The organism is Xanthomonas arboricola pv. juglandis (assembly GCF_001013475.1).
Lineage (GTDB): Bacteria > Pseudomonadota > Gammaproteobacteria > Xanthomonadales > Xanthomonadaceae > Xanthomonas > Xanthomonas arboricola.
In genome coordinates this window covers 473,472-529,570 of the sequence record NZ_JZEF01000001.1, presented here as the reverse complement: position 1 = coordinate 529,570, position 56,099 = coordinate 473,472, and the positions used below count along the sequence as shown (strand labels likewise).

53 protein-coding genes and 2 tRNA genes (1 of these 55 only partly in view) are annotated in these 56,099 nt (G+C 64.7%); 6 read left to right on the top strand and 49 right to left on the bottom strand.

What is annotated here, in order from left to right:
• The 8 genes from XARJCFBP2528_RS02205 to grxD form a co-directional block, all read right to left on the bottom strand.
• Positions 1–1,001: the 5' portion of a PilW family protein gene (locus tag XARJCFBP2528_RS02205; protein ID WP_039526525.1), read on the bottom strand. The gene continues 139 nt to the left of window position 1, outside the view; 1,001 of the gene's 1,140 nt are visible here — the first part of the coding sequence; its start codon is at positions 999–1,001; the stop codon falls past the left edge of the window.
• A complete protein-coding gene (gene pilV / locus XARJCFBP2528_RS02200; protein ID WP_049805016.1) occupies positions 998–1,471 on the bottom strand; it encodes a type IV pilus modification protein PilV in 474 nt (157 codons plus the stop codon). The genes XARJCFBP2528_RS02205 and pilV overlap by 4 nt, the downstream gene beginning before the upstream one ends.
• Positions 1,468–2,010 carry a GspH/FimT family pseudopilin gene (locus XARJCFBP2528_RS21885; protein WP_047130723.1) on the bottom strand — a complete coding sequence of 181 codons (543 nt, stop codon included), beginning with the start codon at positions 2,008–2,010 and terminating at the stop codon, positions 1,468–1,470. The genes pilV and XARJCFBP2528_RS21885 overlap by 4 nt, the downstream gene beginning before the upstream one ends.
• 114 nt (positions 2,011–2,124) lie before the next feature.
• The gene (gene ppnN, locus XARJCFBP2528_RS02195; RefSeq protein WP_016901083.1) at positions 2,125–3,510 is read right to left on the bottom strand and encodes a nucleotide 5'-monophosphate nucleosidase PpnN; all 1,386 of its coding nucleotides are present in this window, start codon (positions 3,508–3,510) and stop codon (positions 2,125–2,127) included.
• A 105-nt stretch (positions 3,511–3,615) separates the two neighbouring features.
• Positions 3,616–6,861 carry a TonB-dependent receptor gene (locus XARJCFBP2528_RS02190; protein WP_026064034.1) on the bottom strand — a complete coding sequence of 1,082 codons (3,246 nt, stop codon included), beginning with the start codon at positions 6,859–6,861 and terminating at the stop codon, positions 3,616–3,618.
• Positions 6,862–7,314: 453 nt separating this feature from the next.
• Entirely contained in the window at positions 7,315–7,914 is a 600-nt protein-coding gene (locus XARJCFBP2528_RS02185) for a YhgN family NAAT transporter (RefSeq protein WP_006450537.1), read from the bottom strand.
• Positions 7,911–8,654 (bottom strand): SDR family NAD(P)-dependent oxidoreductase, encoded by a 744-nt coding sequence (locus XARJCFBP2528_RS02180; protein WP_016901085.1) that lies wholly within the window; start codon positions 8,652–8,654, stop codon positions 7,911–7,913. The genes XARJCFBP2528_RS02185 and XARJCFBP2528_RS02180 overlap by 4 nt, the downstream gene beginning before the upstream one ends.
• Complete coding sequence (gene grxD, locus XARJCFBP2528_RS02175; protein ID WP_006450539.1) at positions 8,651–8,971, bottom strand: Grx4 family monothiol glutaredoxin; 321 nt, start codon at positions 8,969–8,971, stop codon at positions 8,651–8,653. The genes XARJCFBP2528_RS02180 and grxD overlap by 4 nt, the downstream gene beginning before the upstream one ends.
• A 121-nt stretch (positions 8,972–9,092) precedes the next feature.
• Between grxD and XARJCFBP2528_RS02170 the strand changes: the two genes are divergently transcribed.
• Positions 9,093–9,671, top strand: a complete 579-nt coding sequence (locus XARJCFBP2528_RS02170) for a superoxide dismutase (RefSeq protein WP_016901086.1) — start codon at positions 9,093–9,095, stop codon at positions 9,669–9,671.
• A gap of 139 nt (positions 9,672–9,810) precedes the next feature.
• Here the strand turns inward: XARJCFBP2528_RS02170 and XARJCFBP2528_RS02165 are convergent, their stop codons facing one another.
• Positions 9,811–10,956 carry a 5-(carboxyamino)imidazole ribonucleotide synthase gene (locus tag XARJCFBP2528_RS02165; protein ID WP_016901087.1) on the bottom strand — a complete coding sequence of 382 codons (1,146 nt, stop codon included), beginning with the start codon at positions 10,954–10,956 and terminating at the stop codon, positions 9,811–9,813.
• Positions 10,953–11,456 (bottom strand): 5-(carboxyamino)imidazole ribonucleotide mutase, encoded by a 504-nt coding sequence (gene purE / locus XARJCFBP2528_RS02160; RefSeq protein ID WP_039510673.1) that lies wholly within the window; start codon positions 11,454–11,456, stop codon positions 10,953–10,955. The genes XARJCFBP2528_RS02165 and purE overlap by 4 nt, the downstream gene beginning before the upstream one ends.
• A 58-nt stretch (positions 11,457–11,514) precedes the next feature.
• Here purE and XARJCFBP2528_RS02155 point away from each other — a divergent pair, with 58 nt between their 5' ends.
• From XARJCFBP2528_RS02155 to XARJCFBP2528_RS02145, 3 genes are all read left to right on the top strand, one after another.
• On the top strand, positions 11,515–11,784 hold the full coding sequence (locus XARJCFBP2528_RS02155; RefSeq protein WP_024937963.1) for a Trm112 family protein: 270 nt from the start codon (positions 11,515–11,517) through the stop codon (positions 11,782–11,784).
• On the top strand, positions 11,781–12,665 hold the full coding sequence (nadC, locus tag XARJCFBP2528_RS02150) for a carboxylating nicotinate-nucleotide diphosphorylase (RefSeq protein WP_047124258.1): 885 nt from the start codon (positions 11,781–11,783) through the stop codon (positions 12,663–12,665). The genes XARJCFBP2528_RS02155 and nadC overlap by 4 nt, the downstream gene beginning before the upstream one ends.
• 62 nt (positions 12,666–12,727) lie before the next feature.
• Positions 12,728–13,774 carry a DUF2272 domain-containing protein gene (locus XARJCFBP2528_RS02145; protein ID WP_047124257.1) on the top strand — a complete coding sequence of 349 codons (1,047 nt, stop codon included), beginning with the start codon at positions 12,728–12,730 and terminating at the stop codon, positions 13,772–13,774.
• 224 nt (positions 13,775–13,998) lie between these two features.
• Here the strand turns inward: XARJCFBP2528_RS02145 and pnp are convergent, their stop codons facing one another.
• The 25 genes from pnp to tpiA form a co-directional block, all read right to left on the bottom strand.
• Complete coding sequence (gene pnp / locus XARJCFBP2528_RS02140; RefSeq protein WP_046343325.1) at positions 13,999–16,113, bottom strand: polyribonucleotide nucleotidyltransferase; 2,115 nt, start codon at positions 16,111–16,113, stop codon at positions 13,999–14,001.
• A gap of 169 nt (positions 16,114–16,282) precedes the next feature.
• The gene (gene rpsO, locus XARJCFBP2528_RS02135) at positions 16,283–16,543 is read right to left on the bottom strand and encodes a 30S ribosomal protein S15 (protein WP_003485583.1); all 261 of its coding nucleotides are present in this window, start codon (positions 16,541–16,543) and stop codon (positions 16,283–16,285) included.
• 157 nt (positions 16,544–16,700) lie between these two features.
• A complete protein-coding gene (gene truB / locus XARJCFBP2528_RS02130; protein WP_047124450.1) occupies positions 16,701–17,627 on the bottom strand; it encodes a tRNA pseudouridine(55) synthase TruB in 927 nt (308 codons plus the stop codon).
• 80 nt (positions 17,628–17,707) lie between these two features.
• Entirely contained in the window at positions 17,708–18,100 is a 393-nt protein-coding gene (rbfA, locus tag XARJCFBP2528_RS02125) for a 30S ribosome-binding factor RbfA (protein ID WP_024937968.1), read from the bottom strand.
• A 140-nt stretch (positions 18,101–18,240) separates the two neighbouring features.
• Positions 18,241–20,949: a translation initiation factor IF-2 gene (gene infB, locus XARJCFBP2528_RS02120; RefSeq protein ID WP_039522179.1), complete on the bottom strand. Its 2,709-nt coding sequence runs from the start codon at positions 20,947–20,949 to the stop codon at positions 18,241–18,243.
• Between the two features lie 95 nt (positions 20,950–21,044).
• Positions 21,045–22,556: a transcription termination factor NusA gene (gene nusA, locus XARJCFBP2528_RS02115; protein WP_016903006.1), complete on the bottom strand. Its 1,512-nt coding sequence runs from the start codon at positions 22,554–22,556 to the stop codon at positions 21,045–21,047.
• 4 nt (positions 22,557–22,560) lie between these two features.
• Positions 22,561–23,151 carry a ribosome maturation factor RimP gene (gene rimP / locus XARJCFBP2528_RS02110; protein ID WP_024937971.1) on the bottom strand — a complete coding sequence of 197 codons (591 nt, stop codon included), beginning with the start codon at positions 23,149–23,151 and terminating at the stop codon, positions 22,561–22,563.
• Between the two features lie 210 nt (positions 23,152–23,361).
• A tRNA-Met gene (locus XARJCFBP2528_RS02105) sits at positions 23,362–23,438 on the bottom strand.
• A 202-nt stretch (positions 23,439–23,640) separates the two neighbouring features.
• A complete protein-coding gene (gene nuoN / locus XARJCFBP2528_RS02100) occupies positions 23,641–25,101 on the bottom strand; it encodes an NADH-quinone oxidoreductase subunit NuoN (RefSeq protein WP_039523046.1) in 1,461 nt (486 codons plus the stop codon).
• Between the two features lie 36 nt (positions 25,102–25,137).
• The gene (locus tag XARJCFBP2528_RS02095; protein ID WP_039522180.1) at positions 25,138–26,640 is read right to left on the bottom strand and encodes an NADH-quinone oxidoreductase subunit M; all 1,503 of its coding nucleotides are present in this window, start codon (positions 26,638–26,640) and stop codon (positions 25,138–25,140) included.
• Positions 26,641–26,660: 20 nt separating this feature from the next.
• The gene (gene nuoL, locus XARJCFBP2528_RS02090; protein ID WP_047124256.1) at positions 26,661–28,850 is read right to left on the bottom strand and encodes an NADH-quinone oxidoreductase subunit L; all 2,190 of its coding nucleotides are present in this window, start codon (positions 28,848–28,850) and stop codon (positions 26,661–26,663) included.
• A 7-nt stretch (positions 28,851–28,857) separates the two neighbouring features.
• Positions 28,858–29,163, bottom strand: coding sequence for an NADH-quinone oxidoreductase subunit NuoK (gene nuoK / locus XARJCFBP2528_RS02085; protein ID WP_006450557.1), 306 nt, complete (start codon positions 29,161–29,163; stop codon positions 28,858–28,860).
• Positions 29,160–29,822, bottom strand: coding sequence for an NADH-quinone oxidoreductase subunit J (locus XARJCFBP2528_RS02080; RefSeq protein WP_172837831.1), 663 nt, complete (start codon positions 29,820–29,822; stop codon positions 29,160–29,162). Before XARJCFBP2528_RS02080 ends, nuoK begins: the two co-directional genes overlap by 4 nt.
• 4 nt (positions 29,823–29,826) lie before the next feature.
• Complete coding sequence (nuoI, locus tag XARJCFBP2528_RS02075) at positions 29,827–30,315, bottom strand: NADH-quinone oxidoreductase subunit NuoI (RefSeq protein ID WP_002810206.1); 489 nt, start codon at positions 30,313–30,315, stop codon at positions 29,827–29,829.
• 3 nt (positions 30,316–30,318) lie between these two features.
• Positions 30,319–31,410 carry an NADH-quinone oxidoreductase subunit NuoH gene (nuoH, locus tag XARJCFBP2528_RS02070; protein WP_039522183.1) on the bottom strand — a complete coding sequence of 364 codons (1,092 nt, stop codon included), beginning with the start codon at positions 31,408–31,410 and terminating at the stop codon, positions 30,319–30,321.
• Positions 31,407–33,641, bottom strand: a complete 2,235-nt coding sequence (gene nuoG / locus XARJCFBP2528_RS02065) for an NADH-quinone oxidoreductase subunit NuoG (RefSeq protein ID WP_026064435.1) — start codon at positions 33,639–33,641, stop codon at positions 31,407–31,409. The genes nuoH and nuoG overlap by 4 nt, the downstream gene beginning before the upstream one ends.
• Positions 33,638–34,972, bottom strand: coding sequence for an NADH-quinone oxidoreductase subunit NuoF (nuoF, locus tag XARJCFBP2528_RS02060; RefSeq protein ID WP_024937978.1), 1,335 nt, complete (start codon positions 34,970–34,972; stop codon positions 33,638–33,640). Before nuoF ends, nuoG begins: the two co-directional genes overlap by 4 nt.
• 3 nt (positions 34,973–34,975) lie before the next feature.
• Entirely contained in the window at positions 34,976–35,503 is a 528-nt protein-coding gene (gene nuoE / locus XARJCFBP2528_RS02055; RefSeq protein ID WP_016902996.1) for an NADH-quinone oxidoreductase subunit NuoE, read from the bottom strand.
• Positions 35,500–36,807 (bottom strand): NADH-quinone oxidoreductase subunit D, encoded by a 1,308-nt coding sequence (locus XARJCFBP2528_RS02050; RefSeq protein ID WP_016902995.1) that lies wholly within the window; start codon positions 36,805–36,807, stop codon positions 35,500–35,502. The genes nuoE and XARJCFBP2528_RS02050 overlap by 4 nt, the downstream gene beginning before the upstream one ends.
• Positions 36,804–37,556 (bottom strand): NADH-quinone oxidoreductase subunit C, encoded by a 753-nt coding sequence (locus XARJCFBP2528_RS02045; protein ID WP_016902994.1) that lies wholly within the window; start codon positions 37,554–37,556, stop codon positions 36,804–36,806. The genes XARJCFBP2528_RS02050 and XARJCFBP2528_RS02045 overlap by 4 nt, the downstream gene beginning before the upstream one ends.
• Positions 37,557–37,592: 36 nt before the next feature.
• Positions 37,593–38,147: a NuoB/complex I 20 kDa subunit family protein gene (locus XARJCFBP2528_RS02040; RefSeq protein WP_016944318.1), complete on the bottom strand. Its 555-nt coding sequence runs from the start codon at positions 38,145–38,147 to the stop codon at positions 37,593–37,595.
• Entirely contained in the window at positions 38,138–38,494 is a 357-nt protein-coding gene (locus tag XARJCFBP2528_RS02035; protein ID WP_003485539.1) for an NADH-quinone oxidoreductase subunit A, read from the bottom strand. The genes XARJCFBP2528_RS02040 and XARJCFBP2528_RS02035 overlap by 10 nt, the downstream gene beginning before the upstream one ends.
• Before the next feature lie 102 nt (positions 38,495–38,596).
• Positions 38,597–38,681: transfer RNA gene (locus XARJCFBP2528_RS02030), tRNA-Leu, on the bottom strand.
• Between the two features lie 49 nt (positions 38,682–38,730).
• Entirely contained in the window at positions 38,731–39,204 is a 474-nt protein-coding gene (gene secG / locus XARJCFBP2528_RS02025) for a preprotein translocase subunit SecG (protein ID WP_016902992.1), read from the bottom strand.
• Between the two features lie 33 nt (positions 39,205–39,237).
• A complete protein-coding gene (tpiA, locus tag XARJCFBP2528_RS02020; RefSeq protein ID WP_016902991.1) occupies positions 39,238–39,993 on the bottom strand; it encodes a triose-phosphate isomerase in 756 nt (251 codons plus the stop codon).
• A gap of 112 nt (positions 39,994–40,105) precedes the next feature.
• Between tpiA and XARJCFBP2528_RS02015 the strand changes: the two genes are divergently transcribed.
• Positions 40,106–40,906, top strand: a complete 801-nt coding sequence (locus tag XARJCFBP2528_RS02015) for an SDR family NAD(P)-dependent oxidoreductase (RefSeq protein WP_047124255.1) — start codon at positions 40,106–40,108, stop codon at positions 40,904–40,906.
• Positions 40,907–41,186: 280 nt separating this feature from the next.
• Here XARJCFBP2528_RS02015 and XARJCFBP2528_RS02010 read toward each other — a convergent pair whose 3' ends face one another.
• The 10 genes from XARJCFBP2528_RS02010 to trpB form a co-directional block, all read right to left on the bottom strand.
• Positions 41,187–41,615 (bottom strand): group I truncated hemoglobin, encoded by a 429-nt coding sequence (locus XARJCFBP2528_RS02010; protein ID WP_047124254.1) that lies wholly within the window; start codon positions 41,613–41,615, stop codon positions 41,187–41,189.
• Positions 41,615–42,487, bottom strand: a complete 873-nt coding sequence (locus XARJCFBP2528_RS02005) for a DUF3034 family protein (RefSeq protein ID WP_024937985.1) — start codon at positions 42,485–42,487, stop codon at positions 41,615–41,617. The genes XARJCFBP2528_RS02010 and XARJCFBP2528_RS02005 overlap by 1 nt, the downstream gene beginning before the upstream one ends.
• Positions 42,484–44,850 (bottom strand): putative bifunctional diguanylate cyclase/phosphodiesterase, encoded by a 2,367-nt coding sequence (locus XARJCFBP2528_RS02000; protein WP_047124253.1) that lies wholly within the window; start codon positions 44,848–44,850, stop codon positions 42,484–42,486. The genes XARJCFBP2528_RS02005 and XARJCFBP2528_RS02000 overlap by 4 nt, the downstream gene beginning before the upstream one ends.
• On the bottom strand, positions 44,847–45,539 hold the full coding sequence (locus XARJCFBP2528_RS01995; protein ID WP_047124252.1) for a methylamine utilization protein: 693 nt from the start codon (positions 45,537–45,539) through the stop codon (positions 44,847–44,849). Before XARJCFBP2528_RS01995 ends, XARJCFBP2528_RS02000 begins: the two co-directional genes overlap by 4 nt.
• A 200-nt stretch (positions 45,540–45,739) precedes the next feature.
• Positions 45,740–46,678: an isopenicillin N synthase family dioxygenase gene (locus XARJCFBP2528_RS01990; protein WP_047124251.1), complete on the bottom strand. Its 939-nt coding sequence runs from the start codon at positions 46,676–46,678 to the stop codon at positions 45,740–45,742.
• 124 nt (positions 46,679–46,802) lie between these two features.
• A complete protein-coding gene (gene glmM, locus XARJCFBP2528_RS01985; protein WP_016902983.1) occupies positions 46,803–48,152 on the bottom strand; it encodes a phosphoglucosamine mutase in 1,350 nt (449 codons plus the stop codon).
• Positions 48,153–48,234: 82 nt separating this feature from the next.
• The gene (gene accD / locus XARJCFBP2528_RS01980) at positions 48,235–49,119 is read right to left on the bottom strand and encodes an acetyl-CoA carboxylase, carboxyltransferase subunit beta (protein ID WP_016902982.1); all 885 of its coding nucleotides are present in this window, start codon (positions 49,117–49,119) and stop codon (positions 48,235–48,237) included.
• A gap of 207 nt (positions 49,120–49,326) precedes the next feature.
• Positions 49,327–50,133, bottom strand: coding sequence for a tryptophan synthase subunit alpha (trpA, locus tag XARJCFBP2528_RS01975; RefSeq protein WP_016903689.1), 807 nt, complete (start codon positions 50,131–50,133; stop codon positions 49,327–49,329).
• A gap of 40 nt (positions 50,134–50,173) precedes the next feature.
• Positions 50,174–50,383 (bottom strand): hypothetical protein, encoded by a 210-nt coding sequence (locus XARJCFBP2528_RS01970; protein WP_016903690.1) that lies wholly within the window; start codon positions 50,381–50,383, stop codon positions 50,174–50,176.
• Complete coding sequence (trpB, locus tag XARJCFBP2528_RS01965) at positions 50,383–51,600, bottom strand: tryptophan synthase subunit beta (RefSeq protein WP_016903691.1); 1,218 nt, start codon at positions 51,598–51,600, stop codon at positions 50,383–50,385. The genes XARJCFBP2528_RS01970 and trpB overlap by 1 nt, the downstream gene beginning before the upstream one ends.
• Positions 51,601–51,706: 106 nt before the next feature.
• Between trpB and XARJCFBP2528_RS01960 the strand changes: the two genes are divergently transcribed.
• Positions 51,707–52,627, top strand: a complete 921-nt coding sequence (locus XARJCFBP2528_RS01960; protein ID WP_016903692.1) for a LysR family transcriptional regulator — start codon at positions 51,707–51,709, stop codon at positions 52,625–52,627.
• Positions 52,628–52,768: 141 nt separating this feature from the next.
• On the opposite strand, the gene XARJCFBP2528_RS01955 is transcribed toward XARJCFBP2528_RS01960, so the two are convergent.
• The 4 genes from XARJCFBP2528_RS01955 to XARJCFBP2528_RS01940 form a co-directional block, all read right to left on the bottom strand.
• Entirely contained in the window at positions 52,769–53,437 is a 669-nt protein-coding gene (locus XARJCFBP2528_RS01955) for a phosphoribosylanthranilate isomerase (protein ID WP_016903693.1), read from the bottom strand.
• A complete protein-coding gene (gene truA, locus XARJCFBP2528_RS01950) occupies positions 53,434–54,207 on the bottom strand; it encodes a tRNA pseudouridine(38-40) synthase TruA (RefSeq protein WP_016903694.1) in 774 nt (257 codons plus the stop codon). Before truA ends, XARJCFBP2528_RS01955 begins: the two co-directional genes overlap by 4 nt.
• Positions 54,208–54,245: 38 nt before the next feature.
• Positions 54,246–54,632: a VOC family protein gene (locus XARJCFBP2528_RS01945; protein WP_016903695.1), complete on the bottom strand. Its 387-nt coding sequence runs from the start codon at positions 54,630–54,632 to the stop codon at positions 54,246–54,248.
• The coding region (locus XARJCFBP2528_RS01940; RefSeq protein ID WP_080959807.1) for a FimV/HubP family polar landmark protein at positions 54,629–56,099 on the bottom strand (1,471 nt) is incomplete at its 5' end. The genes XARJCFBP2528_RS01945 and XARJCFBP2528_RS01940, both read right to left, overlap by 4 nt.

The window sequence follows — 56,099 nt, the reverse complement described above, 5'->3', positions numbered from 1 at the left end:
GAATTCTCAGGACTTCTCATCAAAAGTCCAATCTGGACACTACCGACACGCCGCCACTGTGCGGCCACACTGCCTAGAGTTGCAGCAGTATTTTGGACATCAATATAGCCACTTGGCGGGTTCACTGTCAGATCCGTTATGCGATCCTGACCATATATGAACTGCAAGCTTTCCACGCCCTCAACCAGCTCCTCACTAGTGTAGCCTGCCCCGCCGTATCGCGCCCGGAAGAGTGCAGGTTCACCACCTGAGTTTGTGGCGACGTAATAAACAAGCGACTCTGCTCGGTACAAGTTGGTTTGCCCGGTGGGCTGAGCGGAATAGCGGCTGATGGCTTTTGCCACCGTTACCTCGCCAGTTGACGCAGAAGTAGCAGATGCTTGGAACACATCGGCGTAGGTACAATCTGCAACACCGAACAGTTGGGGATTGGCGACGCCGTCCTGGGTGAAGGCAACCCACCGCGCCGGTGACACCGTAAATTTCGTCGTGCTGGCGCCCGTGGCTACTGTATTGACGGGCGTACCCTGCGGTGAGAGAAACCGCAAAACGACAATGTCACTGCCGGCTAGTGGAGAGAGCGCTGAAATTGACGTAGGCAAACCAGGAGACCATCCGCCTGTGGGAGCACCAAGAGTTACTGAGTCAGACGGTGCGGTGCCGTTGGCCTCATACCCCTGGATTGATACTTTAAAATTTAGCGCCTGGTCCGCGTTGCTCGCAAAATTCGACTGCAACGCGTCAGCGTTCTGAAGGTGGGATTGATCGCTTACACAACCGAAATGCCCCGCCATTCTTACATCACGCTGCAAGTAATCGATGGCAAAACGTGCATTTTCCTGAGTTCGTGCAAGGCCCTCTGAAAGACGGTACGCAGTTTTAGACGCGGCAAAGACCTGCAGAATGCCAAGCATCAACACCAGACCTATGACCAACGCGATCATCAATTCAATTAACGATACGCCGCTGACTCGTAGGCGTCCGCGCTTAAAGCCGATCATAGTTTAGTGCTCACGCTAAATTGCGTACTATCTCCGCCACGATCGCTCCAGATCAGTTGCACGGTAGCGACACCGTTATCAAACAACACTGTTGAACCTGCATTATCTCCAAGCGTCCTGACCACCTCGCACTTCCATAAAGCAACCATCTTTGATACGTCGGCAGCGCCAATTGACGGAATACAGCTTGTTGTACTGACAGAGCCACTTGCAAAGGTCGCCTGACTGGGAAAGCTTGCCGCGCTTAAGCGATTAACGCGCATTTGATCAAGCAGCTCTGTGGCTAGGTTAGTGGCCTGGGTCCGAACGGCTGCACTTTTCGACATACGCACGCTGGTTGTCTGTAGCAGGGCAAAGCCAAGCAATCCGATTGCAAGGACAAGGACCGCGACAAGCACCTCGATTAATGAGAAGCCTCGTTGCGCCGATCTTGAGCGGCCATTCTTCAGAATAGAAATCGATCTACTCATGTGCAGTTGCTCTTGGAAATCCGGATCTGCCCCGTTACACCCACAGTCAGGGTACGAGCTAATGCAACCTCACCAGCTTTACAGCTACTTGATTGGATCAGGAACACCTGTGACCCTTGCAGTGCCGCCCCGTTCGACCCGCTCCCTACAACTCTGCCGCGTCGATCAAAGGTGAATTTAATAGGTGGATTTCCTTTGTAGGTCACGGCCCCTTTTCCTTGGCCATATCGAAGGACGGCTTCATTGCCATCCAAACTTCCATTTGCGTTATCGTCACGCCAGACGATCCAGCCGCTGTCCCAATTGCCGCTACAACTGGTGCCGGTACTGGAAGGGCATATCCCCGCGCTACTATTAGTCCGCACGGCTTCACTTCGCCCGAATGAAAATGCGGCAAGAACCTCATTGGAGGCGGTAGCAATTTGATTTGACTGAATGACGCTCTTGAAATTAGGAAAGGCGATCGCTGCCAGTACCGCAATCACCGCGACGGTTACCAGCAACTCCAGCATAGTGAAACCGCGCTCTCGAAACGACATCTGCACGCTCCCCAGCGTTGAGGCCACATCGTGCCTCACCCTGAAATCAGACACAATCTACAGACGGATGAACGGTACAACTAGGGGGACGAGCGCTCCCCCTATTGCTTCGTCTCAGGTCACCACCCGATAACAAGGCCGGTAGTCCCCCGAAATCTTCATCCGGCGCTGCTCGACGAAGCCACGCAGCAATTCATCCAGGGCCTGCATGATGTCCGGGTCGCCGTGGATTTCGAAGGGGCCGAATTCCTCGATGCGGCGCATGCCGTCTTCCTTGACGTTGCCGGCGACGATGCCGGAGAAGGCACGCCGCAGGTCGGCGGCCAGCGCGGGCGCTGGGCGGCCGTGGTGCAGGTCGAGGGCGGCCATGGCCTCGTGGCTGGGTTCGAACGGCTGCTGGTACTCGAGCGGGATGTGGACGGACCAGTTGAAGTAGTACGAATCCTTCTGTTCCTTGCGGTGCGCGCGCACGTCGTGGATGCCTTCGGCCATGCGACGCGCCACGGCAACCGGGTCGCCGACGATGATCTCGTAGCGGGAAGCGACAGCTTCGCCCAGGGTGAGCCGGATGAAGCGGTCGATCTGCTCGAAATACGGCGCGGCAATGGTCGGGCCGGTCAGGATCAGCGGGAACGGCAGGTCGGCGTTCTCTTCGCGCAGCAGGATGCCGAGCAGGTAGAGGATTTCCTCCGCCGTGCCGACGCCGCCCGGAAACACCAGGATGCCGTGGCCGATGCGGACGAAGGCTTCCAGGCGCTTCTCGATGTCCGGCATGATCACCAGGTGGTTGACGATCGGGTTCGGCGACTCGGCGGCGATGATGCCCGGCTCGGTCACGCCGATGTAGCGCGTGTGATGCTTGCGCTGCTTGGCGTGCGCGATGGTGGCGCCCTTCATCGGGCCCTTCATGGCGCCCGGGCCGCAGCCGGTACAGATGTCCAGGCCCCGCAGGCCCAGCTCGTAGCCCACCTGTTTGGTGTAGAGGTACTCGTCGCGCGAAATGGAATGACCACCCCAGCACACGACCAGGTTCGGGTCCGACGGCTGCAGGATCCGCGCATTGCGCAGCTGCCCGAACACCGCGTTGGTGATGCCTTCGCTGGTATCCAGATCCCCGCGCTGGGCTTCCAGCTCGATCGCCATGTAGGCCAGGTCGCGCACCACGGCGAACAGCAGCTCGGCCACACCCCGGATGATCTCGCCATCGACAAAGGCCATCGCCGGTGCGTTACTCAGATCGATGCGGATGCCACGGTCCTGCTGGTTCACCTGGATATCGAAATCCGGATACAGGTCGCGCGCGGCGCGCGGGTCGTCCGACGCACTGCCGCTGGTCAGCACGGCCAGCGCGCAGCGGCGCAACAGCTCGTGCATGCCACCGCTGGAGGCATCGCGCAGACGCGCAACTTCCGCCTTGGACAACACGTCCAGGCCACCGCGCGGGTAGATCCGCGCATCCACCACCGGCAGCGCCCGTGCTGCCGTACTGCTGAGTTCCATAGCTTGCTCCTGTCGTATCTCAGAACTTTAGCGTACTCACCCGCACAAAAGAAAACGGCCGGGTTGCCCCGGCCGTTTCTGCGAGCTTCGAGCCGCTAGCCAGCTTTAGAACTGGTAGCGGAAGCCCAGCTGCAGCGCCCAGCGGGAGATGCCGCGATCGTCGTAGACCGTGGACTGGTCCGGGGTATTGAAGCGGTACACGTACTTGCCGCTGGCCGCGTCGACACCACCGTACTCCACAACACCGCGCATGCCCGGGAAGGCGTACTCCTCCACGCGGCCCCACTTTTTGTTCAGCAGGTTGCCAACGTTCATGACATCAAGCCAGATGGAGGCCTTGTTGTCCTTGAAGAAGCCGGGAATCTCCTGCTCGATGTGCAAGTCGAACTGGTTGATCCAGGAGTTGCGTGCGCCGTTGCGCTCGGCAACTTGACCACGGCGGGCAGCCAGGTACTCGTTGCCTTCGATGTAGTTCCAGAACGCCTGTTCTTCTCGGGCGGTACCGAACAGCACATCGCCACGGCCGGCCGGGATATACAACAGATCGTTCAGGCGGCCGTCGCCATTGGCATCGTTGTCGAACGTATAGCTGTACGGACGACCGTTGCGACCCTGGTAGATCAGCCCGACCTTGGTCTCGTAGTCGCCAAAGAACGCATGCTTCCAATTCAAGGTGCCGAGGATGCTGTTTTTGACTTCGTACGCGGCGGTCGAGGCGACGTTTTCATTGGCCTGGAAGACGGCGTTGTTACCCAGCTGCGAACCCGAGGTCGAACTGGTCAGGCCGCTGACTTCATCGGCATCGGTATACGTGTAGTACAGGCCCCAAGACCAGTCACCGCCGTTGAACGGCTTGTTCAGACCGACGGTGAAGCTTTCGCTTCCACCCTTGTCGGTCGGACGCGCAATGATCGCATCGTTGAAACGCGAATCGCGCGAGCCGCGTGCATCGACCACCGAAGCGGTGCCACGCACACAAGCCGCCGGAGCGCTGGCACCGGTCGGGTTGCGGCCGTCATCCAGCCAGCAGGCCGGATTCAAGCCTGCAGTATTCCAGTACAGGTTACGACCGTCTTGGCCTACGCGGCTGGTGGTGCCCAGATTGAGCTGCTGGTAGTAGATCGCCTCGTTGACCTTGGTCACCACCGCTTCGGCGGATGCCACGATGCCGTACCAGGGCAGTTCGGTATCGAATGCAAGATTGGCCTTCCACACCGACGGCTGACCCAGCTTGCTGTCGACGAAATCTACCGACTGTGTCGCACCGTTGACCGACCCATTGCCGGTCGGCTGATTGTTGATGTCCGGCGTGAAGCGAATGCCATTGGTGTTCACCAGCGTCTGGCTGGAGAAGTTGTAATCGGTATACGCCAGGCCGGTGTTGGAGTACGGATTGGAAAGCCACACGGTTGCCGCAGCGCCCTGGAACAAGCCCACGCCACCACGCAGCTGGGTGGGGCGGTCGCTGTCGAAGGTGTAGTTGAAACCAAAGCGCGGCTCGAACAATCCGTTGCCGTCGATGGTCTGGTCGTTACGGAAGCCGAATAGCGTCGACGCGGCTGCGTTGTAGGCCGGGCTGTTCTTTACCATCGGCTCGTCATAACGCACACCGAACGTCAGCGTCAGGTTGTTGCTGACGGCCCAGGTGTCCTGCAGGAAGACGCCGACATTGCGCATGCCCCAATCTGCGGCGATGTCGTCAATGTTTCCGCTGTTGGAACGCGAATAGCGGTAGTTCAGCGGACGATTGGCCGCGTAGTCGGCAATCGAATTGAACGTGTAGGAACCAAAGACGCGCTGCCCAAACAGGTTGAACAGATCGTTGTCTTCGTAGTCGAAGCCGAACTTGACGGTGTGATCGTTCAAGAACAACGTGCCGGCGAAGAAGGCATTCCAGGTTTCGGTGCGCAGTTCGTTCGCTTGAGTGCTCTGCTCGGTCCCCAGATTGACAGTGTTATTACCGATGCGCACTGCCACGGCCGGCAGCTGCGAAGCAGCCGTACGAACCGCCGAATAATCGCGGTAGGAGACCTTGGCTTCAGTCGAGAAGGTATCGGTCCAGTCGCTGAACAACTGGGCCGTATAGGTCTTGAGGCTGAAGTCGCGGACATAGTGATACGAATTCAGCGACAGCGCCTGGTTGCCAAAGCCATTGAGGTTGGCGGTGCTCTGCTCGCTCTCACCATAGCGGAACGAAGCGCGATGCTTGTCGGAGATGTTCCAGTCGAGCTTGAAGCCCTTTTCCTCCGAATCCGAATCCAGCGCCGGCAGGGCGAGAGTTCCCGGATCGAAGCCATAGATATTGCGCGAGATGTCGATGATCTCATCGACCTGCGCCTGTGAGATCGGAACGATGTTGCTCGCACCCGAGCCGGTCGGACCGTAACCGGAGGCTCCGGTGAAAACACCCTTGCCCTTGTACTTTTCGTAATTGGCAAAGAAGAACAGCTTGTCCTTGACGATCGGGCCGCCGAGGGTCAGGCCGTAGGTGGCTTCGTTATCGAACAGCTGCGGGCGGATATCGTTCTGGTTCTTGCCCGACCAATCGTTCTCGCGGTAGGTGCCGTAGACCGAACCGTGAAACTCATTGGTACCGGACTTGGTCACTGCATTGATCACACCGCCAGTAGCGCCGGTAATGGTCACGTCGTAATTGGCGACGTCGACGGAGATTTCGTCGATGACATCCATCGAGAACGGCTGGCGCGGCGTCGGCAGACCATTGGATTCAAGGCCAAACGCATCGTTGGTGCTGATACCGTCGACACGGATCAGGTTGAAGCGCGGATTCTGGCCGCCCACGGAAATCTCGTTACGCGCCTTGTCGGTCTGCGCGACACGCGGATCCAGGCGCACGTAGTCCTGCAGGTTGCGGTTGATCGACGGCAGCGATTCGATCTGCTCGCGGGTCACGTTGGTGCCGGTGCCCATCTTGTTGGCGCTGAACAGCGCCGAGCCGTAGTCGCCACCGATGGCCTGCACCGCGCCAAGCGTGGTGACGTCGCCGCCAAGAGAGGCATCGACGCTATTGACCTGATTGAGGTTCAGGTACACGCCTTCTTCGGTCTTGGTGCCTTCACCCGACTTGGTAATGGTGATCGTGTAAGGCCCACCCACGCGAAGGCCGCGCGCGTTGTAGCGTCCGCTGGCATCGGTGGTGGCGCGGCTGACCGTGCCCGATTCGATGTGGGTGATCGTCACTTCGGCATTCGGCACCGGTTGACCGGCGCTGCTGGTCACCAGGCCAGCGACGCCGGCAGAGGTGCTCTGGGCGAACACGGGGGCGGCGGCGAGTGCGGCAACAAGGCCAAGCGTCAGCTTGGACATGCGGAGACAGCGGGGGTGGGTCATTTCGGTAGCCTCGATACAGGTTGGGCAGTGACAAAAAGGCGCAGTCAGCCCAACCGTTCCCGGGGGTGGGCTGCCGATGATCTGGGGTCCCTTGCCGCGCGGCTGGTTGCTGCCGCAACGGTTAACAACAGATTAACACGCTAAGGCCTGATTGTGACGGCGACGTGACAAAGTTCGCGCAGTGCAACATGAACTTCGCATGTGAAGGCCTAAACGCCAGCTTGCGCAAAGTCGCGTGGCGTTTGCGACCGGCGTCGCGCAATCGAGCTGGCTTGTCGCAAACCGGCAACGTTTAGCCTGAGACCGCAGCGCTGGCTATCGGCCGCCATCCCCCGTTGTGGTCGCCTGACACTGCTACCCGCTCACGCCACAGGTCAGCAACGCGGCTTCAAATTCCCGCCAGGCATTCACAGGTCGTCCCCACGCACCCTGCCCGTCTATCACCGACTGGACTCAGATCGATACCGGCAACTTAAAGTAAGTCCCCAGGCCGTCCAGGAACATCTGCACCGAAATGGCCACTAGCAACATGCCCATCAGCCGCTCGATCGCGGTCAGTGCGCGATGACCGAGCAGTTTGTACAACAGCGGGGCCGAGGCCAGGATGGTGGATGCACCGATCCAGGCGATCATCAGCGCCAGGCTCCAATCCCATAGGCGGGTGGGTTCGTTGCTGCCCATCAGCATCACTGCGGCCATGCCGGACGGGCCGGCCACCAGCGGGATCGCCAGCGGCACGATGAAGGGCTCGCCGTCGGGGATCTCGCCCATCAGGCCTTCCGGGCGCGGGAAGATCATGCGGATACCGATCAGGAACAGCACGATGCCGCCGGCGATCGCCACCGATTCCTGGCGCAGATGCATCAGCTCCAGCGCGTACTTACCGCCCCACAGGAACGCCATCAGCACGAACAGGGCGATCAGCAACTCGCGCGCGAGCACGAAGCGCTGGCGCTTCGGAGGCAGCGGCTTGAGCACACTGAGAAACACCGGAATGTTGCCCAGCGGGTCGAGGATCAGGAACAGCAGCAGTGCCGCCGAAAGAATGGTCATGCGGAAGGACTCCAGATCGCGCCGCGGTGCGCGCCACCGGCCGTGGACAACAAGGTGACGCAGGCGGCGGCATAGCGCGTGGGGTCCAGCGCTTCGCTGTCTTCCTGATGGGTGAAGGCGCGCGCACGCAAGGCGGTGCGCATCGGGCCGGGCTGCAGTCCGCTGATGCGGACCGGGCTGGCGGCGGTTTCGTGATGCAGGCTGGCGAGCAGGCCACGCTGTGCATGCTGGGCAGCGCCATAGGCACCCCAGTACGCTTGGCCAACGCGTGCAGGGTCATCGACGACGAAGACCACCGCCGCATCGCCTTGCTGCCGCAACAGCGGCAGGCAGGCCTGGGTCAACCAGGCGCGCGCGGTGAGGTTGATATGGAGGTTGCGTGCGAAGTCGGCGGGCGCCGCGAGTTCGGCCGGGGTCAAGCCGGCGAAATCGGCGGCGCAGTGCAGCAGGCCGTGCAGGCCACCGAGCTCGGACTGCAGCCGCTGCGCCAGTGCGGCGTAGTCGTCCGGCGTGGCGCCGGCCAGATCCAGCGGATACAGCAACGGCTCCGGACCCAGCTTGGCGACCGCGTCGTAGATGCGCTCCAGCGGGCGCAGCTTGCGGCCGAGCAACACCACGGTCGCACCGGCGGATGCACACGCCTGCGCCGCCGCGCTCCCCAGCCCGCCGGCTGCACCGGTGATCAGCACCACGCGGCCGGCAAGTGCCGCCGCGTCGGGCCGGGCCTGCGCCAGACTCACGGTTGGTAAGCCTCGCTGACGATGCGCTTGAGCTCGCCGGCTTCGAACAGTTCCAGCGTGATGTCGCAACCGCCGATCAGCTCGCCGTGGATGAACAGTTGCGGGAAGGTCGGCCAGTTGGAATAGCGCGGCAGATTGGCGCGCACTTCGGGCTCTTCCAGCACGTTGACCGTGCGCAACTGATCGGCGCCGGCAGCCACCAGGGCCTGCACGGCGCGGCTGGAAAAACCGCACATCGGGAATTGCGGGGTGCCTTTCATGAACAGCACGATCGGGTGTTGTTCGACTTCGGCCTGGATCCGTTCCATCACCGGCATTGGACTCTCCTGACTGGGAGCGGCAGGCCCGACCGCCGGGTCGGATAGACTTCCGCAAAGGCGCGCATTGTAAGCCTTCAGCGCGACCTGTCGCCGCACTCCCTTCGCTGCCCTTGCCATCATGCCGATCGAACACCTTGCACTGCCCTACTCCCGCGTCGCCCTGGAGCCGCATCTGTCCGCCGCCACATTGGAGGCGCACCACGGCGTCTGTCATCGCAGCGAGGTCGATCGGCTCAATGCGCGCATCGAAGGCAGCGAGTTCGCCGAGCTGACACTGGAAGACATCATCGCGCAGGCGCAGGGCACGCTGTTTCACCTGGCTGCGCAGGTGTGGAACCACAATTTCTATTGGCAGTGCCTGCGCCCACGCGGCGGCGGCGAGCCGCTGGGCCGGCTGGCCGACCGCATCGCCAAATCGTTCGGCGACTTCGTGCATTTCAAGCAGGAATTCAACCGCGTCGCCCTGGGCAGCTTCGGCTCGGGCTGGGTGTGGCTGGTGCAGCGCCCGGATGGTGCACTGGCGGTCGTCGCCACGCCGAATGCGTCCACGCCGCTCACCGGGCCGGACACCCCGCTGCTCGCCTGCGACCTCTGGGAGCACGCCTATTACCTGGATTACCGGCAGGACCGCGCGCAGTACCTGGACGTGTTCTGGAAGCTGATCAACTGGGAGTTCGTGGCCAGCCGGTTGGGTTAGCCGCTTGCGCCGTTGCAACAGGTCAACGATCAGGTGACCTGCCGCAACGGCGCCTGGCGGCACCGCGCACCGCAGTGCATCTTCGCCACGAACCTGCACATCGGCGAGGCCGCAGCAGCGCCACCGATGGCTCTGCGAATTACCCTTCGCTCAAACGCGCGAGCACCGGTTCGACCTGCGCATCACGCTGCAGCGCGGTGCCTGCTGCGCTCAGTGCCTGCGCAAGCAGCTGCGGCGTCTCGGCGCGCAGTGTGGCGTGGCCGACCTTGCGGCCCTCGCGCGATTGCTTGCCATAGTCGTGCCAATGCCCACCGGGCACCGCCAAAAATGCAGCCGCGTCCGGCATCGCGCCCAGCCAGTTGAGCATGCAGGCATGCCCGCGCATCGCGGTGCTGCCGAGCGGCAGACCGAGCACGGCGCGCACATGATTTTCGAACTGTGAGGTCTCGGCGCCTTCGATGGTCCAATGCCCGGAGTTGTGCACGCGCGGCGCCATTTCGTTGGCAAGCAACTGGCCATCGCGCACGAACAGTTCCAGCGCGAACACGCCGACGTAGTCCAGCCGCTCGGCGACCGCACGCGCATGCGCCTCTGCCGCAGCCTGCACGCCGGCATCCACACGCGCCGGCGCAAGACTGGCCGAGAGCACGCCGTCCACATGCCAGTTCTCGGTCAGCGGCCAGGCGCGGAATTCGCCATCGCGCCCACGCACTGCCACCACGCTGACCTCGCGCTCGAACGGTACGAAGGCCTCCACGATCAGCCCGACCTTTGCCGCCTGCGCGCCGAGCGCGTCCCACGCGGCATCGGCATCGGCCAGCGTCTTGATGCGGAACTGGCCCTTGCCGTCGTAGCCGAAGCGACGCGTCTTGAGCACGCACGGCGTGCCGATACGGGCCAATGCAGCGTCGAGCCCTGCACGGTCGTCGATGGCGGCGAACTCGGGCACCGGAATGCCGAGCTCGCGGAACAGGGCTTTTTCGCTGAGCCGGTCCTGCGCCACCGCCAACGCGGCAGCGCTGGGAAACACCGGCACCTGCGCAGCCAACTGCTGCGCGCCGGCGGCCGGCACGTTTTCGAAATCGAAGGTGATCACATCCGCGTGCGCGGCGAATGCGGCAAGCGCGGCGGTGTCGTCAAAGGCGCCCGCCTGCAGCGGCGCCACCTGCCCTGCGCTGGCATCGGTGGCCGGGTCGAACACCGCAAACCGCAAGCCAAGTGGCGCACCGGCCAACACCAGCATGCGGGCCAACTGGCCGCCACCCAGAATGCCGACCGTGGTCATTGGCGCGGGTCGTCGCTGGCCATGACATCGTCGGTCTGCCTGGCGCGGAACTGCGCCAGTGCCTGACCGATCTGCGCCTGCTCCGGCGCCAGCATCGCAGCGGCGAACAAGGCCGCATTGGCCGCGCCGGCATTGCCGATCGCAAACGTGGCCACCGGAATCCCGGCAGGCATCTGCACGATCGACAGCAACGAATCCATGCCGTTGAGCGCCTTGGACTGTACCGGCACACCGAGCACCGGCACCGCCGTCTTGGCCGCCAGCATGCCCGGCAGATGCGCCGCACCGCCGGCACCGGCAATGATCGCGCGCAGACCGCGTGCGCCAGCCTGCTCTGCATAGCTGAACAACACGTCCGGTGTGCGGTGCGCCGAGACCACCTTGACTTCGTAAGGCACGCCCAGCGCATCGAGCTTCTGAGCTGCGTGTTGCATGGTTTCCCAATCGGAACGGGAACCCATCACGATGCCGACCAGCGGCGCGGAGTGGTTGGAGGTCATGGCCCTGCCCTGCGGTAAAGACGTATTCTAGCCATCTTCCACGCAAGACAAGACTTCGATGGATCGCAAACTGCTCGACCTGCTGTGCTCGCCCGATACCCGCCAGCCGCTCTCGCTGCTCGACGGCAAGGGCCTGGAGGCACTCAACACCGCCATCGCCGGCGGGACCCTGCAGCGTGCCGACGGCACCGCACAGACACAGCCACTGCGCGAGGCGCTGATCACGCGCGACCGCAAGCAGATCTTCCGCGTCGACGACGGCATTCCGGTGCTGTTGGCCGAAGAAGCCATCGGCACTGCGCAGATCGCCGACTTCCCCGAAAAGTGAATCCTTCCTTACGCACCACCGTGCCGGAGGCACCACCGGCCGCGCTGGTGGACGCCGATGTGGCGCGCGCGCTGGCCGAGGACATCGGCAGCGGCGATGTGACCGCGGCGCTATTGCCCGATCAGCCAGACAGCGCGTACCTGCTGTGCAAGCAGGACGCCGTGATTGCCGGGCGGCCGTGGTTCGACGCCACGCACCGCGCGCTCGATCCGCAGGTGCGGATCGACTGGCAGGTGCACGAAGGCCAGCACGTCGCCGCCGGCACGGTGCTGGCGCTGCTGCATGGCCGCAGCCGCAGCCTGGTCAGCGCCGAGCGCACCTCGCTCAACTTCATGCAGACGCTGTCGGCCACCGCGACCGCCACCGCTGCATACGTGGCTGCCGTGGCCGGCACCGGCACGCGCATCCTGGACACGCGCAAGACGCTGCCCGGCCTGCGCGCCGCGCAGAAATACGCGGTGCGCTGTGGCGGTGGCGACAACCACCGCATCGGCCTGTTCGACACGGTGATGCTCAAGGAAAACCATATCCGCGCCGCCGGCTCGCTGAGCGCCGCCGTGCATGCCGCACGTGCGCAGCAACCGCAGTTGCCGCTGGTGGTCGAGGTGGAAACGCTGGAGCAGTTGCGCGAGGCCTTGCAGGTCGGCTGCACGCGCATCCTGATCGACGATTTCGACCCGGTGATGCGTCGCGACGCGGTGCGCATCGTTGCCGCCCTGCCGCGCGAACAACGCATTCCGCTGGAGGTCTCCGGCAGCGTGGATCTGGCCGGCATTGCGGCCATTGCGGCCGATGGGGTGGATTGCATCTCCATCGGCGGGCTCACCAAGCACGTGCACGCGGTCGATCTGTCGCTCAAACTCGGCCCACCGCCGCGCTGATTTCACGCGTGCCCGCAGCCGGCTCTGTCAGCCTGCTGCGATTGTTCTGTGCAGGATCTGCGATGACTGTAAAACCTTGGCCGTGGCTCTGTCTGGTGTTGGCCGCATGGGGCGGCACCGCGGCCGCCGCGGAAGTCTGCGATGTGCCCCCACGCTTCGGCACCAGCCCTGCAGCGATCGCCATCGTGCGCAGTGCCTGCAACGAGCATCGCCTGTGGCAGCACCCGTTTATCGACGCCAAGGGCCGTCTGGCCAGCCTGGGCGTGACCGAAGCCGAATCGGGCTATCTGGCCGACCACGGCGTGGTCGCCTGGCAACGCGTGGCCGGCTACTGGCGCGACAGCGGCACGCTGGCATCGATGGGCGGCCGCCCCGGCGCATCGAGTTGCGCGGCACTGGATGGCACGCGCTACACCGCCAGCGATTGCCGCGCTTTCCTGGTCGACAACCCATGGTCGGCCGCCTTCATCTCCTGGGTGATGACGCAGGCCGGCCTGAGCGGTTTCCATCGCTCTGCACGCCATCTGGATTACATCCGCAGCGCCTACAACGATGGCGCCAGCGGCCCGTACCAGTTCACCGACCCGGCGGTGGAAAAACCCGCCCCCGGCGATCTGCTGTGCCTGCTGCGCGGGCGCAGCGCTGCGCTCGGCTACGCCGGCCTCAAGGCCGGGCTTGGCGGCAGCGCGCCGATGCCGTGGCAATCGCATTGCGACGTGGTGATCGCCGCCAACGTCGGTGGCGATCGCACCCTGTACCTGATCGGCGGCAATGTGTTCAACACGGTGATGATGCGCAAGATGCCGCTGGACCGCGCAGGCCGCGTGGTGTTGCCGACACCCCAATCTGACGGCAGCCAGGACCAGAGCGAGGACGGCCTGGGCATCGCCAGCGAGTGCACGCCGGCACACGAAGAACTCTGCGATTTCAATCGACGCGACTGGGCGGCCCTGTTGAAGCTGCGCCCGGATGCGCTGATGACCGCGCCACCACCGGTCGAACCGCTGCCTTCGCCAACCACCTTGCCCACCACGATGCCACCGGGTTTCCCGCGCGTGGTGCCGCCGCGTCCGGAAACACAGCCCGCGCCGACACAGCAGCCCGGGTAAGCAAGGATCAAAGCCCCGCGCCCATCCGGAGAGGGGTTGGGGTGAGGGTACGGCGGCGAAGCCTTGGCCAAGGCTCAACCGCGCGAGGCTTCGCGCGTACCCTTATCCGCCCCTGCGGGGCACCTTCTCCCGCAGGAGAAGGATCAAGTCACGCGCCCTTGCCGAACACCCAACAAAAAAGCGGGCCGAGGCCCGCTTTTTCGTGACGCATCAACCAGCGGCGATTACTCGGCCGACGGCGGAACGCCCTCGCCTTCTTCCACTGCCTTGATCGACAGACGGATACGGCCCTGCTTGTCCACTTCCAGCACCTTGACGCGGACCAGATCGCCTTCCTTCAGCTTGTCGCCGACCTTTTCCACGCGCTCGCTGGAGATCTGCGAGACGTGCACCAGGCCGTCCTTGCCCGGCAGGATGGTGACGAACGCACCGAAGTCCATGATCTTGGCGACCTTGCCTTCGTAGATGCGGCCCGGCTCCACGTCCGAGGTGATCTGCTCGATGCGCGACTTCGCAGCTTGCGCAGCAATGGCGTTGACCGAGGCGATGATGATCGTGCCGTCGTCCTGGATGTCGATCTGCGTACCGGTTTCCTTGGTGATGGCCTGGATGGTCGAGCCACCCTTGCCGATCACTTCGCGGATCTTGTCCGGGTGGATCTTGATGGTCAGCAAGCGCGGCGCGTAGTCGCTCAGTTCCTGACGCGGGGTGGTCAGCGCATGCGCCATCTCGCCGAGGATGTGCAGACGGCCAGCCTTGGCCTGCTGCAATGCCTGCTTCATGATCTCTTCGGTGATGCCTTCGATCTTGATGTCCATCTGCAACGCGGACACGCCTTCGGAAGTGCCGGCCACCTTGAAGTCCATGTCGCCGAGGTGATCTTCGTCACCCAGGATGTCCGACAGCACGACGAAGTCGTTGCCTTCCTTGACCAGACCCATCGCGATACCGGCGACCGGCGCCTTGATCGGCACACCGGCGTCCATCAGCGCCAGCGAGCTGCCGCAGACCGATGCCATCGAGGACGAACCATTGGACTCGGTGATTTCCGAGACCACGCGGATGGTGTACGGGAATTCTTCCAGGCTCGGCATCACTGCCAGCACGCCGCGCTTGGCCAGACGGCCGTGGCCGATCTCGCGACGCTTCGGCGCACCGAAACGACCGCACTCGCCCACCGAGTACGGAGGGAAGTTGTAATGGAACAGGAAGTTCTCTTTGTACTCACCCGAGACGGCGTCGATGACCTGACCGTCGCGTGCGGTGCCGAGCGTGGTGATCACGATCGCCTGGGTCTCGCCGCGGGTGAACAGCGCCGAGCCATGGGTACGCGGCAACACGCCGGCCTTGGCGCTGATCGGACGCACGGTATCCAGTGCACGGCCGTCGATGCGCACCTTGGTGCTCAGCACCGAGCCGCGCATGGTCTGGTATTCCAGCTCGCCGAATTCCTTGGACAGGTCACCGGCAGCCCAGCCTTCAATCGTGGCGCGCGGTGCCAGCGCACCCAGCACGTCCTTCTTGATCGCCGAAATTGCGTCGCGGCGCTGCAGCTTGTCGCGCACCTGGAAAGCCGACGCGAGCTGCTCGCCCACCGCTTCCTTCAGCGCGGCGATCATGCCGTCATTCTTGGCCGGAGCCACCCAGTCGGACGGCTTGGTGCCGGCTTCGACGGTCAGCTCGTTGATGATGTTGATGACCTTCTGCATCTCGCGATGGCCGAACGTCACCGCGCCCAGCATCACTTCTTCCGACAGCAGCTCGGCTTCAGACTCGACCATCAGCACCGCATTGGCGGTACCGGCCACGACCAGCTCCAGCTGCGAATCCTTCAGCTCGGTCACGGTCGGGTTGAGGATGTATTCGCCATTCTTGTAACCGACCTTCGCCGCAGCGATCGGGCCGTTGAACGGGGTGCCGGCCAGCGACAGCGCGGCCGATGCGCCGATCAGCGCGGCGATATCGCCGTCAATGTCCGGGTTCATCGACATCACGGTGGCGATGATCTGCACTTCGTTCTTGTAGTCCTCCGGGAACAGCGGACGGATCGGGCGATCGATCAGGCGCGAGATCAACGTTTCCTTCTCGGTCGCACGTCCTTCGCGCTTGAAGAAGCCGCCCGGGATGCGGCCGCCGGCGTAGAACTTCTCCTGATAATCAACCGTCAGAGGAAAGAAGTCCTGCCCTTCGCGCGCGCTCTTGGCGGCGACGGCGGTGACCAGCAGTACGGTGTCGTCGAACTTGACGATGACGGCGCCGCCTGCCTGGCGAGCGATTTCGCCCGTCTCCAGGGTGACGGTGTGCTTGCCGTACTGGAAGGTTTTGGTGATTTTTGCCACGGAGGTTTTTTCCCTTAGGTGTTGCTGTCTTCGTTGGACCGTCGTCGACCCATGCCGAGAACGGGCGGCCGGGAGGCTCCGGCCCATGAACTGCATGCTGCAGATAACGTGATGCGAATGACCAAAACAAAGCCGCGGCGCATCGCTGCGCCGCGGCGGTATGACTCGATTAGCGGCGCAGGCCGAGCTTCTCGATCAAGGACTTGTAACGCTCGTTGTCCTTCTTCTTCAGGTAGTCGAGCAGGCTGCGGCGACGGTTGACCATCTGCAGCAGGCCACGACGGCTGTGGTGATCCTTCTTGTGGGTCTTGAAGTGACCGGTCAGCAGCTCGATGCGCGCGGTCAGCAGCGCGACCTGCACTTCCGGCGAACCGGTGTCCTGGGCGCTGCGCTTGTTGTCTTCAATAACTTTCTGGGTGTCGACGGACATAATGTTTACTCGATAGATGCGTGGTCGGCAGGAACGTGCATGACGCACCGCCGGACTCGCCGTTTGCTAGGGATGAGCGCGCTTGGCGCTGGAGGTGCCCCGATCGGGGCCGCAAAATTGTAACGTCGTGCGGGCCCGGGAACAAGTTGACTAAAACTTAACAAGCCACCGCTTCGTTCAGTCCATTGAACAATCGCTGCGGCGACAAACGCCCCTCCGCGTCCACCAGGCCTAGCCCTGAGGGAATTCCGTCGGGTCCGAACACGGCCACCTGGCCGGTCGGAAATGCGGGATCACGCAGGCGCTGGCCCATACGAAAACGCGCCGCATGCGCCGTATCGAGCACGATCCGCGCAAAATCGGCCAGTCCGGCCTCGATCGGCAGCAACAGCTCTTGCGCGTCGGTGCCCGCTTCCAGGGCTGCCGACAGCGCTTCCAGCGTGATCATCTGCGGCGCACGAAACGGCTCCACCCAGAGCCGGCGCAGCGAGGCGATATGCGCACCGCAGCCAAGCACCTCGCCCAGATCGCGCGCCAGGCTGCGGATATAGGTGCCCGAGCCGCAGGTCACGCGCAACTGCAGCCGCGGCGCGGCGTAGCCGAGCACATCGATCGCATGCACGTCGACCTCGCGCACCGGTGCCTCGATCACTTCGCCACGGCGTGCCTTGGCGTACAGCGGCTCGCCGCCCTGCTTGAGCGCGGAATAGATCGGGGCCTGCTGGCGGATGCGCCCGATGAAGGGCGTCAGCGCTGCACGCAGCGCGTCTTCGCCCAGTGCCGGCACCGCACGCTCGCGCAACACCTGACCATCGGCATCGTCGGTATCGGTGGTGACACCCAGCACGATCTCGGCGTCGTAGGCCTTGGCCGAACCGAGCAGCAGGCCGGCAATCTTGGTGGCCTCGCCCAGACACAGCGGCAGCAAGCCGGTGGCCAGCGGATCCAGGCTGCCGGTGTGGCCGCCCTTTTCGGCACGCAACAAGCGGCGCGCGGACTGCAATGCCGTGTTGGAGCTGACTCCAGCCGGCTTGTCGAGCAACAGGATGCCGTGCAACGGGCGATAGACGATACGGGGTTTCAACAGATCGGTGCTCGAATCGGGCACTGTGCGCGCCCGTTGAAATCAGGGCCGCTGATCGACAGGCGGCCGGCCGGCAGCGCTCAGCGCTGCTCGGCGTCCTCGTCGCTGGACGCGGCCTCGGGGCCGACATCGTCCAGGTCACGCAGCAGGTTGTCGATTCGCTCGCCGCGGTCGACCGAATCGTCGTAATGGAAATGCAGTTCGGGCACGTGGCGCAGCTTCATCGCGCGCGCCAGCTGCGTACGCAACTGACCGGCGATTTCCTTGAGCCCCTTGACCGCTTCGGCCGAACGCTCCTGCTGCAGCGCGGTCACGAACACCTTGGCATGTGCCAGGTCGCGGCTGATTTCGACGTCGGAAACGCTGACCGACGGCAGGCCGTGGTCGCGCACGGCCGCGTGCACGATCGTGCCGAGGTCGCGACGCACCTGCGCCGAAACGCGGTCGGTGCGATGGAATGATTTGGTTGGCATGGTCATGGACCTGGTTGATTCGGAGGGCCAGTTGGCACCGAAGCCAAAAACGGACGCGGGCGGCCATGCCGCCCTCGCCTTGCAGAACTTGCGTTGCAACTCCGCCTGGCGGAGTCGGGGCCCGCAGGCCCCGGCAGCCGTTACAGCGTACGGGCGACTTCGATACGCTCGAAGCACTCGATCTGATCGCCGGCCTTGACGTCGTTGTAGGCCTTCACGCCGATACCGCACTCGGTACCGTTGCGCACTTCCTCGACGTTTTCCTTGAAGCGACGCAGCGATTCCAGCTCGCCCTCGAACACCACGACGCTGTCGCGGAGCACGCGGATCGGCTTGCTGCGCTTCACCACGCCTTCGATGATCATGCAGCCTGCAACCGCGCCGAACTTGGAGCTGCGGAACACGTCGCGGACCTGCGCGATACCGATGATCTCCTCGCGGATTTCCACGCCGAGCAGACCGGACGCCACCTGCTTCACCTGGTCGATCACGTCATAGATGATCGAGAAGTAACGCAGATCGATGCCGTTGGATTCGACGATCTTGCGGGCCGAGGCATCGGCACGCACGTTGAAGCCGATCACCGTGGCCTTGGAGGCCGCTGCCGAATTCGCATCGGATTCGGTGATGCCGCCCACGCCGGAGTGGATCACGTTGATGCGGATGTCGTCGTTGGACAACGCCACCAGCGACTGCTTGAGCGCTTCCACCGAGCCCTGCACGTCGGCCTTGATGACCAGGTTCAGCACCTGCTGGCCTTCACCCTTGCCCATCTGGGCCAGGATGTCTTCCATGCGGTTGCTGGCCGAGGCCACCAGGCGCGACTCGCGACGCTTGGTTTCGCGCTGCTGCGCCACGTCCTTGGCCAGACGCTCGTCGTCGACGACCACGAAGTCGTCGCCGGCTTCCGGCACGCCGGACAGGCCGAGCACCTGCACCGGGATCGACGGACCGGCCGAGGCCGGCTGATGGCCGGTCTCGTCGAACAGCGCACGCACGCGGCCGTACTGGATGCCGCACACCAGGTAATCGCCACGCTTCAGCGCGCCCTGCTGCACCAGCACCGTGGCCACCGGGCCGCGGCCCTTGTCCAGCGAGGATTCGATCACGGTACCGCTGGCGCGGCCTTCGGCCACTGCCTTGAGTTCCAGCACTTCGGCCTGCAGCGAGATCGCGTCCAGCAGCGTGTCCACACCGGTACCGACCTTGGCCGACACTTCGATGAACTGGGTATCGCCGCCGAACTCTTCGGCCACCACGTTTTCGGCCAGCAATTCGTTCTTGACCCGCAGCGGATCGGCGCCGGCCTTGTCGATCTTGTTCACCGCCACGATCAACGGAACGCCTGCCGCCTTGGCATGCGCCACCGCTTCCTTGGTCTGCGGCATCACGCCGTCATCGGCTGCAACCACCAGCACCACGATGTCGGTGATCTTGGCGCCACGGGCACGCATCGAGGTAAACGCGGCATGGCCGGGCGTATCCAGGAAGCTGATGACGCCACGGCCGGTTTCGACGTGGTACGCACCGATGTGCTGCGTGATACCACCGGCTTCGCCGGAGGCGATCTTGGTGCGACGGATGTAATCCAGCAACGAGGTCTTGCCGTGATCGACGTGACCCATGATGGTCACCACCGGCGGACGCGGCGTGGCATCGCCCTGTGCATCCTCGGCATGCGCCAGCAGCGCGTCCTCGAAGTCGGCGTTGTCGGCACGCACGGCCTTGTGGCCGAGTTCTTCGGTCACCAGCGCGGCGGTGTCATGGTCGATGCTCTGGGTGATGGTCGCCATGACGCCCATCTTGAACAACGCCTTGACCACGTCGCCGCCCTTGAGCGCGAGCTTCTGCGCCAGGTCGGCCACGGTGATGGTCTCGCCGATCGCCACTTCGCGCACCACCGGTGCGGTCGGACGCTCGAACCCATGCGGACCGCTGTTGCCCTGGTTGCCGCCACGGCCGTTGTCGTTGCCACGACGCGAGGACGACGAACCCGGACGACCGGTCGGCTTGCCGCGCACGTTGGAACGGCGCGCACGATCGGCCGCGGACAGGTGCAACTGCCCGGCAAAACGCTTGGTCGCATCGTCGTCTTCGACACCGGCCACCATGACGTGCGAGCCGCGCGTCTTGTGCTTGGCCGCATTGGAGCGGTCGTCCGGACGCGCCGGCGTGGCCGGACGCGATGCCGGCGATGCGCCAGCCGGACGGGCCGGACGCGGCGCAGACGGCGACGACGGCGCGCGTGCGGCAGGTGCTGCAGGCGGTGCGGGTGCGGCAGCCACCGGCGCCGGCGCACTGGCAGCCGCAGCGGCTTCCTCGGCAGCCTTGCGCTCGGCTTCGGCACGGTCGCGCGCAGCCTGTTCCTCTTCGCGCTTGCGCTGGATCGCTTCGTCGCGCACGCGGTCGCTTTCGGCCAGCGCCTGCTGTTCGTCGAGATTGCGCTGACGCGATGCGGCGAGCTTGGCCAGGATGTCGGCGCGCTCTTCGTCCGGCGTCATCGGCGCAGGACGGCCACCGCCTTCGTTTTCGGACTTCACATAGGTGCGCTTCTGCCGCACTTCCACGTTGACCGTGGTCTTGGTGCGGCCAGCGCTGACCGTGACTTCCTGCAGCTTGCGCCGGTTGAGCGTGATCTTCTTGGCTGCTTCGCTCGCCGCTTCGGCAGGCGTCTCGGCCTTGCCATGCGTGCGACGCAGGAAGCCAAGCAGTTTCATCTTCTCGGTGCTGGTCACGACCTGGTCGGGACCGCTGAACTTCATTCCGGCCTCGGCCAGTTGAACCAGCAGTTTATCGACCGGCGTATTGACCAGTTCGGCAAGCTTGCGGATGGTGGTTTGCTGCGACATTCGGATCCTATGATCTGGTTGGCGCCCCCTCGCCCAGAGCAAGGGAAACGCTGATTCTAAGCCCTGATGGGGTCAGGGCGCGGTTCATTGCCGGCTCATTCGCCGCGCTCCAAACGGGCGATCTCCTCGGCGCGGGCCGCCAGGATCAGCGCCGCGGCGCGCTCCTGGGTCAGACCCTCAATGCCGAAGTCGACGATCTCGTCCGCTGCCAGGTCGGACAAGTCCTCGCTGGTGCGCACGCCGTGCTCGGCCAGAGCAAAGGCCGTTTCCTCGTCCATCCCCTCCAGCGCCAGCAGGTCCTCGGTGGGCTGAGTTCCTTCCAGGCCTTCTTCTTCTGCCAGCGCGGCGTTGAGCAACGCATCGCGGGCACGGGCGCGCAACTCTTCGACGATGTCTTCGTCGAAGCCTTCCACCGCCAGCAACTCGCCGACCGGCACGTAGGCGATTTCTTCGACCGTATTGAAGCCTTCGGTCACCAGGATCGCTGCGATTTCTTCGTCCACTTCAAGGCGATCCATGAACAACTGGCGCGCGGAGGTCTGCTCGGCTTCGGACTTGGCGGCCACCTGGTCGGCGGTCATCACGTTGAGCTGCCAACCGGTCAGGCGGCTGGCCAGACGCACGTTCTGGCCACCCTTGCCGATCGCCTGGGCCAGGCGGTCTTCCGCCACGGCCAGATCCATCGAGTGCTTGTCTTCATCGACGATGATCGACTGCACTTCGGCCGGCGCCATCGCATTGATGACGAAGTTGGCCGGGTTCTCGTTCCACAGCACGATGTCCACGCGCTCGCCATTGAGCTCGTTGGACACCGCCTGCACGCGCGAACCACGCATGCCGATGCACGCGCCGATCGGATCGGTGCGGGTGTCGTGTGCGATCACCGCGATCTTGGCGCGGTCGCCCGGATCGCGTGCGCAGGCCTTGATCTCGACCAGGCCCTGGCCCACTTCCGGCACTTCGAGCTTGAACAGCTCGATCATGAATTCCGGCGCGGCACGGCTGATGAACAGCTGCGGGCCACGTGGCTCGGAACGCACTTCGGCCAGATAGCCGCGCACGCGGTCGCCCGGGCGCAGCACGTCGCGCGGAATGCCCTTGTCCTTGGGAATGAAGGCTTCGGCATTGCCGCCCAGATCGACAAAGATGTTGCCGCGCTCGGCGCGCTTGACCACACCGGTGATCAACTCGCCAACGCGATCCTTCCAGGCATCGACCACCTGCTGACGCTCGGCCTCGCGCACACGCTGCACGATCACCTGCTTGGCAGCCTGCGCCGCGATACGGCCGAAGTCCGGGTTTTCGATCTGTTCTTCGATGTAGTCGCCCACATCCACGCCATCGGCTTCGTCGACGGCATCCATCAGACGCACCTGGCGATCCGGGGATTCCATCACGACATCGTCGGCAACCACTTCCCAACGACGATAGGTTTCGTAGTTACCGTCCTTGTGGTCGATGGTCACGCGCGTCAGCACGTCCTGGTCGGGATAGCGCTTCTTCGCTGCGGAAGCCAGCGCGGCCTCGATCGCATCGAAGATCACTTCGCGCGGCACGCCCTTTTCGTTGGCCACCGCATCCACTACCAGCAAAAGTTCCTTGCTCATTTCGTCACTCCGCGCGCGGCTTGCCAGCCGCCGACTCGTTGGATGGTTTCTTCTTGTCGTGCCCGGGTTTTTTCGGGCCGGGCTTGTTCGGTTTTTGCGGGGCCAGGCCCAGGGCGACCCAATCCGGCAGGATGCGCGCCTTGTCGATGTTGTCGAAGCCGATCTGCACATCCTTGCCGTCGACGGCGAACACCACCGCGTCCGCCTCGGAGTCGATCCGCACGATCTGGCCCTGGAAGCGGCGCCGACCATCCTGCGCCAGCTTCAGCACGATCTTGGCGGACTCGCCAACGTGACGGCCGAACTGCTCCAGCGTGAACAACGGACGGTCAACACCCGGCGAGGACACCTCGAGCGTGTAGTTGCCGGTGATGGGGTCTTCGACGTCGAGCTGGGCCGAGACTTCGCGGCTCACGCGCTCGCAGTCGTCGACGTTGATGACACGCTCGGGCTGTTCGGCCAGCGGCACATCGATGTACAGGCGCAACGTGGCGCCACCTGGAGCGGGAAGATATTCCACACCCAGCAGTTCCAAGCCCAAGGACTCAACCGTTGGACTCAGCAGATTCGCGATTTCGGTCGCTTTTTCGCTCACAGACTGCCCTGATCAGATGATTGCCAGTAGAACCCCGGCAACCGGCAGCAAACTTTCCGGTTCCGGAAAAAACAAGGGGCCCGATGGGCCCCTTGCGTGAAAAAAGCCCGACCTCTCAGGGTCGGCGCAAAGACGGGAACATGCGTCTTTGCGATCCAAGAAACTGAAGTACTGCCCTAAGGCATTGCATTAAAGCAGTACTTCAAAACTTGGTAGCGGGGGCAGGATTTGAACCTGCGACCTTCGGGTTATGAGCCCGACGAGCTGCCAGACTGCTCCACCCCGCAGCAGAAGCGGAATTATGAAGAACTTGAGCGGCAATTGCAAGCCCTAGTTTTTCATCGATTGAAAACCCTGGGGGTCTTCAACGTCGCGGCAAATGATAACCGCATTGCAACAAAAACGAAACAGCAATCACGACTTTATTTCAGTTCTCCCTCGACGGCGCGCGTAGCACACGCGCCCCAAGGTCATGCAAGGACGCGTGACTCAGGCGAGGCCTGCAAATGCACGCTGGCACCACACCATGATCGGGCTCCAGGCCAGGCCCAGCGCAAGCAACGCAAGCGCGTTGACGCCAAGCACGGTACCCAGCACACGATCGTTGTTGGCCGGCAACGGCTCGCCCACCGGCTCATCGAAGTACATGACCTTGATGACGCGCAGATAGTAGAAGGCGCCGATCACCGCGCAGAGCACGCCGACCAGGGCCAGCCACAGCATGTCGCCCTTCACCGCGGCGCCGAGTACCGCCAGCTTGGTCCAGAAACCCAGGAACGGCGGGATACCCGCAAGCGAGGCCATGATGCACAGCACCAGGCCGGCCATCCACGGATTGCGTGCGTTGAGTCCCTTGAAGTCGTCGATGTTCTCGGCTTCGAAGCCGTTGCGCGACAACGCGATGATCGCGCCGAACGCAGCGGTCGACATGATGGTGTAGCTCACCGCGTAGAACATCGCCGCGGCATAGCCTTCCTCGCCACCGCCGGCAACGCCCATCAACAGAAAGCCGATGTGCGAGACGGTCGAGTACGCCAGCATGCGCTTGAGGTTGCTCTGCGCAATCGCCATCAAGTTGCCGATCACCAGCGACACCGCAGACAGGCCGCCGATCAACAGATGCCACTGCGGCGACAGCGGACCCATGCCGACCTCCAGCAGGCGATACGCCATACCGAAGGCAGCGAGCTTGGGTGCAGAGCTGATGAACAAGGCGATCGGCGCCGGCGCACCCTGGTACACGTCAGGCAACCACATGTGGAACGGGGCAGCACCCAGCTTGAAGGCCACGCCGGCGATCATGAAGATGGTGCCGGTCAGCAGCAGCGTGCGCTCGTTGGAGCCTTCGATCGCGTCGTGAATGCCGCTCAGGCTCAGCGTCCCGGTGGCGCCGTAGACCAGCGACATGCCGTACAGCAGCAGACCCGAGGCCAGCGAACCGAGCACGAAGTACTTCATCGCCGCTTCGGTGGCCAGGCCGTTGTCGCGGTTGGAGGCGACCAATGCGTACGAGCACAGCGCGAGCAGTTCCAGGCCCAGGTACACCATCAACAGGCTGCCCGCCGAGGTCAGCAGCATCATGCCGGCGGTGGCGAACAACACCAGCACCGGGATCTCGCCCTGATAGAGATTACGTTCGCGCAGGTAGGTCCAGCCGTAGACCAGGCTCAGGCCACTGACCAGCACGATCACCGTCTTCATCACGTCGGCCGCGGTGTCGCGCACGAACATGCCGTGGAAGATCTCGCCCTGCCCGCCCGTACCGGTCGCCAATAGCGCGAACACCACCGCAAGCACGGCGACGGAGAACAGGTGGGTCCAGACCTTGTTCCGCTGGCTCACGAACAGGTCGAGCATCAGCAGTGCAAAGGCGCCGCCGATCAGCACCAGCTCCGGAACAAGCGGAGCCAGGTCAGCGGTGGTCAACGGCGCGAGCGTTGGCGTGGTCATCATCAAATCCTGGAAATCAAAACGTACGGCAAGCTGTTACAGCTTGGACGCGGCAATCTGGGTAGCCAGCTTGGCGATCGATGGTTCCATCAGATCGGTCAGCGGCTTCGGATACAGGCCCAGGGCCAGCACGCCAACGGCGAACACCCCCAGCACGAACGCCTCACGGCCATTGATGTCCTTCAGCTCGGCCACATGGGCATTGGCCACTTCGCCGAAGAACACGCGCTTGTACAGCCACAGCGTATACGCGGCGGTAATCACCAGCGTGGTGGCGGCAGCGAAGGCGACCAGCGGGTGCTTCTGGAAGCTGGCCAGGATCACCATGAACTCGCCGACGAAACCGCTGGTGCCCGGTAGGCCGGCATTGGCCATGAAGAACAGCATGGAGAACGTCGCAAACCACGGCATCACGTTGACCACGCCGCCGTAATCGGCGATGCGGCGGGTATGCATGCGGTCGTACAGCACGCCGATGCAGGAGAACATCGCACCGGACACGAAGCCGTGCGAAATCATCTGCACCATCGCACCCTGCAGGCCCAGACGGGCGGCGTCGGTGCTGCCGTACTCACGCACCAGGGTGAAGGCGATGAAGGTGCCAAGGGTGACAAAGCCCATGTGCGCGATGGACGAATACGCCACCAGCTTCTTCATGTCGTCCTGCACCAGGGCCACCAGACCGACGTAGATCACCGCGATCAGCGACAGCGTGATCACCAGCCAGGCGAACTCGTGGCTTGCATCCGGCACGATCGGCAGGTTGAAGCGCAGGAAGCCGTAGCCACCGATCTTCAACGCGATCGCAGCCAGGATCACCGAACCGGCGGTCGGCGCCTCGACGTGCGCGTCCGGCAGCCAGGTGTGCACCGGGAACATCGGCACCTTGACCGCAAACGCGATCAGGAAGGCGAAGAAGATCCAGGTCTGCTCCTTGGCGGTCAGCTGCAGCGCGTAAAGGTCGGCCAGCTGGAAGCTGCCGCCCTTCAGGTACAGGTAGACCAGGCCCACCAGCATCAGCACCGAGCCGAGGAAGGTGTAAAGGAAGAACTTCATCGCCGCGTAGATGCGCCGCGGGCCGCCCCAGACGCCGATGATCAGGAACATCGGGATCAGCATGGCTTCGAAGAAGACATAGAACAGCATCGCGTCGGTCGCGGCAAAGATGCCTACCGTGACGCCTTCCAGGATCAGGAAGGCGGCGACGTACTGATTAACGCGCTTGTCGATCGAGCGCCAGGCACCGATCAGCGCCAGCACCGTCACCAGCGTGGTCAGCACGATCAACGCGACCGCGATGCCGTCCACGCCCAGGTTGTAGCCGATGTTGTAGGCCGGGATCCAGGCATGCAGTTCGATGAACTGCATGGCGTCATTGGCGGTGTCGTAGCCCAGCAGCGGCAGACTCAGCACAAAGGTCGCCACCGCCACCGCCAACGATGCCCAGCGGGCAGTCTCGGCGTTGCGCAACGCAAGGATCAAGGCGCCACCGATAATCGGCAGCCAGATCAAGATAGACAGTAAAGGCCAGTTCGACACGTTTTCTTATTCCGTACAGGTCAACGCCAGAAATGCATCAGTACCGCCAACAAGGCGATCAAACCGATGATCATTGCGAAGGCGTAGTGATAGAGGAAACCGGATTGCGTGCGACGCAGCAGATTTGCAGCCAGGTCGATCAGTCGGGCAGAACCATTGACGACGACACCGTCGACCACATGGGTATCGATGGCACGTGACGCCTTGCCAAGGACCACGCCGCCACCGGCGAAGCCATTGATCCAGAGCTTGTCGAAGCCGTACTTGTTTTCCAGCAGCCACACCACCGGCGCGAACGCCTTGCGCGACTTGGTGGCCAGTTCCGGCTTCCACAGATAGAACAGCGCAGCCAGCAGCAGACCGGCGACGGTCAGGAAGAACGGTGCCGCCATCATGCCATGCAGTGCGAAGGCGACCGGGCCATGGAACTCTTCGGCCAGTGCGCCGACGGTGTCACGCGCCGGATCGTAGAAATCGACGATGCCGGTGAAGAACGACACTGCCTGCCCCTTGAGCGCATGCGCGGCGTGGTGGCCCTGCCAGTCGGTGCCGAACAGCATCGGACCGATGGTGAAGAAACCGATCGCCACCGACGGGATCGCCAGCAGGATCAACGGCAGCGTCACCACCCACTTGGATTCGTGCGGCTCGTGGGCACCATGGTGGCCATGACCGTGGTCGTCGTGGCCGTGCGTATCGTGTGCATGTACGTCGTGCGCATGACTGTCGTGCGCGTGGACCTGCGCCTCGGCATCGGTGTGCGCACTGTCGTGGTGTGCATGCGCATCGTGCGCATGCGCATCGTGCGCATGGGCATCGCGGAATCGTTCCTTGCCGTGGAAGGTCAGGAACAGCAGGCGGAAGCTGTAGAAGCTGGTGACCAAAACGCCGCCGAGCACCGCCCAGTAGCCATAGGTCGCGATCCAGCTATGCGACTCGTGGGCATGGTGTGCGGCTGCCTCGATGATGGTGTCCTTGGAGTAGAAGCCGGAGAAGAACGGCGTGCCAACCAGTGCCAAGGTACCGATCACGCTGGTCCAGTAGGTCACCTTCATGTACTTGCGCAGGCCGCCCATCTTGCGCATGTCCTGCTCGTGGTGCATGCCGATGATGACCGAACCGGCTGCCAGGAACAGCAGCGCCTTGAAGAAGGCATGCGTCATCAGGTGGAACACGGCGGCCGAATACGCCGACACGCCCAGCGCCACGGTCATGTAGCCCAGCTGCGACAGTGTGGAATACGCAACCACGCGCTTGATGTCGTTCTGCACGATGCCGATCAGGCCGGTGAAGAAGGCCGTGGTCGCACCGATGAACAGGATGAAGTTCAACGCGGTTTCCGACAGCTCGAACAGCGGCGACATGCGCGCGACCATGAAGATGCCGGCGGTGACCATCGTCGCGGCATGGATCAGTGCCGAAATCGGCGTCGGGCCTTCCATCGAGTCCGGCAGCCACACATGCAGCGGCACCTGCGCCGACTTGCCCATCGCGCCGATGAACAGGCAGATGCAGATCAGCGTCATCACGCTCCATTCGTGGCCTGCGAACAGCTGCACCTTGGCACCGGCCATGGTGGTCGCATTGGCGAACACGGTGGAGTAGTCCAACGAGCCGAACCACAGCAGCACACCGGCGATGCCGAGAATGAAGCCGAAGTCGCCGACGCGATTGACCAGGAACGCCTTCATGTTGGCGAACACGGCGGTCGGGCGCTTGAACCAGAAACCGATCAACAGGTAGGACACCAGACCCACCGCTTCCCAGCCGAAGAACAGCTGCAGGAAGTTATTGCTCATCACCAGCGTGAGCATGGAGAAGGTGAACAACGAGATGTAGCTGAAGAAGCGCTGGTAACCCGGGTCTTCTTCCATGTAGCCGATGGTGTAGATGTGCACCAGCAGCGACACGAAGGTCACCACCACCATCATCATCGCGGTCAGGCGATCGACCATGAAGCCGACATGCGCCGAGTAGTTACCGACATCGAAGAAGGTGTACAGGTTCTGGTTGAACGGGCTGGCGCCCTGCTCCACCAATTGATACAGCGTCAGGCACGACAGCACGCAGCTGACCGCCACACCCAGGATGGTGACGTATTGCGCGCCCTTGCGCCCTACCTGGCGACCGAACAGGCCGGCGATGATGCTGCCGACCAGCGGTGCAAGCACCACCGCGATCAACAGACTCTTGGAGAGAGTGATTTCCATCTACAGGTCAGCCCTTCAACGTATCGACTTCGGCCACATTGATCGTGCGGCGCGTGCGGAACAGAGTCACCAGGATCGCAAGGCCGATCGCAGCCTCCGCGGCGGCAACGGTCAGGATGAAGAACACGAACAGCTGACCGGCGGGGTCGCCAAGCTCGCGCGAGAACGCAATGAAGTTGACGTTGACCGACAGCAGCATCAGCTCGATCGACATCAGCAGCACGATGACGTTCTTGCGGTTGAGGAAGATGCCGGCCAGGGAGATGCAGAACAGCACCGCGCCCAGTCCCAGCAGGTGGCCCAAGGTAATCAAGACTTCGCCTCCTGTCCGTCGGCCGCATCCAGCTTCGGCGCGACCTGTACCGGCTTTTCAACCGCCATTTTGACCATGCGCAGACGATCGCCCGCCTTCACCCGCGACTGCTCGCCCGCATTCTGGTGCTTGATGCCGGTGCGCTTGCGCAGGGTCAGCATCACCGCGGCCACCACGGCCACGGTCAGGATCACCGCGGCGAACTCGAACGGCAGCAGGAACTGGGTGTAGAGGGTCTTGGCCAGCCAGGTCAGGTTCGACACGTCGGCGGCCTGCGCAGCGGCGTTATCGGCCGGGAACGGTGCGGCACTGCGCGCCTTGACCCCGATCAGGGTGACCATCTGCGCCAGCATGGCAACCGCCACGATGACACCGACCGGCATGTACTTGACCCACCCTTCGCGCAGGCGGCTGGTGTCGATGTCCAGCATCATCACCACGAACAGGAACAGCACCATCACCGCGCCGACGTAGACCAGCACCAGCGTCACGCCGAGGAACTCGGCGCCGACCAGCAACCAGATGCATGCCATCGAGAAGAAGGTGAGGATCAGGCACAACACGGCGTACACCGGGTTGCGCACGCTGATCACCGCACCGGCGGACACGACCGCGACGGCGGAGAAGGCGTAAAAAGCAATAGTGACCCAGTCCATCATGACCTCAACGGAAGGCGGCATCGGCAGCGCGACGCTCGGCGATCTCGGTTTCAAACCGGTCTCCGATCGCCAGCAGCTGCGGCTTGTTGACAATATTCTCGCCACGCTTCTCGAAGTGGTACTCGAGTATGTGCGTCTCGACGATCGAGTCCACCGGGCAGCTTTCTTCGCAGAAGCCGCAGAAGATGCACTTGAACAGATCGATGTCGTAGCGCGTGGTGCGGCGCGAGCCGTCCTCGCGTTTGGCCGAGTCGATGGTGATCGCCAGCGCCGGGCACACCGCTTCGCACAGCTTGCAGGCGATGCAGCGCTCTTCGCCGTTGGGATAGCGACGCAATGCGTGCAGGCCACGGAAACGCGGCGACTGCGGGAACTTCTCCATCGGGTACAGCACGGTGTACTTGGGCTTGAACGTGTATTTCAACGTCAGCCACAGGCCGCCTAGCAGTTCGAGCAGGAGCAGGCTCTTGAAGTAATGGGTGATCTTGTTCATCAGTTACACGCCCTTCTGGATCACGCCGTAAAACACCATCAACGCCGTCACTGCGATCCACACGATCGTGAGCGGAATGAACACCTTCCAGCCCAGACGCATGATCTGGTCATAGCGGTAGCGCGGGAAGCTGGCACGGAACCAGATGTAGGCGCTGGCAAAGAAGAACACTTTCATCAGCAGCCACGGCCAACCGCCCTTCCACAACCAGTCGATCCACGGCGAGATATCCGCGTTGACCCAACCCTGGATCGGGCTCAACCAGCCGCCGAGGAAGAAGATCGAGATCAGGAAGCTGACCAGGATCATGTTGGCGTATTCGGCCAGGAAGAACAGCGCGAACGCACCGCCCGAGTACTCCACCATGTGGCCGGCGACGATTTCCGATTCGCCTTCCACCACGTCGAACGGCGCGCGATTGGTTTCGGCGACGCCGGACACCCAGTACACGATGAACAACGGGAACAGCGGAATCAGGAACCAGTCGAAGAAGCCGGAGCTGCCCGCCTGCGCGAATACGATCTGGCTCAGGTTGACGCTGCCGGAGGCGATCATCACGCCGACCAGCGCAAAGCCCATCGCGATTTCGTAGCTGACCACCTGCGCGGCCGAGCGCATCGCACCCAGGAACGCGTACTTGGAGTTGGACGCCCAGCCGGCCAGGATGATGCCGTACACGCCCAGCGAGGTCATCGCCAGCAGATACAGCAAACCGACGTTGGCGTTGGACAGCACCAGCTGCGCGTCGAACGGCACCACCGACCAGGCCGCGAAGGCCGGCGCCAGGGTCAGCAGCGGCGCGATGATGAACATCGCCTTGTGCGAGCTGCTCGGTTGCACGATCTCCTTGAACAAGAGTTTGAACACGTCGGCAAAGGCCTGGAAGATGCCCATGCCCACGTACATCGGCCCGTGACGCACGTGCATCCAGCCAATCAGCTTGCGCTCCCAGACCACGTAGAAGGCCACCGACACGATCACCGGCACGGTGATCAGCAGGATCTTCAGCACGGTCCACAGCACCACGCCGCCATCGCCCAGACCGACAAACCACTGGTGCAAGGGATCGACCAGGTTCAACAGCAATTCGTTCATGCAGCCACCACCGTTACACGACCGGCACCGAGCGGCGCGGTTGCGCCATGGCCGGATTCGATCCACACCGTGCCCGGTGCGACGCGCTTGTCCAGCACTACCGGCAACGTCGCCTTACCGGCGTCGGTACCGACCTTGACCATCTGACCAGCGCCGACCTGCAACTGCGCAGCCTGCTCCGGATGCATCGCCACACACGGCGCGATGTTGAGCGGATGCGATTGCAGCGCGGCGGCGCGGCGCACCACCGCATCGGTGCGATAGATCGCAGCGGTGGCGGCAACTTCCAGCCCGTCGCTGCTCGCAGCCGGCTGCGCCGAAGCGACAGGGCTGACGGAACGGTTCTGCATGCCGGCACGCAGGCCGACCAGATCGATGAATTCGAAACCGGCCAGACCCAGCTCGCCACCAAGTGCACGCAGTACGCGCCAGCCTTCGCGGGCTTCGACCGGCAGGCGACCGGCGGCACGTGCGGTCTGCACGCGGCCATCCAGATTGGTCAGCGATGCGTCGATTTCCGGCAGCGCACCGATCGGCAGGATCACATCGGCCACGTCGCGCGTCGAGGCGCAGGCAAATTGGCTGAACGCGACCACCTTGGCACCCGCCAGGGCGCTGCGTGCAGCGGCGGCATCGGCGAAATCCAGCCCCGGCTCGATGCCATACAGCACGTAGGCCTGGCGCGGCTGCGCCAGCATGCCGGCGACATCGCGTGCGGTCGGCAGCACACCCTGCGACACCAGACCGACCGCGTTCGCACCCTGCGGGATGCGGCACAGCGAGGCGCCGGTTGCAGCGGCGAAGTCGCGTGCAGCGGCACGCAATGCGGCAGCCTGCGGGTGGTTTTCAGCCAGTGCGCCGACCACGATCACGGCGCGCGTGGCGCCCTTGACCGCATCGCGCAACGCCGCATCGTCCAGGGCGCCGGCCAGCTGCGACGGCGCTACGACCGTGCGGCTTGCCTGGGTGAAGGCAAAATCGAAATCGACCGGGTTGACCGAATGGATCTGCGTTCCGTTCTGGATGCTGGCCTTGCGCAGGCGGGCATGCAGCAACGGCAGCTCGTGACGTACGTTGGTGCCGAACAGCACCACCACATCGGCGCGCTCGATCTCGGCCAGCGGCGTGGCGAACGCTTCGGCCACCGCGGCATCGGAGAAATCGCGGTTGAGCAGGCGGTGATCCACATTGCCGCTGTTCAGGCCTTCGGCCAGACGTGCGAGCAAGGCACCCTCTTCGTTGGAGGTGGACGGATGCACCAGCACACCGAGTTGATCGCCGGCGTTGTCACGCAGGATCTGCGTCGCGGCGGCCAGACCTTCGGCCCAGCTCACCTCGGTCCACTGCCCGTTGACCTTCTTCAGCGGCTTGACCGCACGGTCTTCCGCATACAGGCCCTGATGCGAATAACGATCGCGATCGGACAGCCAGCACTCGTTGACCGCCTCGTTCTCGCGCGGCACGGTGCGCAGCACTTCGCCGCGACGCACGTGCAGGAACAGATTCGAGCCCATCGCATCGTGGTAGCCGAGCGACTCGCGCGCCATCAGCTCCCACGGACGCGCACGGAACTGGAACACCTTGTTGGTCAGCGCGCCCACCGGGCAGACGTCGATGACGTTGCCGGAGATTTCGGTGGTCAGCGGCTTGCCGTCGTAGGTGCCGATCTGCAGGTTCTCGCCGCGATACATGCCACCCAGCTCGTAGGTGCCGGCAATGTCTGCGGTGAAACGCACGCAACGGGTGCACTGGATGCAGCGGGTCATTTCGGTGGCGACCAGCGGACCGATGTCCTCATCCGGCACCACGCGCTTGCGCTCGTTGAAGCGGCTGACCGAACGGCCGTAACCAAGTGACACGTCCTGCAGTTCGCACTCGCCGCCCTGATCGCAGATCGGGCAGTCCAGCGGATGGTTGATCAGCAGGAATTCCATCACGCTGCGCTGGTACTTCAGCGCCTTTTCGCTACGCGTGGTGACCTTCATGCCGTCCATCACCGGCGTGGCGCAGGCGGGCGACGGCTTCGGGGATTTCTCGACGTCCACCAGGCACATGCGGCAGTTGGCCGCGATCGGCAGCTTCTCGTGGTAGCAGAAGCGCGGGATCGGGATGCCGGCCTTGTCGGCCGCCTGGATGATCATCGAACCCTTCGGCACCACCAGGGACTGGCCGTCGATCTCGACGGTGACATGATCCGGTGGCACGTTGGGGTTCACTGGTTGGGCGCTCATGCGGCCACTCCGACGTGCGTGTCGACGATCGAACGACCGTTGACGATGTAGTACTCGAACTCGTCCCAGAACTGGCGCAGGAAGCCTTGGATCGGCCACGCCGCCGCCTCGCCGAAGGCGCAGATGGTGTGTCCTTCGATCTGGCCGGCAACGGTGCGCAGCTGATGCAGGTCTTCCATCGTGGCCTTGCCGGCAACGATGCGCTCCAGCACGCGGTGCATCCAGCCGGTGCCCTCGCGGCACGGGGTGCACTGGCCGCAGGATTCCTTGTGGAAGAACTGCGAGATGCGGCAGGCGAAGCGCACGCAGCACACGCTGTCATCCAGCACCACGATCGCACCCGACCCCAGGCCGGTGCCGAGCGCACGCAAGGTGTCGTAGTCCATCTGCAGCCCGGCGACCTGGTCGGCCTTCAGCACCGGCATCGACACGCCGCCAGGCACCACGCCCTTGAGCTTGCGGCCCGGACGCAGGCCACCGGCCATTTCCAGCAGTTCGTCGAAGGTGGTGCCGAGCGGCACTTCGAAATTACCGCCCTTCTGCACGCAGCCGGACACCGAGAAGATCTTCGGGCCGCCGTTCTTGGTCTTGCTCAGCCCCAGGAACCACTCCGGGCCGTTGCGAATGATCGCCGGCACCGACGCATAGGTCTCGGTGTTGTTGATGGTGGTCGGCTTGCCGTACAGGCCGAAGTTGGCCGGGAACGGCGGCTTGTAGCGCGGCTGGCCCTTCTTGCCTTCCAGCGATTCCATCAGCGCGGTTTCTTCGCCGCAGATGTAGGCGCCGGCACCCAGCGCACCGTAGATATCGATGTCCACGCCGCTGCCGAGGATGTTCTTGCCCAGCCAGCCGTTGGCATAGGCATCGGCCAGCGCCAGCTCGAAGTTCTCGAACGGCTCGTGGTGGAACTCGCCACGCAGGTAGTTGTAGCCCACCGTCGAGCCGGTGGCGTAGCAGGCGATCGCCATGCCCTCCACCACCGAGTGTGGGTTGTAACGCAGGATGTCGCGGTCCTTGCAGGTGCCCGGCTCGGATTCGTCCGAGTTGCACAGGATGTACTTCTGCATCGTGCCCTTGGGCATGAACGACCACTTCAGGCCTGTCGGGAAGCCTGCGCCGCCACGGCCGCGCAGGTTGGACGCCTTGACCATCTCGATGACGTCGGCCGGCGCGATCTTCTCTTCGAGGATCTTGCGCAGCGCGGCGTAGCCACCGGTTTTCAGATAGCTCTCGTACGACCACGGGGTGTCGTAGTGCAGCGTCGTGTAGACGACCTGATGCGGCAACGGCGCCGGACCGACCGGGCCTGAGGGTGCGTGATGATGTGCCATGTCTTACTCCAGCCCGTCCAGCAGCGCGTCGACCTTCTCTTTCGTCAGGTGCTCGTGGTAATGGCCGTTGATGACCATCATCGGCGCTGCAGAGCAGGCCGCCAGGCACTCTTCTTCGCGCTTGAGGTAGACGCGGCCATCGGCTGTCGACTGCCCCAGCTTGCAACCCAGTTTCTTTTCCGCGTGCGCCAGCAGATCTTCGGCGCCGTTGAGCCAGCAGCTGATGTTGGTGCAGAACGCCACGTTGTGGCGGCCGACCTTCTCGGTCTCGAACATCGAGTAGAAGCTGGCCACCTCGTAGGCCCACACCGGCGGCAGGTCCAGATACTTGGCCACGCCGACAATCAGCTCGTCGGTCAGCCAGCCCTGGTTCTGCTCCTGCGCAGCGTGCAGGCCCTGCAGCACGGCCGAACGTTTGCGATCGGGCGGAAACTTGCTCAACCAGTGATCGATGTGCGCGCGCGTCTTGTCGCTCAGCACCACCTGCGGATCGACGTCGCGCGCCGCTTCGAAATTACCCGTCGCCTTCATCGGTCAACCTCACCGAAAACCAAATCGTAAGTACCGATCATCGCCACGACGTCGGCCAGCAGATAGCCACGCACCACCGCGTCCATCGACGACAGATGCGCAAAGCCCGGCGCGCGCAGATGCACGCGGAACGGCTTGTTGGCGCCATCGGACATCAGGTAGCAGCCGAACTCACCCTTGGGCGCCTCGACCGCGCAATAGGTTTCGCCGGCCGGCACGCAATAGCCTTCACTGAACAGCTTGAAGTGATGGATCAGCGCTTCCATGTCGTCCTTCATGCCTTCGCGGCTTGGCGGAGCGACCTTGAAATTGGTGACCATGACCGGGCCGGGGTTGGCCTTCAGCCACTTCACGCATTGCTTGATGATGCGGTTGGACTCGCGCATCTCGGCCACGCGCACCAGATAGCGGTCGTAGCAATCGCCATTGGTGCCGACCGGTACATCGAACTCCACCGCATCGTACTTGGCGTACGGCTGCTTCTTGCGCAGGTCCCATTCGATGCCCGAGCCACGCAGCATCGGACCGGTCATGCCCCAGGCACGCGCCAGATCCGGGCTGATGATGCCGACGTCGACGGTACGCTGCTTCCAGATACGGTTGTCGGTCAGCAGCGTCTCGTACTCGTCCACACGCGACGGGAACGTATTGGTGAAATCCTCGAGGAAGTCCAGCATCGAGCCTTCGCGCGCTGCATTGAGCTTCTTCAGTGCCCCGCCCTTGTGCCAGCGGGATTCCTTGTACTTGGGCATGCGATCGGGCAGATCGCGATACACGCCGCCGGGACGGTAGTAGGCAGCGTGCATGCGCGCACCACTGACCGCCTCGTAGACGTCCATCAATTCTTCGCGCTCGCGGAACGCGTACAGCATCACCGCCATCGCGCCCAGGTCGAGCGCGTTGGAACCAACCCACATCAGGTGGTTCTTGATGCGGGTGATCTCGTCGAACATGGTGCGGATGTAGTGCGCACGCTCGGGCACTTCGATGCCCATCAGGGACTCGATCGCGCGCACGTAGGCGTGCTCGTTGCACATCATCGACACGTAATCCAGGCGGTCCATGTACGGAACCGACTGGTTGAACGGCTTGGATTCTGCCAGCTTCTCGGTGCCACGGTGCAGTAGGCCGATATGCGGATCGGCACGCACCACGGTCTCGCCGTCCATTTCCAGGATCAGGCGCAGCACGCCGTGCGCCGCAGGATGCTGCGGGCCGAAGTTCATCGTGTAATTGCGGATTTCCTGCTTGCTTTCGACAGGATTGCTCGCGAAGGCATCGGTTGCCTGGCGGAACTCACTCACTTGGCGGTCTCCGACTTGCCCACTTCACCAGCGGCAGTCTCATAACGGGCGTCGTCGCGGATCACGCGCGGCACACCGACGCGCGGCTCGACCGAGGTCACCGGCTCGTACACGACACGCTTGCGCTCATCGTCGTAACGCACTTCGACGTTGCCGATCAGCGGGAAATCCTTGCGGAACGGATGGCCGACAAATCCGTAGTCGGTCAGGATGCGGCGCAGGTCCGGATGGCCATCGAAGACGATGCCGAACAGGTCGAAGGCTTCGCGTTCGAACCAGTTCACGCCGGGCCAGATATCGGTCAACGAGGCCACCATCGGTACCTGCTCGTCCGGTGCGTAGCAACGCACGCGCAGACGCTGGTTGTGCTGGTAGGAGATCAGCTGCGCGACCACCGCAAAACGCTGCTTGGGCATGTGCTGCGGATGGGCGCCGTCGGAGCTTTCCTGGCTGGGAAATTCGCCCCAGGCGAAACGACCGACGGCCTTGCCCTCGACGCCGCGGCTGAAACCCTGCGACGACACGTCGGCGGTATCCCACTCGTCGCTGCCGTAGCCCAGGTAATCGACGCCGCACAGGTCGCTGAGCTGTTCGAAACCGAGCTCGTCGCGCAGGGCCAGACAGGTGGCGTGCCAATCGGCCGCAGCGACTTCCAGCGTCACTTCGCCGCGCGGCAATGCCACGGCGATCTGCGCACCGGCGAAACGTGCCGCAAGTCGGTCAGTGAAGGAAGATGCTTGCTCTGCCATGGGGGCTTGGCTGCTCTCAGTAGAAGAAGACGGGTGTCAGCGCGCGATGGTCTGGGTACGCCAGATCTTCTTCTGCAGCTGCAGGATGCCGTATACCAGCGCCTCGGCGGTCGGCGGGCAACCGGGGACGTAGATGTCCACCGGCACGATGCGATCGCAACCGCGCACCACCGAATACGAATAGTGATAGTAGCCGCCGCCATTGGCGCAGCTGCCCATCGAGATGACCCACTTCGGGTCCGGCATCTGGTCGTAGACCTTGCGCAGCGCCGGGGCCATCTTGTTGACCAGCGTGCCGGCCACGATCATCACGTCGGACTGGCGCGGCGACGGGCGGAACACCACGCCGTAGCGATCCAGATCCAGACGCGCGGCACCGGCATGCATCATCTCGACCGCGCAGCAGGCCAGGCCGAAGGTCATCGGCCACATCGAGCCGGTGCGCGCCCAGTTCAGCAGCGCATCGACGCTGGTGGTCACGTAGCCCTTCTCGAGCAGCGGATTTTCGCCTTCCGGGCGCAGGATGTCTTCCACCCGGCCTTCCGGCATCGGGTTGGTCATCAGACGATCCAGGGTCTGAATCACTCCCATTCCAGCGCTCCCTTCTTCCACACGTAGATAAAGCCGAGGAACAACATGCCGACGAACAGGCCCATGGTGACCAGCGAACGTGCGCCGATCTCCATGAACACCTGTGTCCACGGCACGATGAAGATGATTTCCAGATCGAACACGATGAACTGGATCGCGATTAGGTAGTAGCGCACGTCGAACTTCATGCGCGCGTCTTCGAAGGCTTCGAAGCCACACTCGTAAGGCGAGAGCTTGCGCGGGTCCGGACTACGCGGACCGAGGAATCGACCGACCAGCATCAGCACGATGCCGATACCGGTGGCGACGATCAGAAACAGCAGACTCGGCAAATATTCGGCCAGCACAGCGATTCTCTCTTGCCTCTGCCCGCACGCGCCGCGTGCCGGCATGGGGTATAGGCAGACCCCGCGCGCGACCAGCGATGCGCAGGAACTGCAGCCAAACAATGGTGCCCAAGAGGGGACTCGAACCCCTACGACCTAAGTCGCTACCACCTCAAGGTAGTGCGTCTACCAATTCCGCCACCTGGGCATACGTTGCGCCGCTGGGCATCCCAGTGCGCAGCGTATTGTAACCGGCTTCAGCGTTTTTGTGCTGGTTCTGAAGCGTTTTCTTCGCGTGCCGTGGGCACCTGCTGTGCCGGTGCAGACTGCGCCGGCGTTGCAGCCGGAGTTGCGGCAGGCACTGGCTGCGAAGGCGCGGTCGGGACTGCGCCGGCGGCCGGCGCCTGCCGCAACGGCTGAGTCAGCTCGCCCGCGGCGGCAGGCGCCGGGGTGGCCGACTGCGACATCACGCCCAGGTTCTGGTCGGTCGGACGTGCGCCGTGGGTGGCGTACCACGCCATGAACAGGCTGATGCTGAAGAACACCACCGCCAGCCACTTGGTCGATTTGGACAGGAAGTTCGACGCACCCTGCGAGCCGAACACGGTGCCCGACGCGCCGGCGCCGAAGCCAGAACCGGCTGCCGCACCCGCACCACGCTGCATCAGGATCAGCGCAATCATCGCCAGCGCGACCAGCACGTAGACCACATTGAGGATCAACATCAGCATTTCGAAATCCGTCCCCGGACAAAACTTAATGGGTTAACAAGCGGCCGCCGCACGCGCGATGGCCAGGAAATCCTCGGCGACCAGCGAGGCGCCTCCGACCAGCCCGCCATCGACGTCGGGCTGCGCAAACAGCTCGCTGGCGTTATCGGGCTTGACACTGCCCCCGTACAGGATGGGCAGAGAATCAGCGATTCTAGCATCCGCCTTCGCGACTTCGCCACGCAGGAACGCGTGCACCGCCTGCGCCTGCTCCGGGCTGGCGGTGCGGCCGGTGCCAATGGCCCAGATCGGCTCGTAAGCGAGCACGGCGCGGGCAAAGCCCGCGCTGCCCACCAGCGCCAGCACCGGCTCGAGCTGGGCGCGCAGCACCGCCTCGGTCTGGTCGGCCTCGCGCTGCTCCAGCGACTCGCCCACGCACAGCACCGGAATCAGCCCGGCATGCATGGCGGCGGCGAATTTATGCGCCACCAGCTCACTGCTCTCACGATGGTACTGGCGCCGTTCGGAGTGGCCGACCAGCCCGTACTCGGCACCGACATCGACCAGCATCGTGGCCGAGACTTCACCGGTATAGGCGCCCTTCTCGTTACTGCTGACATCCTGGGCACCGAAACACAGATGGTGTTCCTCGAAATCCTCGATCAGGTCGCCCAGATAAGGCAGTGGCGGCAGGATGACGACATCGACACCCTCCAGGGGCATGTGTGCGGCGATCTGGGCCACCAGTTCGGTGGCGAAGGCGCGGCTGCCATGCAGCTTCCAATTTCCGGCAACGATCTTTCGACGCATCAGGCGCAGGTTCCTGAGTGGAAGACAGGCGACAGAATAGCCCATGCCCTGTCGGCAGCCGGCACACTTCTGTCCGTTGCCTGTCCTCCCCCTCCTCCAGCAGGAACCTGCCATGTCCGTTTCGCCTGTCTTCGCGCTGGTCACCGGCGCCTCCAGCGGCATCGGCCGCGAGATTGCGCGTGCCTATGCAAGGCGTGGCGTGCCGCTGATCCTGACCGCGCGCCGGGTCGACCGGCTGCAGGCGCTGGCCGAGGAGTTGCGGCCCTTGGTGCGGGTGGAAGTGGTGCCGGCCGATCTGGGCGATCCCGCCGCGGTCGAAGCATTGGTTGCGCAGATCCAGCGCAATGGCTGGACGGTGGGCACCCTGGTCAACAACGCCGGCTACGGCGTGCCGGGCCGCTATCTGCACAATGACTGGGCCACGCACGCACGCTTTCTGCAGGTGATGGTGGGCGCGGTGTGCGAACTGACCTGGCGGCTCTTGCCGATGATTCGTGCCAGCGGCCAGGGCCGCATCCTCAATGTGGCCTCGTTCGCCGCACTGACGCCGAGTGCCGACGGGCAGACGCTGTACGCAGCCAGCAAGAGCTTCCTGCTGCGCTTCAGCGAATCGCTGGCACTGGAGAACGCCGACTGCGCGGTCAAGGTCTGCGCGCTGTGTCCCGGCTTTGCCTGGTCGGAGTTTCACGATGTCACCGGCACCCGCGCGGCGATGTCCACCCTGCCCCACTGGGCGTGGCTGCAGTCCGACGACGTTGCCGAGTACGGCATTGCCGCGCTGGAACGCGGCCAGGTACTGGCCGTGCCGGGCTGGCGCTATCGTCTGGTCAATGCGGTCTTGCGCGTGGTGCCGCATGCGCTCGCACTGCGCCTGATGGCGCGCGGATCGCAGCGGGTGCGTCCGTTGCAGTGAGAGGCGGCGGCGCATCGGCTGCCTGCAGCGTCTTGCCTGCGCAGCCACATACCCGTGACCGCGCGCCGCTTGCAGCAGCCAGCTTGTCCGTATAGCCAAGACCGATACCGGCCGCAGCCTCGCTCCTGTCTGCAGCGCAGGGCGACTGGCAATACGTCGCGAGCGGACGTCGGATGCTGTGAACGGCCCCGCCCAGCGCCGCAGTCCGTGGCTGGAAACATGGTGTTACGAGCAGCGACCACGCGCGTCCATCACTGCGCGCGGCAGCGATGCGACACCCTCAGTGATTGACGATTTCGCCATGCATGGCCGCCAGCCGCGCCAGCAGACGGTTCTGCGTGCGGCGCGGAATCTTGCGCTGATCCATCGCCCAGTTCAGATCCTCCACCAGCGCATTGAAATCGCCTTCGCGAATGGCCAGGTGCGCATGCGCCTGCTGCATCGACTTGGCGGTATCCGGGCACGGGCCGTCGGCGACATGGCAGAACTTTTGCACCAGGCGCTCGTTGAGCATCACGATGTTGACGCGCGCGAACTTGTCGACGATGCGTTGGTCGTCGGCGATGCGCGACAGCATGGCTTCCACCAGCGCTTCGATCCCGGCCTGCCCGCCGAGTTCGTCGTAGAGCGTGGGGCGCGGTTGCGTGGTGGCGCAGGCACTCATCAGCGCCAGCATGCACAGCAAGGGCCAGCGCAGCCGTCGATTCATCAGAACGCCACCTGCAGGGAAAGATAGGGACCGCGTTGGTCGGTAAGCGTGGCGATGTCGCCAAGCTCGGCCCAGGCCGCGGTCAGGGACACATGCTTGCTGGGAAACCAGGCCACGAATGCATCCGCCCAGGCCTGCTCGCGGGCGAAGCCGAGATTATCGGGCTTGTCGCGATACTCCACGCCGACCACCCACGCCGGCGACAGCACGACGGCGGCGCTGGCTTCGCCAACCAGCCGATAGGCGTTGCGACGATCGCCGCCGAAACCGAGCAAGCCGGTCTGATTGGCGCGGGTCGCGCGCAAGGTGCCGTTGAGCAGCAATTGATAGCCGCCCGCGGCCTGCAGGAACAAGCGGCTGGCGCTGACATACACATCGGTACCGTGATCGTCGCGCGCGCCGATCGCCAGCGGCAGCGTGCCATTGCGCAGGCGTTTGTACTGCACGCCCACGCTGACCTGCGGCGCATGTCCGTAGACCAGATCGCCGTAGACCCGCAGCTTGGCGCCGAACACGTCCTGGCCAAGCGCATTCCATGGCAGGCCTAGCCGATCCTGCAGGGTGCCCAGATCCAGCCGTTGCCGCGCCAGCGAAAGTTCCAGCCGGTTGCCGACCGTCAGCGCGGCACCTTGCACGTCGAGCCGGTAATCGCCGCTGTCCACATGCGTGGCGAACAGCACGCTGCCCAGTTCGTCGCGGGTGCCGTAGCCCGACAGCGTGGCCCACGGCACGATGCCGCCACCGCTGCTGCCTTCGATCATCGACACGCCACCGGTGGCGAGCAGGCGCCCGTCGCCGGCGATCGCCGACGCGGGTGCGCTGGCCAGCCCGGCCAGCGCTGCAGACAGCAGCGCGCCCCGCCATTTGCTCATCGATGCACTCCTGCCTGCGCCGCCGGCGCCAGATCGAGTTGCCGCATGCACCAGGCGACCAGCGGCACTTCTTCCAGTGGCGGCGAATACAGATAGCCCTGCACCATGTCGCAGCCATAACCGCGCAGCAGCCCCAGCGCGGTGGCGTTCTCAACGCCTTCGGCGATCACGCTCAAGCCCAGGTTGTGCCCGAGATCGATCGTGCTGCGCACGATGAACGCATCGTCGGTGCCCTCGGCCAGTTGCATGACGAAGCTCTTGTCGATCTTCAATTCGTTCACCGGCATGCGCTTTAGCTGCGCCAACGAGGAATAACCGGTGCCGAAGTCGTCAATGGACAGGCGCACGCCGACGCTGCGCAGCTGATGCAGCATGTGCAGCGCGGATTCGACATCGCGCATCAGCGCGCTTTCGGTCAGTTCCAGCGTCACCGACTGCGCCGGCACCGCATGATGCTCCAGACGGCCACGCACGTAATCCGGCAGGCCGGGGTCGGACAGATCCAGTGCGGAGAGATTGATCGCCATGCCCAGTTCCAGCCCCTGCCTGCGCCATTGCGCCTGGCAGCGCAGCGCCTCGTCCAGCACGAAGCGGGTCAAGGGATGGATCACGCCGGAGTGCTCGGCCAGCGGAATGAATTCGTCCGGGCCGATCGCCCCGAGCACCGGGTGCTGCCAGCGCACCAGCACCTCGACCTGTTCGACGCGATCGTTGCGCAGGCAGATCTTGGGCTGGAAGCGCAAGGTCAGTTCGTTGCCGCCGATGGCCTGACGCAGATCGCCGGTCAGGCGCAGCCGGCGCAGATGCTGCTCGTCCTGGCCCAGGCGATACACGCTGGCGCCGACGGTGGTGACGTTGCCGCCCTGGCGACGCGCGATGTCCGCGCGCCGCAACAAGGTGTCCGGATCGGCGCCGTGTTCGGGAATCAGGGCGATGCCGATGCTGGCCTCCAGCTGGATGCGCGCCTGCGGCAGCGCCAGCGGGCGGCGCAACTGCAGCAGCAAGCGCTGTGCATCCTGCTGCACGGTGGTGACATCGGTCTGCGCCACCACCACCATGAATTCGTCGCTGCCCAGCCGCCCGACGAGATTGGGTTCCTGCACCACGTCGGCAAGGCGGCGGCCTGCTTCGACCAGGACCTGGTCGGCGAAATCGTGGCCCAAGCTGTCGTTGAGTTCCTTGAAGCGTTCCAGATCCAGGATCAGCACCGCGGCCGTGCCGCCGGAGGCCACGGTCTGCTCCACCACGTCCTTCAGCCGCTCCAGCAACCAGATGCGATTGGGCAGACCGGTCAGGGCATCGTGGCGCGCCTGATGCAGGATGTGCTGCTCGCGACTGGCGATCTGCTGCTGCATGCGCCCAAAGCTGTCGGCCAACTCGGCCAGTTCGCGCCCGGATGGCACCTCGACCGCGGTGTGGTAGTCGCCGCGCTGGATGCGCCGCGCTGCCTGCACCAGCTGCGCGACCGGCCTGCTGACGCTGCGCGCCAGGAAGATCGCCACACCCAGCGCCGCAGCCGTGGCCAGGCCCGCCAACAGCAGGATGCGCAATTTGAGCACACGATAAGGCGCCACCGCGCGATCCAGCGAGGCCTGCAGCGCGACCCGCACATGGCTGTCGCCCTGGATCGACTGCAATTTGACCAGGTAACGCGACTCGGCCAGCGTCAACGCGACCGCCGCGCCCTGCGCGCGTTCGGCGGTCGGCAACTGCTGCGCGAACTCGGCGCGCGCGGCCGGCTCCAGCGTGGACGCCAGCACCCGCACCGGCGGACCATCGGTGAAGAAGGTCGCATCCAGCCCGGTGGTGGAACGGAAATCCTGCGCGAGACCGTCGCCGGATTCGTTGCCGATCGCGATCCAGCCCACCCGGCTCGGTGCCAGTACCTGCACCACCGCCAGCCGCACGATGCGTTGGTCCAGTGCGACCACGCCAACCGCGCGCCCATCGCGCTGCGCCTGCTGCAGCAGGGTCTGCACTGCGCGCAGCTGTTCGGCTTGCGGCAGATCGGCAAGCCCGGTCAAAAATTCGCCATCCGGCGCCAGCAGCAGCGCGGTCTGCGCCGACATGCGCGCGGCGTGGTTGCGCAATGCCGATTGCATGGTCGGCACATCGCCGCTGGCCACGGCCGCGCGGAAACCGAAGTCGTCGGCCAGCACCGAGGCCGACTGCATCAGCTGTTCGTCGCGGCGCAGATTGATGCGTTGCCAGACGCGCTCGCCGATCTGCAGCTCTTCGCCAAGTTGCGCTTTGACGCTGCGCTCGGTGGCGACCTGCACCGCGATGAAGGTCAACGCCTGCGTGGCGAGCACGACCAGCACCAGAAACGCCGCGATGCGGGTATGCAGGCGCATGGCCTTCATGGCTTGGGCTTCTGCGGGTCGGCGCGGCGGAACTTGTCCTGCAGCGCGCGCACCCGCGCATCCGGAGGTGCCACCGCTGGTACGGGGCCGCTGGTCTGCAAGGTCACGCGCCGTTGCACGGCCTCGCGCGCAAGCGCCACCGGCGCGGCGAGCGCGGCGCCCTTGATGCGCGGATGCCAGACCCGCAAGGTGTAGTTGCCTGCCGGCGCATCCAGCTGCACGCGACCGTCGCTGCCGGTCTTGCCGAAATACGGCGTGTCCACCACCACGATATAGCCCAGCATCCAGTCGTGGATATTGCAACCCACCGTCACCAGCCCAGCCTGGTCAAAGCGCACCGGCGCGGCAGTGCTGCCCTGGAACAGCGGCAACTCGAACCGCTTTGCGGCAGAGAACGAATAGACCTGATGGCGAATCTGGTCGTTGTTGGGAAACCGCACCAGGGTGCCGGTGCGCACCGCCAGCACCGCAGGCACGAACTGCGAATTGACCTGGTCCATCTCGACGGTTCTGGGCGCCCCGCCGGCGACCACCGGACGTGCCGGCTCCAGACTCACCACCGCATCGACCAACATGCCGTTGGCATCGACAACGGTGACGCTGAGCGGCGTCGCCGACGCATAGCTTGCGGCGCTGTACGCCAGCAACCCCGCAACCGGGCCGATCCGTTTGAACCACTGCGTCCGCATGCGCCCCCCAAGCCTAGTGCAATCGGCAGCGCACGCCAGGCGAGTCCGACGTCGCGCTAGCGATCAGACTGGGTTATCGGCTGAGGTGAATGCAAGCTTTAACCAGCCGCCAGCAGAATTTTATGAATCAAACTGTGGCGGCGGTCATTGCCGATGCTGCGAGCGCAGCCGCTGGCTGCGCTGTCGCGGCTGCGAACGGATTACTTCAGCTTGATCTCGCGCAGACGTTCTTCCAGAAAACCGTGCGCGGTAATCGGCTCGGGATAACGGCTCGGATTGTCGGCGGTGATGCACGAAGGCAGCACGTCGATCAGGAAATCCGGATTGGGGTGCAGGAAGAACGGCACCGAATAGCGCGGCTTGCGCGCCTGTTCGCCCGGCGGGTTGACCACGCGATGGATGGTGGACGGATACACATGGTTGGTCAGGCGCTGCAGCATGTCGCCGATGTTGACCACGATGGTGTCGGCGTCGGCAGTGAACGGCACCCACTCGCCATCGTTGGAGCGCACTTCGAGACCGGCCGCGCTGGCACCCACCAGCAGGGTGATGAAATTGATGTCGCCGTGCGCACCGGCGCGCACGTTGGGGATGTCGTCGCTGGTGATCGGCGGGTAGTGGATCGGCCGCAGGATCGAGTTGCCGTTGTTGGTCTTGTCGACAAAATAGTCCTGCGGCAGGCCGATATGCAGCGCCAGTGCCGACAGCACGCGCCAGCCCAGGTGGTCCAGCTGCTGGTACAGGCGATAGCCGCGCTCACGAAAGCCGGGGACTTCTTCGGGCCACAGATTCGGCGCCATCACCGCGCGGTACGGCGAATCGTCCGCGATCTCGCGACCGATATGCCAGAACTCCTTCAGATCGAAATGCTTGGAATCCTTGGCGGTCTCCACGCCGAACGCGGTATAGCCGCGCGCACCGCCGCTGCCTTCCACGTGATAGCGACGCTTGACCTCTTCGGGCAGTGCGAAGAACGCCTTGAACACGTCATACGCCGCGTCGATGTCGGCCTGCGCGATGCCGTGGTTGCGGATGCCGGCAAAGCCCCACTGCCGATAGGCCGCGCCGAGCTCGGCGACGAAGGCGTCGCGGTCGCTGTCGAAACGGGTGATGTCCAGGGTCGGGATGCGGGCGCTCATACGGATATCTGCAGTTGAAGTCGGGAAGTCGAAAGGAAGGCCTGCCGCTCAGGACAGCAGGCGATACAACAGGTAGAACGTCGCGGCCTTGGCAAAGACCACGCACACACCAATGATCAGCGACTCACGCCGCGTCACGCACGGCTCCGGAGAGACGGTCGAGCGTGTCCTGCATCAGGCCGGCGTCGTCGGCTTCCACGGTCACGCGCACCACCGGCTCGGTGCCGGACGGACGCAGGAACGCGCGCCCACGGCCCTGCACGGCGGCCTGCGCCTGCTGCAGCGCCTGCTGCACGCCGGCCGCCTCCACGATTGCCTTGGCCGCCCCGCCCCCCAGCCGCACATTGACGGTCTTCTGCGGCACCTTGCTCAGGCTGCTCAGGGCCTCGCGCAGGCTCTGCCCGTCGCGCCCCAGCGCCTCGAGCACCTGCAGCGCGCTGACGATGCCATCGCCGGTGGTGGCGCGATCCAGGCACAGCAGGTGGCCGGAGGTTTCGCCGCCCAGCGTGCCGCCGCCCTCGACCAGGGCCTGGTGCACGTAGCGGTCGCCGACCTTGGCGCGCTGGAACGGGATGTGCAATGTGGCCAGCGCCTGTTCCAGACCGTAGTTGGTCATCAAGGTGCCGACCACGGTGCCGGTGAGCCGGCCGCTGGCCTGCCAGGAGCGCGCGAGCACGTAGAGCAGATCGTCGCCATCGACCGGGTTGCCCTGGTCGTCGGCCATCAGCACGCGATCGCCATCACCATCGAAGGCGATGCCGAGCTGCGCACCGCTCTCGCGCACCTTGGCGGCGAGGTTGTCGATATGGGTGGAGCCGACACCAGCATTGATATTGAGCCCGTCCGGTGCGGCACCGATGACGACCACGTCCGCACCCAGCTCGCGAAACAGCATCGGCGCGATGTGATAGGTCGCGCCATGCGCGCAATCCAGCACCATCTTCAGGCCGTGCAGGGTGAACCCGCGCGCCACGCTGGCCTTGCAGAACTCGATGTAACGGCCGATCGCATCACGGGTGCGGATCGCCTTGCCCAGGCGCTCCGATTCCACGGTGTGGAACGGCTCGTCCAGCGCGGCCTCGATCGCCGCTTCAGTGGCGTCGTCGAGCTTCTCGCCTTCGGCAGAAAAGAACTTGATGCCGTTGTCGTAATGCGGGTTGTGCGAAGCGCTGATCACCACGCCGGCGTCGGCACGCAGGGTGTTGGTCAGGAAGGCGATGGCCGGGGTCGGCATCGGGCCGATCAGCTGCACGTCGGCGCCGGCGGCGACCAGGCCGGCTTCCAACGCGGCTTCGAACATGTAGCCGGAGATCCGGGTGTCCTTGCCGATCAGCACCAGCGGGCGCTTGCTGCGGCCCTGGGTCAGCACCCGACCGAGCGCATTGCCCAGCCGCAGCACGAAATCGGCCGAGATCACGCCCTGCCCGACCCGACCGCGGATGCCGTCGGTTCCAAAATACTTGCGACTGCTCATGCGTTGCGGTGTTCCTGCCTACGGGTGGACGCACGCGCAGCGGCGCGTGCGACGGTGTCGCGCATGCGCGCAACCACTGGCCTCATGCGGCCGCGTCCTGCGGATGCGGCTGGCGCATCATCATCGCGGTCAGATCGGCGATGCGGTCGCGCAGGTCGCGGCGGTCGCAGATCTGGTCGATGGCACCGTGGTCGAGCAGGAACTCCGAACGCTGGAAGCCTTCCGGCAGGGTCTCGCGCACGGTCTGCTCGATCACGCGCGGGCCGGCGAAGCCGATCAGGGCATGCGGCTCGGCAATATTGATATCGCCCAGCATCGCGAACGAGGCCGACACGCCACCGGTAGTGGGATGGGTCAGCACCGAGATGTACGGCAGGCCGGCTTCGCGCAGGCGACCGAGCGCGGCGGAGGTCTTGGCCATCTGCATCAGCGAGAACAGGCCCTCCTGCATGCGCGCCCCGCCGCTGGCGGAAAAGCACACGAACGGGCAGCCGACTTCCAGCGCCACTTCGGCCGCGCGTGCGAAGCGCTCGCCGACCACCGAGCCCATCGAGCCGCCCATGAAGGCGAAGTCGAAGGCCGCGGCGACCAGTGGATTGCCCTTGAGCGTGCCGCGCATGGCGATCAGTGCATCGTACTCGCCACTGCTCTTCTGGCTGGCCTTGATGCGCTCGCCGTAGCGCTTCTGGTCCTTGAACTTGAGCACGTCGACCGGGCCCAGCTGGGCGGCGATCTCGGTGGTCGCGGTGTCGGGATCGAACAGCGAGTTCAGGCGCGCGCGCGCGCGGATCGCCATATGGTGGTCGCACTTGGGACACACCTCGAGGTTCTCCTCGAGCTCGGGGCCGTACAGCGCGCTGCCGCAGTTGCTGCACTTCTCCCACAGGCCCTCGGGGACGCTGCGCTTCTTGGCCGGGGTGTTCTCGGTGCGGATGCCGGAGGGCATCAATTTGCTGAGCCAGCTCATGCGTGTATGACAATCCATGCAGGGCGGCCATGCGGGCCGCAGAGGGGCGACAGTCTAACGCGCCGGGAGAAAGCCGAGGTAGCGCGGAGGCTAAATGCGGGGCCAGCGTGGCCCGGCCAGCGCCTGCCGCGCGGGCACTCCAAGGCAGGCGCACCGGTTGCGCGCAGGCCGCGCCGCCTCCATCGCAGGGGCAATGCGGCGTTGGCTTCAGGCCTGGTCGAGCGCCTGGCGCAGCGGGGCCAGGAAGGCTTCGGCGCGTTCGCGGGCGCTGCGGACGTCGGTGGTTTCGGCCAGCGCGGCGACCAGGGCGCTGCCGACCACCACCCCTTCGGCGTCGACGGCCATCGCGGCGGCGCTGGCGGCGTCCTTGATGCCGAAGCCGGCCACCACCGGAGCGCCGGCACGCCGGCGCAGCTGGCGCAGGCGGTCGCTGGCGGCATGGGTGTCGAGCAGATTCGAGGCGCCGGTGACGCCGGCGAAGCTGACGTAGTACAGATAGCCCTGGGCGCTGCTGCACAGCATGTCCAGGCGCTGCTCGCTGGTGGTCGGCGAGGCCAGCGCGATCAGGGCCAGGCCGACCTCGGTGAAGATGGCGCGGGTCTCGGCCGCCTCTTCGGGCGGCAGATCGACCAGGAGCAGTCCATCCACACCGGCAGCGACGGCGGCTTCGGCGAAGCGCCGGGTGCCGTGGATCTCGATCGGGTTGAGGTAGCCCATCAACACCACCGGTGTGGTGGCGTCTTCGCGGCGGAATTCGTGCACCGCCTCCAGCACGTAGGCCAGGCCGGCACCACGGCCCAGCGCGCGCTCGGAGCTGCGCTGGATGGTGGGGCCGTCGGCCATCGGGTCGGAGAACGGCACGCCCAGTTCGATGACGTCGGCACCGGCACGCACCAGCGCGTGCATGACCGGTACGGTGGCTTCCAGCGACGGGTCGCCGGCGGTGATGAAGGGGATGAGCGCCTTGCGGCCATCGGCGCGCAGGCGCTGGAAGGTTTCGTCGATACGACGCATTGAAAGACCTTGCAAGAAAGTTAGAGGCGGTGCGACCGCTTCAATGGATGTCCTGGTACATGGCAGGCGGCAGTTCGGTCAATGCCTGGGCCTCGACCTCGAGGTCGAAACTGTCCAGGCAGCAGCCGCAGCCGCTGTTTTCCGAGCAGCTGCGGATCTGCGGCGCCCAGCGGTCGAGCCAGGCGAACAGCAGCTCCTGCTCGCCCGGTTGGTCGGCCAGCGCGGTCACGGTGACGCGCCGCAGTGGCATCAGACCTGCACGCCTTCGCGCGCAGCGATGGTGTGCACGTCCTTGTCGCCGCGGCCGGACAGGTTGCACAGGATCAACGCGTCCTTGGGCATCTCGCGCGCGAGCTTGATCGACTGCGCCACCGCGTGGCTGGATTCGAGCGCGGCCAGGATGCCTTCGGTATGCGCCAGCAGATGGAAGGCCGCCATCGCTTCGTCGTCGGTGATGCCCTGATAGACCGCGCGGCCGCTGTCGGACAGGAACGAATGTTCCGGGCCCACGCCCGGGTAATCCAGCCCGGCGGAGATCGAATGGGTTTCGGTGATCTGGCCGTCGTCGTCGCAGATCACATAGGTACGGTTGCCATGCAGCACACCGGGGCGCCCGGCCGCGATCGACGCCGCATGACGGCCGCTGGCGATGCCGTCGCCGGCCGCTTCGGCGCCGTAGATCTTGACGCCCGGGTCGTTGAGGAAGGCATGGAACAGGCCGATCGCATTGCTGCCGCCGCCGACGCAGGCGCTGATCGCATCCGGCAGGCGGCCGAAGTCTTCCAGCATCTGCGCGCGCGCTTCACGGCCGACAATCGCATTGAAATCACGCACCATGCGCGGATACGGATCCGGGCCGGCCACGGTGCCGATGATGTAGAAGGTGTCCTGCACGTTGGTGACCCAGTCGCGCATCGCCTCGTTGAGCGCGTCCTTGAGCGTGGCCGAGCCGGAGGTCACCGGGATCACCGTCGCGCCGAGCAGTTTCATGCGGTAGACGTTGATCTTCTGCCGCTCGATGTCGGTGGCACCCATGTAGACCACGCACTCCAGGCCGAGCCGTGCGGCGACCGTGGCGCTGGCCACGCCATGCTGGCCGGCACCAGTCTCGGCGATGATGCGGGTCTTGCCCATGCGGCTGGCCAGCAGGGCCTGGCCGATGGTGTTGTTGATCTTGTGCGCGCCGGTGTGGTTCAGGTCCTCGCGCTTGAGCAGGATCTGCGCGCCGCCCACTTCGCGGCTCAGGCGCTCGGCGTGGTAAATCGGGCTGGGCCGGCCGACGTAATGCTTGAGATCCTTGTCGTACTCGGCAATGAAGGCCGGATCCTGGCGCGCCTGGTCGTAGGCGGCAGCCAGTTCCTGCAACGGGCCGATCAAGGTCTCGGCGACGAACCGGCCACCGAACTTGCCGAAGTGGCCGGCAGCGTCCGGATAGGCGTGAAAGTCACTGATGGGCTGGGCCGACATGGGAATCCTCTGCAGCGATGCGGTCATACAAGAAGCATTACTGTAGCGCAGCCACGGCGCGCGATAAATCGATAAGATTGCCGCAACCTGTGACCTGGACTCACATATGAGCACCCTGCTTCCACCGCTGGCAGCGCTACGCGCGTTCGAATCCGCCGCGCGTCTGCAAAGCGTCAGCCGGGCCGCGCAGGAGTTGCACGTGACCCACGGCGCCATCAGCCGGCATGTGCGCTCGCTGGAACAGGCCCTGGGCGCGGCGCTGTTCACCCGCCAGGGCCGCGGCCTGGTGCTGACGCCTGCCGGCGTCCGGCTGCGCGATGCGACCGGTGAGGGCTTTGCGCTGATCGGCGACACCTGGGCGGCATTGCGGCGCCCCAGCAGCGAGGCGCCGCTGGTGCTGGGCTGCTCGGGTAGCCTGCTCGCGCGCTGGGTCATCCCGCGGCTGGGCCGGCTGCAGCGGGATCTGTCGCAGGTGCGCCTGCACCTGTCGGCCAACGAGCAGGCGCCCGGCCCGGACCTGGACGGCCTGGATGCGGCACTGCTGCTGGACACCCCGCCCTGGCCGGGCGACTGGCAGGTGCACGAGCTGGGGGTGGAGTGGATCGGTCCGGTGTTGAGTCCGCAGCTGGCATCGGCGACGCAGCTCGCTGGCAAAGCGCCCGCCGCCCTGCTCGATCACGCCTTGCTGCACACCCGCTCGCGCCCGCAGGCCTGGCCGGAATGGGCACAAAGCCACGGCGTGGCAGCCGAAGCACTGCGCTTCGGCACCGAATTCGAACATCTGGTCTACCTGCTGGAAGCCGCCGCCGCCGGCCTGGGCGTGGCGATCGCACCGCAACCGCTGGTCGCCGCGGACCTGGCCGCCGGACGCCTGCTGGCGCCCTGGGGCTTCACGCCAACCCGCGGCCGCTGGGTATTGTGCGCCGCGAGGCGCAACCCGGATCCACGCATCGACCAGCTTGCCGGCTGGTTACGTAGCGCGCTTTCAGAAGATCAGCAGCGCACCACGGATGCCGCAGGCGCCTGATTGGAACGCTCAGTGATCGGAGAGACTACGACTAAGCAATCAATCATCGGAGGACACGAAAAATCTAGGGCAATCAAAAAAACGAAGCAGACTGCCTACTCCGATTCCCCAATCCCGATTCCCGATTCCCGAATCCCCAACTCACCCCATCTCGTGACAATCGGCCCGGCGCACTTCTTCGACGAACTTGCGCATCATGTGGCCGTCCTTGATGCCGGGCGCCAGCTCCACGCCGCTGGACACGTCCACACCCCATGGCAGCGTTGCCACGATCGCATCGAACACGTTGTCGGCGGTGATGCCGCCGGCCAGCAGAAACGGGCGATGCAGGCCGGTCGGCAGGCGCGACCAATCGAAGGTCTTGCCGGTACCGCCGCCTGCACCGGGCGCATGGCTATCGAACAGGAAACCCGCGGTATTGGGGAAGGCGAGCTGCAAGGTTCGCGCGTTGGCGTCCTCGCCATTCATCCCGCCGCTGCCCATCGGCACCGCCTTCAGATAGGGCAGGTTGAAGCTGCGGCAGAACGCGTCGTCTTCCTCGCCATGGAACTGCAGCAAGGTCGGACGTACGGTGCGCACCACCTCGCGCACTTCTTCCTTGGAGTTGTTGCGGAACAGCGCCACCACATCGACCATCGGCGCAGTGGCCTGGCGCATCGCGCGGGCTTCGGCCGGCGCCACGCGGCGCGGGCTGCCATGCGCAAAGATGAAACCTACCGCGTCCACACCCAGCTCGCCGGCCAGTCGAATATCACCGGCGCGGGTCATGCCACAGAACTTGATACGGGTGCGGTACAGCGATCGATTCATTGGGTTACCTCAGCGGGCAGATGCCACTCTGCGGGATACAGCGGCCCGACGAAGACCAGGCCTTGTGGCGGCGCTGTCGGCCCGGCCACCGTGCGGTCGCGGCCGGCCAGCAACGTCGCGATCCAGTCGCCCGGTTGTTCCCCGGTTCCGATCAGGATCAGCGAGCCAACAATATTCCGCACCATGTGATGAAGGAATGCATTGGCCTGGACCTGCACCTCCACCACCTCGCCGATGCGTTGCACGCTGATGGCCTGCAGGTTGCGGCGTGCATGCAGAGCCTGGCACTGCACGCTGCGAAATGCGCTGAAGTCGTTCTCGCCCAGCAAGGCCTGCGCGGCTGCGTGCATGGCATCGGCATCCAGCGGGCGCCGTTCCCAGCTCAAGGTCTGGCGATACAGCGCCGGGCGTATCTGCCGATTCAGCAGGCGATACCGGTAGCGGCGTGCGCGTGCGGAAAACCGCGCATGGAAGTCGGCGGCGGCCGGCACGCACCAGCGCACCGCAATCGAGGGCGGCAGGCGCGCAGTGGTGCCCAGCATCCAGCCACGCGGCTCGCGGCGCGCATCGCTGTCGAAATGCACCACCTGGCATTCGCCATGCACGCCGGCATCGGTGCGGCCTGCGCACACCACCTGCACCGGGGCATCGGCCACCGAGGACAGCGCCGCCTGCAGGCTGGCCTGTACGCTCGGCCCGCCATGTTCGCCCAACTGCTGCCAGCCCTGAAACTCGCTGCCGTCGTACTCCACGCCCAGCGCGTAACGCATCGGAACCTGCCTGTTATCGAATCGATGGAGCGCGCGGACTAGCCGACCGCGCGCTCGGACCACACTGCCAGCGTGCTACCGCCCGGCTCGCGGAAATGAAAGCGGCTGCCGCCGGGAAAGCCGAACACCGGCTTGACGATCTCGCCACCGGCGGCAAGGATCTGCTCGGCCATGGGCTCCAGCGCGTCGGCATACAACACGACCAGCGGGCCAGCGTCTGCCGGCGCTGCGGCAGTGGCGCGATAGAAACCGCCGTCCAGACGACCGTCGTTGAAGGCCAGATAATCCGGGCCATAGGCCTGAAACTGCCAGCCGAACACGGCTTCGAAAAAGGTGCGGCTGGCCTCCAGATCGAGCGAGGCGAATTCCACGTAATCGATGCGGCGCTCGCGTGCGGCGGCCATGCTGTCCAGCGCCGGGCTCATGCCAGGCGTTCCAGCAGTTCGGCGGCCTCCGCGCGGCTGGCCTCGTCGCCGGTTGCGGCGACTTCCAGCAACAGGCCGCGCGCAGTGTCCCTGTCACCAAGGTCCATGTAGGCCACGGCCAGCTCCAGACGATCGCGCCCTGCCGAGACGAACTCCCTGCTGTTCACCGCGCTGGGCGCAGCGGCCGGGGCGATAGGCACCGGGTCGATCTCCGGGCTGTCCTGCGTGGCGACCGAGGCAAGCGGTACGCCCGGCGCGCGATCGTTGCCGGCGCGCGTGGCGTCTACGTCCTGCGGCTGGCCGTACGGAAGCTCCGCAGGCGCGGACCTCACCTGCTCCGGCACCGGTTCCTCAGGCGCAGCGAACTCCGGCTGCACCACCGGAGGCGCTGGCGGCGTCGCACGCAGCGAGCGCCAATCCTCGCTGGCAACCACCGGCGGCGCTGCGACAGGCTCGGACAGCAGCGGTTCGCGACGCAACACATCGGACAGCGGCTGTTGCGCCTGGTAGGCGCGCTCGTCTTCGCGCAGATCCGCCTGCTCGAATTCGGTTTCATGCAGCACATCGTGCTCGCTGGGCACGGTGGCCTGTGCATCGTCCTGTAGCGCCGTGGCGCCGGCAGGCACGATGTCGAACTGACGCTGCGGCAACGGCGGCAGCGGCGAGGGTTTGCGCCGACGTGCCGCCAGCCAGGCGACGACCGCCGCGACGATCAACACCAGGCCACCGATCAGCCACAGCGGGAACCCGCTGCCCTGCTGTGCCGCGGCCGGCGTTTCGGACAAGCGCTTCTGCGCGGCCGCCAGGTCGGTGTCCTTCATTGCGATCAAGGCTTGCTGTTGCTGCTTGAGCTTTTCCAGATCGGCCACGCGGGTGCGCAGATCCTGCAATTCCGCATCGCGGGTGGCGATGTCTTCCCTGGCCTGTTGCAACTGTTGGTTGGCCGCCATGTCGCCCTCGCCTTCGGCACTGGTGCCGGACGTGGCGCCGGCGGTGTTGGTCTGACTCGCCACTGCCGGGGCGATCTCGAGCCGCGCGCCGGCACCTGCCGGCGTCGCGACAGCTGGGGCAGGTGCCGGCGTTGCAGCAGTGGCACCGGCCTCGGCCGGCTGTGGAACCGCCGCGCGCGCCTGTCGCCACTGCGCGGCCTGCTCGCGCACCATCACTGCCGCTTCGGCAGCGCCGACCTGCGCCAGCGCATCTTCCTGCGGGGTGCGCAGCACCGCACCCTGCTTCAAGCGATTGATGTTGCCGTCGATGAAGGCATCCGGGTTGGTGCGCAGCAACGCCAGCATGGTCTGGTCGAGCGAATGCCCGCTGGAACGGGCCACCGCGGCAGCGATCTCCGACAAGGTCTGGCCCGAGCGCACCGCCGGCAACGCATCGCCGGCCGGCACCGGCGCGGCAGCGCGCGTGCTGGAACGCGTGCCGGGCGCCGCCGCGTCGGCGGCCTGTCCGGCGCGCTCG

Excerpts from the sequence above, each read along its gene's own strand:
- trpA (WP_016903689.1), bottom strand. The coding sequence starts at position 50,133 with ATGCGTCGTATCGACGAAACCTTCCAGCGCCTGCGCGCCGATGGCCGC.
- rbfA (WP_024937968.1), bottom strand. The coding sequence starts at position 18,100 with ATGCCAACCAAATCATTCCATCGCACCGACCGCGTTTCGGCGCAGGTG.
- XARJCFBP2528_RS01945 (WP_016903695.1), bottom strand. The coding sequence starts at position 54,632 with ATGAGCCCGGCGCTGGACAGCATGGCCGCCGCACGCGAGCGCCGCATC.
- grxD (WP_006450539.1), bottom strand. The coding sequence starts at position 8,971 with ATGCCGGTGATGGAACGGATCCAGGCCGAAGTCGAACAACACCCGATC.
- nuoL (WP_047124256.1), bottom strand. The coding sequence starts at position 28,850 with ATGGAAATCACTCTCTCCAAGAGTCTGTTGATCGCGGTGGTGCTTGCA.
- XARJCFBP2528_RS02080 (WP_172837831.1), bottom strand. The coding sequence starts at position 29,822 with ATGATGGACTGGGTCACTATTGCTTTTTACGCCTTCTCCGCCGTCGCG.
- nuoG (WP_026064435.1), bottom strand. The coding sequence starts at position 33,641 with ATGAGCGCCCAACCAGTGAACCCCAACGTGCCACCGGATCATGTCACC.
- accD (WP_016902982.1), bottom strand. The coding sequence starts at position 49,119 with ATGAGCTGGCTCAGCAAATTGATGCCCTCCGGCATCCGCACCGAGAAC.
- XARJCFBP2528_RS02000 (WP_047124253.1), bottom strand. The coding sequence starts at position 44,850 with ATGAAGGCCATGCGCCTGCATACCCGCATCGCGGCGTTTCTGGTGCTG.
- secG (WP_016902992.1), bottom strand. The coding sequence starts at position 39,204 with ATGCTGATGTTGATCCTCAATGTGGTCTACGTGCTGGTCGCGCTGGCG.
- XARJCFBP2528_RS01970 (WP_016903690.1), bottom strand. The coding sequence starts at position 50,383 with ATGCCACTGCGGCGCGTCACCGTGACCGCGCTGGCCGACCAACCGGGC.
- nuoI (WP_002810206.1), bottom strand. The coding sequence starts at position 30,315 with ATGAACAAGATCACCCATTACTTCAAGAGCCTGCTCCTGCTCGAACTG.
- XARJCFBP2528_RS02010 (WP_047124254.1), bottom strand. The coding sequence starts at position 41,615 with ATGAATCGACGGCTGCGCTGGCCCTTGCTGTGCATGCTGGCGCTGATG.
- rpsO (WP_003485583.1), bottom strand. The coding sequence starts at position 16,543 with ATGTCCGTCGACACCCAGAAAGTTATTGAAGACAACAAGCGCAGCGCC.
- pilV (WP_049805016.1), bottom strand. The coding sequence starts at position 1,471 with ATGAGTAGATCGATTTCTATTCTGAAGAATGGCCGCTCAAGATCGGCG.
- XARJCFBP2528_RS02190 (WP_026064034.1), bottom strand. The coding sequence starts at position 6,861 with ATGACCCACCCCCGCTGTCTCCGCATGTCCAAGCTGACGCTTGGCCTT.
- XARJCFBP2528_RS02015 (WP_047124255.1), top strand. The coding sequence starts at position 40,106 with ATGTCCGTTTCGCCTGTCTTCGCGCTGGTCACCGGCGCCTCCAGCGGC.
- nuoH (WP_039522183.1), bottom strand. The coding sequence starts at position 31,410 with ATGAACGAATTGCTGTTGAACCTGGTCGATCCCTTGCACCAGTGGTTT.
- XARJCFBP2528_RS02155 (WP_024937963.1), top strand. The coding sequence starts at position 11,515 with ATGGATCGCAAACTGCTCGACCTGCTGTGCTCGCCCGATACCCGCCAG.
- XARJCFBP2528_RS01995 (WP_047124252.1), bottom strand. The coding sequence starts at position 45,539 with ATGCGGACGCAGTGGTTCAAACGGATCGGCCCGGTTGCGGGGTTGCTG.
- ppnN (WP_016901083.1), bottom strand. The coding sequence starts at position 3,510 with ATGGAACTCAGCAGTACGGCAGCACGGGCGCTGCCGGTGGTGGATGCG.
- XARJCFBP2528_RS01960 (WP_016903692.1), top strand. The coding sequence starts at position 51,707 with ATGAGCACCCTGCTTCCACCGCTGGCAGCGCTACGCGCGTTCGAATCC.
- XARJCFBP2528_RS02145 (WP_047124257.1), top strand. The coding sequence starts at position 12,728 with ATGACTGTAAAACCTTGGCCGTGGCTCTGTCTGGTGTTGGCCGCATGG.
- truA (WP_016903694.1), bottom strand. The coding sequence starts at position 54,207 with ATGCGTTACGCGCTGGGCGTGGAGTACGACGGCAGCGAGTTTCAGGGC.
- nuoE (WP_016902996.1), bottom strand. The coding sequence starts at position 35,503 with ATGAAGGCGACGGGTAATTTCGAAGCGGCGCGCGACGTCGATCCGCAG.
- purE (WP_039510673.1), bottom strand. The coding sequence starts at position 11,456 with ATGACCTCCAACCACTCCGCGCCGCTGGTCGGCATCGTGATGGGTTCC.
- XARJCFBP2528_RS21885 (WP_047130723.1), bottom strand. The coding sequence starts at position 2,010 with ATGTCGTTTCGAGAGCGCGGTTTCACTATGCTGGAGTTGCTGGTAACC.
- XARJCFBP2528_RS02040 (WP_016944318.1), bottom strand. The coding sequence starts at position 38,147 with ATGGGAGTGATTCAGACCCTGGATCGTCTGATGACCAACCCGATGCCG.
- glmM (WP_016902983.1), bottom strand. The coding sequence starts at position 48,152 with ATGAGCAGTCGCAAGTATTTTGGAACCGACGGCATCCGCGGTCGGGTC.
- XARJCFBP2528_RS02165 (WP_016901087.1), bottom strand. The coding sequence starts at position 10,956 with ATGACCACGGTCGGCATTCTGGGTGGCGGCCAGTTGGCCCGCATGCTG.
- XARJCFBP2528_RS02185 (WP_006450537.1), bottom strand. The coding sequence starts at position 7,914 with ATGACCATTCTTTCGGCGGCACTGCTGCTGTTCCTGATCCTCGACCCG.
- XARJCFBP2528_RS02170 (WP_016901086.1), top strand. The coding sequence starts at position 9,093 with ATGCCGATCGAACACCTTGCACTGCCCTACTCCCGCGTCGCCCTGGAG.
- trpB (WP_016903691.1), bottom strand. The coding sequence starts at position 51,600 with ATGTCGGCCCAGCCCATCAGTGACTTTCACGCCTATCCGGACGCTGCC.
- nuoN (WP_039523046.1), bottom strand. The coding sequence starts at position 25,101 with ATGACCACGCCAACGCTCGCGCCGTTGACCACCGCTGACCTGGCTCCG.
- XARJCFBP2528_RS02045 (WP_016902994.1), bottom strand. The coding sequence starts at position 37,556 with ATGGCAGAGCAAGCATCTTCCTTCACTGACCGACTTGCGGCACGTTTC.
- XARJCFBP2528_RS01990 (WP_047124251.1), bottom strand. The coding sequence starts at position 46,678 with ATGAGCGCCCGCATCCCGACCCTGGACATCACCCGTTTCGACAGCGAC.
- nusA (WP_016903006.1), bottom strand. The coding sequence starts at position 22,556 with ATGAGCAAGGAACTTTTGCTGGTAGTGGATGCGGTGGCCAACGAAAAG.
- nuoF (WP_024937978.1), bottom strand. The coding sequence starts at position 34,972 with ATGGCACATCATCACGCACCCTCAGGCCCGGTCGGTCCGGCGCCGTTG.
- XARJCFBP2528_RS01955 (WP_016903693.1), bottom strand. The coding sequence starts at position 53,437 with ATGAATCGATCGCTGTACCGCACCCGTATCAAGTTCTGTGGCATGACC.
- infB (WP_039522179.1), bottom strand. The coding sequence starts at position 20,949 with ATGTCGCAGCAAACCACCATCCGCAAGCTTGCCGAACTGGTCAATACG.
- tpiA (WP_016902991.1), bottom strand. The coding sequence starts at position 39,993 with ATGCGTCGAAAGATCGTTGCCGGAAATTGGAAGCTGCATGGCAGCCGC.
- XARJCFBP2528_RS02005 (WP_024937985.1), bottom strand. The coding sequence starts at position 42,487 with ATGAGCAAATGGCGGGGCGCGCTGCTGTCTGCAGCGCTGGCCGGGCTG.